This is a genomic window from Streptomyces seoulensis (assembly GCF_004328625.1).
GTDB classification, from domain to species: domain Bacteria; phylum Actinomycetota; class Actinomycetes; order Streptomycetales; family Streptomycetaceae; genus Streptomyces; species Streptomyces seoulensis.
In genome coordinates, this window is the sequence record NZ_CP032229.1 from 3,621,057 (window position 1) to 3,676,347 (window position 55,291).

Genomic DNA, 55,291 nt, shown 5'->3' on the forward strand with positions numbered 1-55,291 from the left:
CGGGTCCCCAGGACGGCCGCGACCCTGTCGAGCACTACCTCGACGTGCTCTCCGGCAAGACGGGCTCCCTGGTCGCCGTGTCCTGCCGGTTCGGCGCCATGATGTCCGGCGCCGAGGAGAGCGTGGTCGACGTGCTCACCCAGTACGGCGAGCGGCTCGGCGTCGCCTTCCAGCTCGCCGACGACGTGCTGGACATCGCCTCAGAGTCCGACGAGTCCGGCAAGACCCCCGGCACCGACCTGCGCGAGGGCGTGCCCACGCTGCCCGTGCTCCGGCTGCGCGAGCGCGCCGCCCGGCTCGGCGAGCCCGCCGACCTCGCGCTGTGCGAGCTGCTGGACTCCGACCTCAGCGACGACGCCCGGCTCGCCGAGGCGCTCACCGCGCTGCGCGCCCACCCCGCGCTGGAGCTGGCCCGCCGCGACGCGGTGCGGTACGCGGAGGAGGCCCGCGCGGCCCTCGCCCCGCTGAAGGACTGCACCGCCAAGTCGGCCCTGATCGAACTGTGCGACGCCGTGGTGCACCGGGCGGGCTGAGACACAGGGGCGCTCGTCCGACCCCTACGGGTCGGTGCGGGCGCCCGGTGCGTACGTCATACCGCAGATGTACGCCGAGTTGGCTCCGTGGGCTGACGCCTGAGGACTGCCGCCTTGGTGTGATGGGAACCAGGGAAACCACCACTCCTCACCGATCCGGGTGAGAATGGCGGCTCGGGTGGAACCCATAGAGCGCAGCCGCCGCCGACGACGGAGGTAAGGCAGACATGGCACCGTACGAATCCGACCACGCGACCGGCACCGGCCCCGACGAGGACCCGCGTACCGGCCGCCGCAAGGCCGCCCGGTACGTCGTGCCCGTCGCGGTGGTGGGTGTCGCGGCCGCCACCATCGGGCTGGTCCCGGCGCTCGCCGCCTCCGGCGACCCGGACCTGCCGAAGATCACCGCGCAGCAGCTCGTCGAGAAGATCGCCAAGTCCGACGTCCAGCGGATGTCCGGCACCGTGAAGGTCAGCACCGACCTCGGCCTGCCCGACCTCGGCGCCCTCCAGGGCGGCATGGGCGGCCAGGGCGGCGACGACTCCTCCGCCGACCCGCGGACCAAGCTCACCGAGCTGGCCTCCGGCACCCACACCCTGCGGGTGGCCGCCGACGGCCCCGAGAAGCAGAAGGTCTCGCTGCTGGAGCGCGACGCCGAGTACAGCCTGATCCACAACGACAAGAACGTGTGGGGCTACGACAGCGCGAGCAACGAGGTCTTCCACACCACCGCCCAGCACACCGGCGACAAGCGCGAGCACCGGCCGAGCGCCACGCCCGACGACTTCGCAAAGGAGGCGCTGAAGTCGGTCGACTCCACCACCTCGGTCACCGTCGACGGCACCGCCCGCATCGCCGGCCGCGACGCCTACCAGCTCGTGATCAAGCCCAAGCAGTCCGGCTCCACCGTCCGTGACGTCACCATCGGCGTCGACGCCAAGACCGGCCTGCCGCTGAAGTTCACCCTCACCCCGAAGAGCGGCGGCGCCCCCGTCCTCGACGCGGGCTTCACCAAGGTCTCCTTCGCCGCCCCGCCCGCCTCCACCTTCGACTTCCGCGCGCCGGGGGGCGCGAAGGTCACCGAGGAGAAGCCGGGCAAGGACGAGCGGCACGCCCAGGGCTTCGGCGAGGAGTTCGCCCCGGGCGGCCTGAAGGGCGCCGACACCATCGGCGAGGGCTGGGCCACCATCGCCACGTTCGACACCGGCGCCAAGGGCGACAAGTCCGCCCAGCAGGGCGGCGCGATGGGCGGCTTCCTCGGCTCGCTGGGCGACCCGGTCTCCGGCGGCTTCGGCAAGGGCACCGTCTTCTCCACCCGCCTGGTCAACGCCCTGATCACCGACGACGGCAAGGTCTACGCGGGCGCGGTCACCAAGGACGCCCTGGTCAAGGCGGCCGACGCGGACAAGTAGCCCGGCCGACACGCGAGGGGAACCGATGGAGCCACCGTCCGCCACGGGGGAAGAGGCCGCGCCGGTCATCGCCACGCGCGGCCTCACCAAGCGGTACCGGGGCGGACAGCTCGCCGTGGACGGTCTCGACCTGACCGTCCCGGCGGGCAGCGTCTTCGGCTTCCTCGGCCCCAACGGCTCCGGCAAGACCACCACCATCCGCATGCTGATGGGCCTGATCGACCCGACCTCGGGCACCGCGCACGTCCTGGGCCGCCCCATGCCGGGCGCCACCCGTGCCGTCCTGCCCGAGGTCGGCGCCCTCATCGAGGGCCCCGCGCTCTACGGCTTCCTCTCCGGCCGGGACAACCTGCTGCGCTACGACTCCGCCGACCCGGCCGCCGACCCCCGCACCCGGCGCGCCCGCACCGCCGCCGCGCTGGAGCGGGTGGGGCTCGCCGCGGCCGGGAGCAAGAAGGCACGGGCGTACTCGCTCGGCATGAAGCAGCGCCTCGGCCTGGCCGCCGCCCTGCTCCGCCCGCGCCGCCTGCTCGTGCTGGACGAGCCCACCAACGGGCTCGACCCGCAGGGCATGCGCGAGATCCGCGGCCTGATCCGGGAACTGGCCGCCGACGGCACCACCGTCTTCCTCTCCTCCCACCTCCTCGACGAGATCGAGCAGGTCTGCACCCACGCGGCGGTGATGACCCGTGGCCGGCTGGTGGTCCAGGGCGCGGTGGCCGACCTGTCCGCCGGGGCGCGCGGCCGGCTCGCCGTGACCACCCCGGACCCGGCGGACGCGGCCCGCGTGCTGGGGGAACAGGGCGTCACCGGCCTCACCGTGACCGGCGGGACGGTCACCGGGGAACCGCCCGCCCGCGACCTCGCCGAGGTGAACGCCGCCCTGGTCGCGGCGGGCGTGCGGGTACGGGGGTTCACCCTGGAACGGGCCTCGCTGGAGGACGCGTTCGTGGCACTGACCGGAGAGGGCTTCGATGTCGCGGGCTGAGACCACGTACCCCACGGCGCCCCGCGCCCTGTGGACCTTCGGGCTGCTGCGCAGCGAGCTGGTCACCACCCTGCGCCGCTGGCGCACCCTGGTGCTGCTCGCGGTGCTGGCCGCGGTGCCGGTGCTGATCGGGATCGCGGTACGGGCCGAGACGGGCGGCGGCGGGGACCCGGACCGGGGTGGCGGGGGACCGGCCTTCATCGCGCAGGTCACCAACAACGGGCTGTTCCTGGTCTTCACCGCGCTCGCGGCGACCCTGCCGTTCTTCCTGCCGTTGGCGGTCGGGGTGATCGCCGGGGACGCGGTGGCGGGGGAGGCGGGCGCGGGCACGCTGCGCTATCTGCTGGTCGCCCCGGCGGGCCGCACCCGGCTGCTGCTGACCAAGTACGCGACCGTGCTGGCCTTCTGCCTGCTGGCCACCCTGGTCGTCGCGGTGTCCGCGCTGGCCGTGGGAGCGCTGCTGTTCCCGCTGGGGGAGGTCACGACGATCTCCGGCACCCGGATCGGCTTCGGCGACGGGCTGCTCCGGGCGCTGCTGATCGCCCTGGCGGTGGCGGCCTCGCTGGTCGGGGTGGCGGCGCTCGGGCTGTTCGTCTCCACGCTGACCAACAGCGGGATCGCGGCGATGGCGACCACCGTGGGGCTGCTGATCACCGTCCAGATCCTCGACCAGATCCCGCAGCTCCACGCGATCCAGCCGTACCTGTTCTCGCACTACTGGCTGTCCTTCGCCGACCTGCTGCGCGACCCGGTCCTCTGGGACGACCTCCGCCGCGATCTCGTCCTCCAGGGGATCTACGCGGCGGTGTTCGGCACGGCGGCGTGGGCGCGGTTCACGGCGAAGGACATCACGGCCTAGCGGCCCGGGAACCTGGCCGTGGGGGTCTCGCCGGCGAAGAAGGTCTTCGCGCGGGCCAGCGCCTCGGTGTCGTGGCGTACGTCGCCGGGGCCGCTGCCGTTGCCGAGCAGCACTCCGCCGAAGCGCATCTTCAGATAGGCGGCGGAGTTGTTCAGGCTGCCGATCAGGGGGTCGGCGACCGAGGGGTCACGGTCCGCGAGCGCCGTCACGCCCCACAGGGTCCGGCCGGCCATCGTGTCCTTGAAGCCGACCTCGGGGATGCGCAGCCAGCCCGACCAGTGGTCCAGGTACCGCTTGGTGAGGCTGGAGAGGGAGTACCAGTAAAGCGGCGAGGCGATCACCACGTCCGTGGCGGCCAGCGTGGCGTCCAGCAGCGTTCCGGCGGGGGTGCCGGGGGCGGGGCGTACGTGGTCGGTGTCGTGCCGCAGGTCCTCCGCCTCGGGCAGCGGCAGCCCGGCCAGCCTGATCCACTCCTGCTCGACCCCCTGCGGCAACTGCTCGGCGGCGGCGCGGGCGAGGAACTCGGTGTTGCCCTGGGTGCGGGCGCTGCCCAGGACGAAGAGGAAACGACGGCTCATGGGTACCCCTGGAGCGAGTGAAGTTTAATCCGCATGCATCTTATGCACGTGCAAGTACTGTCGGGCAAGGGCGGCTGGTGCGAGGCTGTGACGTCGCGGTGACGCGCGCGGGCGCCCCGGGCGGCGAGACTGGACGCAGGAGGCGTACGACCGGGCGCGGCGCCGGGGGAAATGAGGGAACAGGGATGTCTCGACTCAGCTTCGAGAAGCGGCGCGCGGACCTGCCGGTCCAGGTCCGCGTCTCGGCAGCCGGCACGGCGTCGGTCGCCGGTACGCCCGTCCTCCGGGCGCCGGGCGAGGACATCCACGACGCCGTCCTCAACCACCTCCACCACCTCGCCACGTCCCACGGCACCCCGATCCGGGCCACCATCCACGACGACGCGGCCGGCTGCCTGGTCCCGCTGGAGATCTCGCCCGACGGCACGACCCGGATGACGGGGGAGCCGACGCGGCTGCCCGCGGCACCGGGGACCGTGCAGCCGCCCCGGGGGGTGTTCGGGCCGCCGCCGGTGATGGGGGGTGGTGAGGGGGAGGCGATACCGAGGCGCAAGCCTCGGTCTGCGTCCAGCACGGTCAACTTCCGCAAGGTGAAGCCTGTTTCGGGCGTTGGGGTGGCCTCCGAGCCGGGTCCGGAACTGGTCCTCGGCGCCAAGCCCGCCCCTGAGCCGGGTCCCGAAGTGGTACTCGGTCCCGAGCCTGCCCCGGGCCCGGCTTCCGAACTGGGTCTTGGCCCCGAGGCCGCCTCCGGTCCGGGCCCGGAAATGGTCCTCGGCGCCAAGCCCGCCCCGGTTCCCGAAGTGGTCCTCGGCGCCAAGGCCGCCCCCGCTCCGGGTCCCGAACTCGTCCTGGGCCCCAAGTCGGCCCCCGAAGCCGAGCCCGAGCCCGTTCCGCCGAGCCGGTTCGACGCCATCGCGGAGGAGATGCTCGCGGAGGCGCCGGTGGGGGAGACGCAGGACGGGGCCGAGGTGTGGACGGCCGCGCTGGCGCGCGTCGGGGACGCCGTACGGGACGGAGAGGTCGAGCGGGCGGCCGAGCTGGCGAGCCGGGCGGTGGCGAAGGCGTCCCGCGCGCTGGGCCCCCGGCACCCCGAGGTGCTGCACCTGCGTGAACTCTGCGCGTACATCGCGTACTTGACCGGCGACCCGGCCCGCGCCTTCGACCTCTCGCTGGACCTGGCCCGCAAGCGCGCCGAGTCGGGCGACCCGGCGGCGGCCTACAGCAACGTCCGCAGCGCGGCGACCGCGTGGCGCGCGGTGGGCGACGCGGAGCAGGCCCTACGGATGGGCCGTGAACTCATCGGCGTGTGGACGGCGTTGGCCGCGGCGCCCGGTCCCGCCGCGACCGACCCCCGCCCCCTGGAGTCGGCCCACACCCGCATGACCCGCCTGACGGCGCGGGCGGGGGCGGCCGAGGCGTGAGGCCGGCTCAGCCGCAGCTCTCCGCTACCCGTACGACCCCGAGCACGACCGGGTAGCCGGTGATCTGCCGGTTCGGTCCCGGCCGGGTCTCGCAGACCTTCCACTCGACCGGATCGCCCACCGAACGCCCCTTCCCGCTCACGTCCTTGAGGGTCACCTCGGTGCCGGGACCCAGCTGCTCGACGGCGCGCCCGGCGTTGCCACCGATCAGGTCCATCATGGTCTCGGTGACCGGCTGGGGGTTCGCACGGGGCGTGGCCGTCTGCCGAGGGTCTGGTGCGACCGCCCGAGCGCAGGCGCTGACCGAGGCCAGCAGAGCGACGGCGACGAGGACTCTCCCTACTGAACGCAAAACTCGTTCCCCTCCGGGTCGGCCAGCACGGTCCATGCTCCCGCCGGCTCACTCACCTCACGCAGCACGGTCGCCCCCAGCGCGACGAGCCGAGCCACCTCCTCGACCCGCCGCTCCGGCCCGGCATGCAGATCGAGATGCAGCCGGTTCTTCCCGCTCTTCGCCTCCGCCACCCGCTGAAAGAGCACCCGCCGCCCCGACCCGGTCCCCGTCTCGGAGTCGTACGGGTCCTCGGGATGCCGCACAGCCACCAAATCCCGGAACGCCGGCCGCCCGTGATACTCCACAGTCGCCTCCCCGCCCAACGCCCCGACCCCCAACAACCGCTCGATCAACCCACTGTTGTCCTCGGCCTCGTAGTGCAACGCAGCCCCCCAGAAGTCGGCCTGCGCATGCGGATCAACCGCATCCACCACAACCTTCCAGTGCAACGGCTCAGCCCGCGAAGAAGAAGTCACCATGCAGCCCTTTATAGAGCCGGCGCCCGCCCCACATGGCGAGTTACCCCACTTCCGCGCGCCTACATACGTCGCCCGACCACACGGACGTACCCCACACCCCGCGTGACCTCGCTAGGCGCGGCACGTCAGAGTCCCCCACAACCAGCACGGACCGCGCACCCGTCTCACCGAGCACCTTCAGCATGTCCTCCCACCCACCCCGATCCAGAATCACGCACCCCGCCGGCGGATCAGGACTGACGGACCCCAACCCCTGAGCCGACACAACGATCGCCCGCCGCATGGCTTCCAGCTCCCACGCATTCACCCCGGCGAACCCTCCTCCATGAGGCGCCCGGTGCCTCTTCGCCTACCGGTACGTGCGGGTGATTCGGTCGGGCAGGTGTCCCTGGCGTTCCTGTTTCGCCGGTGCGGGCCTGGCGGCCAGTGATGCTGCCGCGGCGATGCCGGCCTTCTCAGGCATCCACCGCATCCACCGCCACCGCCGCCGGGTCCGTCCGGCGGGACATCGCCACCACCCGGGCCCGGTGCGCGGAGCGCATCGCGTCCCAGGTGAGGAGGGCCAGGGCCAGCCAGACCAGGGCGAAGCCGGCCCAGCGCTCCGGGGGCATGGCCTCGTGGAAGTAGAGGATGCCGAGGAGGAACTGGAAGACGGGGGCCAGGTACTGGAGGAGGCCGAGGGTCGAGAGGGGGACTCGGATGGCGGCGGCGCCGAAGCAGACCAGGGGGAGCGCGGTGACTATGCCGGTGGAGGCCAGGAGAACCGCGTGGGTGGGGCCCTGCGTGGCGAAGGTGAGGCCGCCATGGGTGCCGAGCCAGATCAGGTAGGCCAGCGCGGGGAGGAACTGGATGGCCGTCTCGGCGGCCAGGGACTCCACACCGCCCAGGTTGACCTTCTTCTTCACCAGGCCGTACGTCGCGAACGAGACGGCGAGGCAGAGGGAGATCCACGGAGGCTGGCCGTAGCCCACCGTCAGGACGACGACGGCGGAGAAACCGACGGCGACCGCCGCCCACTGCACCGGCCGGAGCCGTTCCTTCAGCAGCAGCACGCCCAGCGCGATCGTCATCAGGGGATTGATGAAGTACCCGAGCGACGCCTCCACCACGTGACCCGAGTTCACAGCCCAGATGTAGACGCCCCAGTTCACAGTGATGACAGCCGCCGCCACCGCGATCAGCGCGAGCCGGCGCGGCTGGCGCAACAGCCGGCCCGCCCACGCCCACCGCCGTGTGAACACCAGCGCCACAGCGACGAACACCAGGGACCACACCATCCGGTGGGCCAGGATCTCCATGGCCCCGGCCGGCTTCAGCAGCGGCCAGAAGAGGGGGACCAGCCCCCACATCCCGTACGCGGCGATGCCGTTCAGCAGCCCTATTCGGTGTTCACCCTTGGACGTCCCGGCCACGGGCTCCTCCTTCTCGCGATCCGCCACGCGAGAACGAAGGTAACGCCGCCCCACCCCGCCTGTCATGCCCGTATCGCCATACGGTCATGACCGAAGAGGCGGGGTGGGACACAAGGCCCGGTTCAGCCCTTCAGCCCCTCCTCCACCGCCACGGCCAGCGGCGTCGTCGGCCGCCCGATCAGCTTCGACAGCTCCCCGCCCGGCACCACCAGCTCGCCCCGGGCGATCGACGCGTCGACCCCGACGAGCATCTCCGCGAGCGCGTCCGGCAGCCCCGCGCCGGCCAGGATGCCCTTGAGGGTCTCCCCGGACACGGACTGATGGCTGATCGTCCGGCCCGTCCGCGCGCTCAGCTCGGCCGCGTACTCGTCGAAGCCCCACGCCACGTCGCCGCCCAGCTCGTACGTGGTGTTCTCGTGGCCCTCGCCGGTCAGCACGGCGACCGCCGCGGCGGCGTAGTCGGCGCGCGCGGCGGAGGACACGCGGCCCTCGCCCGCCGCGGTGACCACCGCGTCGTGGGCCAGCACGGGGGCCAGGTTCTCGGTGTAGTTCTCGTGGTACCAGCCGTTGCGCAGCAGCGAGTACGGCAGCCCGGAGGCGAGCACCGCCTCTTCGGTCGCCCGGTGGTCGTCGGCCAGCGTCGCGGTCAGGGTGCCCGGCGCGCTGGTGTACGCGAGCAGCGCCACCCCTGCCGCCTTCGCCGCGTCGATGACGACCTGGTGTTGCGCCACCCGGCCCTTGTCGAACTCGTTGCCCGAGATCAGCAGCACCTTGTCGCCGGCCGAGAAGAGGCCGTCGAAGGTCTCGGGGGCGTTGTAGTCGGCGACGGCCAGCCGCACACCGCGCTCGGCGAACCCGGCGCCCTTGGCCTCGTCCCGTACGACGGCGGTGATCTCCTCGCCCGGGACCCGCTCCAGCAGCTGGGCGATCACATGGCGGCCGAGGTGTCCGGTGGCTCCGGTGACGACGATGCTCATGGGGTTTCTCCTAAGGGGAACGTCGGGTGATGTCACTAACCCTAGGAGAGGCGCTAACCAAACGACAGTACCCACTTTGAAGTAAGGTACTGCCATGACGGTAAGTAAAGAGGTCAGCGACGCCCTGTGCCCGCAACGCCTGGTGCTGGAGCATGTGACGAGCCGCTGGGGCACGCTCGTCCTCATCGAGCTGCTGGACCGCTCCTACCGGTTCGGCGAGCTGCGGCGGGCGGTCGGCCGCTGGGGCGGGCGCGAGGTCAGCGAGAAGATGCTCACCCAGACCCTCCAGACCCTGGAGCGCGACGGCCTGGTCCACCGGGACGCCAAGCCGGTCATCCCGCCCCGCGTCGACTACTCCCTCACCGAACTGGGCCGCGAGGCGGCCGGGCAGGTCAGGGCGCTGGCCCTGTGGACCGAGGACCGCCTGGAGCAGGTGGAGAAGGCCCGCCGCGCGTACGACGCGGCCCGGGAGACACGCTTCCGGGCCGCGTAGAACTCACCGGAGCCTCAGCCGACGACCGTCCAGCTGTCCCCGCCCGCCAGCAGCGTCGCCAGATCCCCCTTGCCCTGCTGCTCGATCGCGGTGTCCAGCTGCTCGGACATCAGGCTGTCGTAGACCGGCCGGTCCACCGCCCGGAACACCCCGATCGGGGTGTGGTGCAGGGTGTCCGGGTCGGCCAGCCGGGACAGCGCGAAGGCGGTGGTGGGCGAGGCCGCGTGCGCGTCGTGGACCAGCAGGTCCGCCTCGTTGTCCGGGGTCACGGTGACCACCGTCAGCTCGCCGGTCCGGTCCCGTACGACGCCCCGCGAGCCGTCCGCGCCGAACCGCACCGGCTGCCCGTGCTCCAGCCGGATCAGCGCCTCGTCCGCCCGCTGCTTGTCCTTGAGGGCGTCGAAGGCACCGTCGTTGAAGATGTTGCAGTTCTGGTAGATCTCGATCAGCGCGGTGCCCGGGTGGTCGGCGGCCGCCCGCAGCACCTCGGTCAGATGCTTGCGGTCGGAGTCGATGGTCCGGGCGACGAACGACGCCTCCGCGCCCAGCGCCAGCGACACCGGGTTGAACGGCGCGTCCAGCGACCCCATCGGCGTCGACTTGGTGATCTTGCCGAGTTCGGAGGTCGGGGAGTACTGGCCCTTGGTGAGCCCGTAGATCCGGTTGTTGAACAGCAGGATCTTCAGGTTCACATTGCGGCGCAGGGCGTGGATCAGATGGTTGCCGCCGATGGACAGGGCGTCCCCGTCACCGGTGACCACCCACACCGACAGATCCCGCCGCGAGGAGGCGAGCCCGGTCGCGATGGCCGGGGCGCGGCCGTGGATGGAGTGCATCCCGTAGGTGTTCATGTAGTACGGGAAACGCGACGAGCAGCCGATGCCCGAGACGAAGACGATGTTCTCCCGCGCCAGCCCCAGCTCCGGCATGAACCCCTGCACGGCCGCGAGGATCGCGTAGTCCCCGCAGCCGGGGCACCAGCGGACCTCCTGGTCGGACTTGAAGTCCTTCATCGACTGCTTGCCCTCGGCCTTGGGGACAAGCTGGAGCAGCTCGCGTGCGGAGTCAGTCATCGATGGCCTCCTTGAGCGCGGTGGCGAGCTGTTCCGCCTTGAACGGCATGCCGTTGACCTGGTTGAACGAGCGGGCGTCGACCAGGTACTTCGCCCGGATCAGCAGGGCGAGCTGCCCCAGGTTCATCTCGGGGACCACCACCTTGTCGTACCCCTTCAGCACCTCGCCGAGGTTGGCGGGGAAGGGGTTGAGGTGGCGCAGATGCGCCTGTGCGATGGATTCGCCGGCCGTGCGCAGCCGCCGTACCGCCGCCGTGATCGGGCCGTACGTCGAGCCCCAGCCGAGCACCAGCGTCCGGGCGCCGTCCGGGTCGTCGACCTCGATGTCCGGGACGTCGATGCCGTCGGTCTTGGCCTGGCGGGTGCGGACCATCAGGTCGTGGTTGGCCGGGTCGTAGGAGATGTTGCCCGTGCCGTCCTGCTTCTCGATGCCGCCGATGCGGTGTTCGAGCCCGGGTGTGCCGGGCACCGCCCAGGGGCGGGCCAGCGTGTGCGGGTCGCGCTTGTACGGCCAGAAGACCTCGGTGCCGTCCTCCAGCGTGTGGTTGGGACCTTGCGCGAACTGCACCTGGAGATCCGGGAGTTCGTCGAGGTCCGGGATGCGCCAGGGCTCGGAGCCGTTGGCCAGGTAGCCGTCGGAGAGCAGGAACACCGGGGTGCGGTAGGTGACCGCGATCCGGGCCGCCTCCAGCGCCGCGTCGAAGCAGTCGGCCGGGGTGCGCGGGGCCACCACCGGGACCGGCGCCTCGCCGTTGCGCCCGTACATCGCCTGGAGCAGGTCGGCCTGCTCGGTCTTGGTCGGCAGACCGGTCGACGGCCCGCCGCGCTGGATGTCGATCACCAGCAGCGGCAGCTCCAGCGAGACCGCGAGCCCGATCGTCTCGCTCTTGAGCGCCACCCCGGGACCGGAGGTCGTCGTCACCGCGAGCGAACCGCCGAACGCCGCGCCCAGCGCCGCGCCGATGCCCGCGATCTCGTCCTCGGCCTGGAAGGTCCGCACACCGAAGTTCTTGTGCTTCGACAGCTCGTGCAGGATGTCGGAGGCCGGGGTGATCGGGTACGAGCCCAGGAACAGCGGGAGATCGGCCTGCCGGGAGGCCGCGATCAGCCCGTAGGCCAGGGCCAGGTTGCCGGAGATGTTGCGGTAGACACCGGGCGGGAAGGCCCGCGCGGCCGGTGCCACCTCGTAGGAGACGGCGAAGTCCTCCGTCGTCTCGCCGAAGTTCCAGCCCGCCCGGAACGCGGCCACGTTGGCCGCCGCGATGTCCGGCTTCTTGGCGAACTTGGTGGTCAGGAACTTCTCGGTTGCCTCGGTCGGCCGGTGGTACATCCAGCTCAGCAGCCCCAGCGCGAACATGTTCTTGCTGCGCTCGGCCTCCTTGCGGGAGAGGTCGAACTCCTTCAGCGCCTCCACCGTGAGCGTGGTCAGCGGCACCGGGTGCAGGTGATAACCATCGAGCGAGCCGTCGTCCAGCGGGGAGTCGGCGTACCCGACCTTCGCCAGGGCCCGCTTGGTGAACTCGTCCGTGTTGACGATGATCTCGGCGCCGCGCGGCAGGTCGCCGACGTTGGCCTTCAGGGCGGCGGGGTTCATGGCGACCAGCACGTTCGGCGCGTCGCCCGGGGTGAGGATGTCGTGGTCGGCGAAGTGGAGCTGGAAAGAGGAGACGCCGGGCAGGGTGCCGGCGGGCGCGCGGATCTCGGCGGGGAAGTTGGGAAGGGTGGAGAGGTCGTTGCCGAAGGACGCGGTCTCCGAGGTGAACCGGTCCCCGGTGAGCTGCATACCGTCACCGGAGTCCCCCGCGAACCGGATGATCACCCGGTCCAGGCGCCGTACGTCCTTCGCTCCGCCCGGTCTGCGCTGCTCACCCGCGGGGTTCTCGTCGGCCTGCTCCGCTGGGCTGCTGACCTGACTGGTCACTGAACTGGACCTCCTTCGAGGCGGCCGTCCGGGGGCGGTCTTCCCCCGGACCAATCCCAGGGTCAACCCTACGTCGCTCAGGGTCGGCTTCCGAGGATCGCTTTGGTATCTCCCGTTATGTGGACTCGCCACACGGCCCAGTCTCGGTGTGTCAGGAGTTCAGATAGGTCAGCACCGCCAGAACACGCCGGTGGTCTCCGTCGCTCGGGGTCAGGCCCAGCTTCATGAAGATGTTGCTGACGTGCTTCTCCACCGCGCCGTCGCTCACCACGAGCCGCCGGGCCACCGCCGAGTTGGTCCGCCCCTCCGCCATCAGCCCCAGCACCTCCCGCTCGCGCGGGGTCAGCGCGGCCAGCACGTCCTGCTTGCGGCTGCGGCCCAGCAGCTGCGCCACCACCTCCGGGTCCAGCGCAGTACCGCCCTGCGCGACCCGCTCCACGGCGGCGACGAACTCGCGCACGTCCGCGACCCGGTCCTTGAGCAGATAGCCGACGCCCCGGCTGGAACCGGCCAGCAGTTCGGTGGCGTAGCGCTCCTCCACGTACTGCGACAGCACCAGCACCCCGAGGTCGGGGTGGCGGCCGCGCAGCTCCACGGCGGCCCGCACCCCTTCGTCGGTGTGCGTCGGCGGCATCCGCACGTCCGCCACCACCACGTCCGGCAGCTCGTCCCGGCCGGCCAGCTCCGCGATGGTGGCGAGCAGCGCCTCCGCGTCGGCGACCCCGGCCACCACCTCGTGGCCGAGGTCGGTCAGCAGCCGGGTCAGCCCCTCTCTGAGCAGCACCGAGTCCTCGGCGATGACCACACGCACCTTGTTCTCCACGATTCCCCGAGCCCCCACACGTCTGTCGACAAGGAGGCCCAGCATTTCAGCTCCGTCAGGCGCGCCAGGGCAGTTCCGCCGTCACGACGGTCGGTCCGCCGGGCGGGGAGTCCACCACCAGCACTCCGTCGACGGCGCCGAGGCGTTCGGCGAGTCCGGCGAGGCCGGTGCCGCGGCCGGGGTCTGCTCCGCCGATTCCGTCGTCGCGGATTTGGAGCATGAGGTGGTGGGGGGTGTGCCAGAGGTCGAGGGTGGCGTGGTGGGCGTGGCTGTGTTTGCTGATGTTCTGGAGGAGTTCGCTGGCGGTGTAGTAGGTGATGCCTTCGATGGCGGGTGTGGGTCGGGTGGGGAGGTCGACGGTGAGGGTGACGGGGACGGTGCAGCGGGTGGCGATGTGGGAGAGGGCTGCGTCGAGTCCTCGGTCGGTGAGGATGGCGGGGTGGATGCCTCGGGCGAGGTCGCGGAGTTCTTTGAGGGCGGTTTTGACTTCGCCGTGGGCTTCTTCGACCATGCGGGCGGCTGTTTCGGGGTCGTGGTGGAGTTTTTCCTTGGCGAGTCCGAGTCCCATGGCGAGGTTGACCAGGCGTGCCTGTGCGCCGTCGTGCAGGTCGCGTTCGATGCGGCGGAGGTCGGCTGCGGCGGTGTCGACGACGACACCCCTGTCCGACTCCAGCTCCTCCACGCGTGCCGTCAGCCGGGAGGGGCCGAGCAGTCCGCGCACCAGCAGCCCGTCCACGGTGGTCAGGCCCCGCAGCAGCCACGGCGTGAGCAGCGTGAACACCAGCCCGACCAGCGCGGTCGCGGTGATCTCCCAGGGGTTGTCCAGGTAGACGCTGTGGTGGTCGTCCCCATAGAGCTGGATGCCGCCCTGCCCGGCCCACATCGGGAACACCCAGAACCACAGCGGGTACGTCAGCAGCGCCCAGCCGTACGTCCAGAAGCTGATGGCCAGCGAGAAGGAGAACACCGCCCACGGGAAGTGGACCAGCGCGTACACCAGGTGCCGCCAGGACGAGCCGCTCTTGAGCACCGCGCCGAGCCAGGACAGCGGCCCCGGTCCACCGGGCCTCAGCGGCTCCGGCGCGGCCACCTTCACCTTCAGCAGCGCCCCGGCCCGCGCCCGCTCCAGTGTCCCGAAGCCCCGGCAGCCGACCAGGCCCAGCGCGAGGACCGGCACCCCGACGAAGGTCACCAGCAGACCGGCGCCGAGCGAGACCATCGTGACCGTCCAGACGAACAGCGCGACGGCCACCGGCAGCCCGGTCAGTACGTATCCCAGCTCCCGCCAGGTCCGCGCCTCCAGCGGCGCCCGCAGCGCGGCGGGGAGGCGGTGGCGGTCCGGCTCTTCCCGGTACGGCGTGTAGTGCGTGGCCATCGGTGTGGTCCCCGTTCTCCTCGTGTGGGCCTGCCTGCTCAGCCTGCTGGTCCGGCCCGGGTGCGGGCCATGGCGTGCGTCCCCGTGTTGAACAGGGGGTTTTCCCTACCGTCCGGCGTGGTGTTCGTCCGCGCGGTCCCGCCAGGGCAGCTCGGCGGTGATGACCGTCGGTCCGCCGGGCGGGGAGTCCACGACGAAGACTCCGTCCACCGCGCCGAGCCGCTCCACGAGTCCGGCGAGGCCTGATCCGTGGGCGGGGTCTGCTCCGCCGATTCCGTCGTCGCGGATTTGGAGCATGAGGTGGTGGGGGGTGTGCCAGAGGTCGAGGGTGGCGTGGTGGGCGTGGCTGTGTTTGCTGATGTTCTGGAGGAGTTCGCTGGCGGTGTAGTAGGTGATGCCTTCGATGGCGGGTGTGGGTCGGGTGGGGAGGTCGACGGTGAGGGTGACGGGGACGGTGCAGCGGGTGGCGATGTGGGAGAGGGCTGCGTCGAGTCCTCGGTCGGTGAGGATGGCGGGGTGGATGCCTCGGGCGAGGTCGCGGAGTTCTTTGAGGGCGGTTTTGACTTCGCCGTGGGCTTCTTCGACCATGCGGGCGGCTGTTTCGGGGTCGTGGTGGAGTTTTTCCTTGGCGAGTCCGAGTCCCATGGCGAGGTTGACCAGGCGTGCTTGTGCGCCGTCGTGCAGGTCGCGTTCGATGCGGCGGAGGTCGGCTGCGGCGGTGTCGACGACGACACCCCGGTCCGACTCCAGCTCCGCTATCCGGCGCTCCAGCTCGTCCGACGGCGCCAGCAGGGCGCGGGCCAGCGCCCGGTCCACGTTCGCCAGACCCCGCGCCAGGTGACCCAGCAGCGGCCACAGCACGAAGAACGAGACCAGCATCGTGGTGAAGGTCAGCACGCCCCAGGGCAGCCGGATCAGGCAGTAGAGCAGCGACCGCCAGCCCACCGGGTCCCGCAGCGCCTGCCACAGCCGCCGCACCACCCCGCCGCCCCGCGCGAGGGGCAGCGGCGACGGCTCCGGCACCCGCACCCCGAGCAGCACGCGCACCCGCGCTCGCTCCAGCTTCCCCAGCAGCCGGGCGCCCAGCAGGGAGCCCGCCAGCAGCGGCAGCCCGAGTACCGTGACGGTGAGGCCCCCGCTCACCGACAGCACGGTGACCGCGTACACGAAGCCCACCACCGCCAGCGGCAGGTTCAGCAGGAGATGCGCGATCTCCTTCCAGGTGTACGCGTCGAAGGCGAGCCGGGCGGACGGCGGACGGCCGGGGTCGCCGGCCGGTCCGGCGGCGGAAGCGGGAGCGGTCATGGCGGCCAGCCTGCCGTGCCCCGAGGCCCGTACGCCATGTGGTGGACCGCCTTCCGGACCCTGGGGAAAACCCCACCCCCGGCCTCGCGGGCGGTCACGGCCTGCTTACGGGCGCTTTATCAGGGCCTAGACTCCCGTGCGTACGCAAACCTCCGGCCGCATCCGTCACACGGTGCGCGGAGGCCACGGAGGACACCCGGTCAGGGAGCGAGGGACGGACGGTGCGGGAGACGTTGGGGGTGACGACGGTCGCCGCGGGCGGCACCCCGTCGGACTACTTCGGGTCCTACTCGGTCGTGGGCCTGCTCGCCGTCGTCGGCGTGCTCTTCGTCGCGGCCGCGTTCGGCGCCGGCCGCCTGCTGCGGCCCGTGGTGCCGACCCCCGAGAAGCTCATGACCTACGAGTGCGGCGTCGACCCCGTCGGGGAGGGCTGGGCCCACACCCAGGTCCGGTACTACGTCTACGCCTTCCTGTACGTCATCTTCGCCGTCGACTCGATCTTCCTGTTCCCCTGGGCGACGGTCTTCGCCGCCCCCGGCTACGGCGCGGCCACCCTGGTGGAGATGTTCATCTTCCTGGGCTTCCTCGCCGTCGGCCTGCTGTACGCCTACAAGAAGGGCGTCCTGACATGGACGTGAACCCGGCCGCCCCCGAGCCGGTGCTGCTGCCCGAGCCGAAGCGTCTGGGCGCGCTCTCCCGGCTGGCCCCCGAGCCGATGAAGATCGTCCTCAACTGGGGCCGCCGCTACTCGCTCTGGGTCTTCAACTTCGGCCTCGCCTGCTGCGCGATCGAGTTCATCGCCGCGTCGATGGCCCGCCACGACTTCATCCGGCTCGGCGTCATCCCCTTCGCCCCGGGCCCCCGTCAGGCGGACCTGATGGTCGTCTCCGGCACGGTCACCGACAAGATGGCGCCCGCCGTGAAGCGGCTGTACGAGCAGATGCCCGAGCCGAAGTACGTCATCTCCTTCGGCGCCTGCTCCAACTGCGGCGGGCCGTACTGGGACTCCTACTCCGTCACCAAGGGCGTGGACCAGATCATCCCCGTCGACGTGTACGTGCCGGGCTGCCCGCCGCGCCCCGAGGCGCTGCTCCAGGGCATCCTCAAGCTCCAGGAGAAGATCGCCCGCGAGTCCCTGGCGGAGCGGTACGGTTCCCGGCCGTCCGCCGCCGCGCTCCAGAGCGACCTGGTGCGTCCGCCCGCCGTTCCCTCTTCGGAGGGGGACGCGCGATGACCGCGCCCGGCTGGCTGCCCGCCCCCGTGGACGAACTCTTCGGCCCCGACGCCACCGCCGAGGAGTCGTACGACGTCCTCACCGTCGACGTGCCTCCCGCCGCGTGGCTCACCGCCCTTGAGACGGCCCGTACGACGCTGACCTGCACCTACTTCGACTGGCTGAGCGCGGTCGACGAACCCGGCACCGGGTTCCGGGTCTCCGCCCACGTCGTCGCCCTGCACCCGGTCCGCCGCCTGCTGGTGCGTACGACCGTCCCGCACGAGGCGCCGGTGCTGCCGAGTGCCGTCGGCGTGTACGCGGGTGCGGCGTGGCACGAGCGGGAGACCCACGAGATGTTCGGGGTCGACTTCACGGGCCACCCTGGCCTCGACCACCTGCTCCTCCCGGAGAACTTCGAGGGCCACCCTCTCCGCAAGGACTTCGTCCTCGCCGCCCGCGTCGCCAAGGCGTGGCCCGGCGCGAAGGAGCCCGGCGAGTCGGAACACGGCGGCCCGAAGCGCCGCCAGATGCTCCCACCGGGCGTCCCCGACCCCAACGAATGGGGCCCCCTGAAGGGCCAACTCCCACCCGCCCCGTCGCGTCCCGCGCGGGGGGCGGCGGGAGAGCGCCCGGCCCGGCGTGCGGGCGCCGCGGGCGAGCCGGGAGCCGAGGCGGTTCGTCCGCGCCGGGCTCGGAGTGCGGGGGAGGGTTCGGCGAGTCAGGTTGCTCCGGAGCCGGGGGCTGCTGCGCCTCGGCGGGCTCGGAGTGCGAGTGAGGGTTCGGCGAGTCAGGTTGCTCCGGAGCCAGGGGCTGCTGCGCCGCGCCGGGCTCGGAGCGCGGGCGACGGGTCTGTGAGTCAGGTTGCTGCGGAGTCCGGGGCTGCTTCGCCCCGGCGGACGCGTAGTGCGAGTGAGGGTTCGGCGAGTCAGGGTACGGCGGAGCCGGGTGCCGGGGCTCCGGCGCGGCGGATGCGGAGTGCCTCGGAGGGGTCCGCGAGTCAGGCTGCTCCGGAGGGTGCGGAGGCCCCTGCCGGGACGCCCGCCGAGGCACCGAGGGGGCCGCGCAGGTCGCGCAGCGCCTCCCAGGGATCGGCCTCGCAGCGAACCGGGACGCCCGAGCCTGCCGAGCCGACCGAGTCCTCGGAGCCACCCGAGCCGAGCGGGCCCACCGAGCCGACCGAGCCCGCACAGCCGACCGAGCCCGCACAGCCGGCCGAGCCGAAGAAGCCGGCCGAGCCCGCGCAGCGTCGCAGCGCGGACGCGCCCTGGCATCACGCGCGGCCCGCCTTCGAGGAGGCCGACGAGTCGCCGAAGGCACCTGCTCCTGAGCAGGAGACCACCGACACCCCCGACGACCCCGCAGGAGGCGCGCAGTGAACGACGTGCTGGACGTCGCCCTGCGACTCGTCGTCGTGTTCGTGGTGTTCCTGACGTTCCCGCTGGTCATCGGCCAGACCGAGCACAAGGTGATGGCCCACATGCAGGGCCGCCTCGGCCCGATGTACGCGGGCGGCTTCCACGGCTGGGCCCAACTGGTCGCCGACGGAGTCAAGTTCGCGCAGAAGGAGGACGTGGTCCCGGCGGGAGCCGACCGCCGCGTCTTCCAGCTCGCCCCGGCCGTGGCCCTGCTGCCGTACCTCCTCGTACTCCTCGCCATTCCCATCGGCCCGAGCGCCGGCGCCGTCGGCCAAGTGCTGGACGCCGGCATCTTCTTCGTGCTCGCGGTGATGGGCGTGGGCGTCCTCGGCTCGCTGATGGCGGGCTGGGCCAGCGCCAACAAATTCTCCCTGCTGGGCGGCCTGCGCACCGCCGCCCAGCTGCTCGCGTACGAACTCCCGATGCTGCTCGCCGCCGCCTCCGTGGCGATGGCGGCCGGCACGGTCTCGCTGCCCGGCATCGTGAACGCCTTCCATTGGTGGTGGCTGCCCTGGCAGCTCACCGGCGCGGTGGTGTTCTTCGTCGCCGGTCTCGCCGAGCTGCAACGGCCGCCGTTCGACATGCCGGTGGCCGACTCGGAGATCATCTTCGGCGCGTACACCGAGTACACCGGCCTGCGCTTCGCCCTGTTCCTGCTCGCGGAGTACGCGGGGATCGTCGTCCTGTGCGGTCTGACCACCGTCCTCTTCCTCGGCGGCTGGCACGGCCCCTGGGGCGCCGACGGGCTCGGCTGGGTGTGGACCCTGGTGAAGACCGCGCTCCTCGCCTTCCTGGTGATCTGGCTCCGCGTCACCTACCCCCGGCTGCGTGAGGACCAGCTCCAGAAGCTGTCCTGGACCGTCCTCGTCCCGCTCGCCCTCGCCCAGATCGCCCTCACCGGCGTCGTCAAGGTGGTGACCGCCTGATGTCCGTCCCCTTCTCCGGCCTGGCCAAGGGACTCGCCGTCACCCTGCGCACGATGACGAAGAAGACGGTCACCGAGCAGTACCCCGACGTGCAGCCCGACCTCCCGCCCCGCACGCGCGGCGTGATCGGCCTGTTCGAGGAGAACTGCACGGTCTGCATGCTCTGCGCCCGTGAGTGCCCCGACTGGTGCATCTACATCGACTCCCACAAGGAGACCGTCCCGGCCGCCGCCCCCGGCGGCCGCGAGCGCAGCCGGAACGTCCTCGACCGGTTCGCCATCGACTTCTCCCTCTGCATGTACTGCGGCATCTGCATCGAGGTCTGTCCCTTCGACGCGCTGTTCTGGTCCCCGGAGTTCGAGTACGCCGAGACCGACATCCGCGAACTGACCCACGAGCGCGACAAGCTCCGCGAGTGGATGTGGACCGTCCCGGCCCCGCCCGCGCTGGACCCGCACGCGGAGGAGCCGAAGGAGATCGCCGCCGCCCGCAAGAGCGCCGACAAACTGGCCGCCGCCCAGGCCGCCGAGCAGGCCGAACAGAACCCGGACCAGGAGGGAGGACAGTGAGCCTCGCCGCCACCGCCCCGCACGGCTTCCTCTCCCCGACCGGCGTCGAGATCGCGTTCCTCCTCGTCGGCCTGGTCACCCTCGGCGCCGCGCTGATCACCGTCACCACCCGCCAGCTGGTGCACGCCGCCCTCTGGCTGGTGGTCGCCCTCGGCGGACTGGCCGTCGAATACCTCCTGCTCACCGCCGAGTTCATCGCCTGGGTGCAGGTCCTCATCTACGTCGGCTCCGTCGTCGTCCTCCTCCTCTTCGGGCTGATGCTCACCCGGGCCCCCATCGGCCGCTCCCCGGACGCCGATTCGGGCAACCGGCTGCCCGCCCTCGTCGTCGCCGTGGGCGCGGCGGGCGCCCTGGTCTGGGTGGTGGCGGACGCGTTCCGCGCCTCCTGGATCGACCTGGACGGCCCGGCCGCCGGCACCACCCGCGTCACCGGCGAGAGCCTCTTCCGGCACTGGGTACTGCCCTTCGAGGCGCTGTCCGTGCTGCTCCTCGCGGCCCTGGTCGGCGCGATCGTGCTGTCCCGCAAGACCACGGCGGAGACGCCCGCCACCCCGGACCCGGCCAAGGTCCCCGGCGACCAGGAAGGCGCCCGCTGATGCACCTCGCCTACGCCGCCGTGCTCGCCGCCCTCCTCTTCTGCACCGGCCTCTACGGCGTCCTCGCCCGCCGCAACGCGATCCTGGTCCTGATGTCGGTCGAGCTGATGCTCAACGCCGTCAACCTCAACCTCGTCGCCTTCGACGTCTGGCTCAGCCGGGCCGCGAAGGACACCCTGCACTCCGGCCAGGCGCTGACCCTGTTCACCATCGCCGTCGCGGCCGCCGAGATCGGCATCGGCCTGGCGATCGTCCTCGCCGTCCACCGCGACCGGGGCACCGCCGACATCGACCGGCTCCGCGACACCGCCGAGACCCCCGGCGACGACCCCGACCATCCCGACGCCTCCGGGACCGAGAAGGCTGAGGCCACCGCGTGACCACCACCACCCTCGCCGTCCTCGTCCCCCTCCTGCCCTTCCTCGGCGCCGTCGCCGGACTCCTGCTGGGCCGCACCGCGCCCGGCTTCGTCCGCCCGCTCGCCGTGCTGCCGCCGCTGGCCTCGCTCGTGCTGGCCGCGCTGGTCGCGGTCCGGCAGGGCGGCGGCCGGGCCGTCGACGCGTACACCCTGCTGACGCCCACCGGCTCGGTCCCCGTCGACCTGGCGCTGCACATCGACGGGTTCGCCGCGCTCGTCGCGATCCTGGTGGCCTTCGTGGCGACCTGCGTGCAGATCTACTCCACCGGCTACCTGCGCGACGACCCCCGCTACCCCTCCTACGCTGCCCTCGTCTCCCTCTTCACCTCCGCGATGCTCCTCGTCGTCTACTCCGGCGATCTGATCGTGCTGCTGGTCGGCTGGGAGGTCATGGGCATCTGCTCCTACTTCCTCGTCGGCCACTACTGGGGCACCCCCGAGGCCCGCGCCGCCTCCCTCAAGGCGTTCCTGGTCACCAAGCTCGGTGACGTCCCGTTCCTGATCGGCCTGTTCGCGCTCGGCACGGACGCCGGGTCCTTCCGCATCACGAGCGTCCTCGACACGGTGGCGAGCGGCGGACTCGACCACCCCACCCTGATCGCGCTGCTGCTCCTCGCGGGCGTGGCCGGGAAGTCGGCGCAGTTCCCGCTGCACACCTGGCTTCCCGACGCGATGGCGGGCCCCACGCCCGTCTCCGCGCTGATCCACGCGGCCACGATGGTCGCCGCCGGTGTCTACTTCACCGCCCGTCTCCTCCCCGTGTTCGAGGCGTCCGCCGCCGCGATGACCGTCCTCGCGGTGATGGCCGCCGTCACCATGCTGGGCTCCGGCCTCGCCGCCCTCGCCCAGGACGACATCAAGCGCGTCCTGGCCTACTCGACGATCGGCCAGCTCGGCTACATGACCGGCGCCCTCGCCGTCGGCGACCGCGGTGCCGCCGTCTTCCACCTCCTCGCCCACGGCGCCTTCAAGGCGCTGCTGTTCCTCGCCGCCGGAGCCGTCATCCACGCCGCCGGCACCAACTCGCTGGCCGCCATGTCCCGGATGAGCCACCTGCGCGACCGCGTCCCGGACGCCTTCTGGACGATGACCGTGGCCCTGCTCGCGCTGGCCGCGATCCCTCCGTTCAGCGGGTTCTTCTCCAAGGAGTCCGTCCTCGGCGCCGCCGAGCGCCTCGCCACCGGCCACCCCGGCCCGGCACCGGGCGCCGCCGGCTGGATCGTGCTCGTCGCCGCGCTGGCCACGGCCGTGCTCACCGCCGCCTATGCCACCCGCCTCTGGCTGCTGGCCTTCCGGGGCCGGGGCGTCGAGGCCCCGGATCACGGCCGTCAGCCGCTCACCATGACCGTGGTGCTCTGGGTGCTGGCCGTGCCCTCGCTGGCCTTCGGCGCGCTCGCCTACCGCACGCTGCCCGGCTGGTTCGACGGCGAAAGCCTCGCGCCCACCCTGTTCACCTCCCTCCTCGGCACCGGCCTCGCCGTGGTCGGCGGGCTGCTGGCCTACGGCGCCTGGCAGCGGGCCGCCGCCCGCGCGCCCCGGGTCCCGCTGGGCGCCGTCGCCGCCCATCCGGAGGGCGACGCGGGCCTGGTCGAGGCCGAGGCCATCGCCGCCCACGAACCGGCGTACGGCGACATCGCCGGGGCCCCCGACCCGGCCGACCCCGGCCGCCTGCTGCTCGGCCCGCTGTACGGGCCCGCCGCCTCGGGCTTCCACCTGGACGCCGTCTACTCGGCGCTGTTCGTCCGCCCGGTGCTGGGCGCGGCGAACCTGGTCCGCTTCCTGGACCGCGAGGTCGTCGACACCTACGTACGCGGCGCCGCCGCCCTGCCCCGGCTGCTCGGCGCGGCCGTACGGCGGGCGCAGACCGGCAATGTGCAGACCTATGTGAGCGCGCTGCTCGCCGGCACCGTCGTCCTGACGGTCGCCGTCCTCCTCGTCGCCTCGGGAGCGTGAGCGAGCGTGATCGGTATCAGCGGATCAGTGATGCAGTTCCTTCTGGCGTTCGTCGTCGCCGTGCCGCTCCTCGGCGCGGCCGCCGCCCTCCTGCCCGCCCCGCCCGGACTGAAGGGCAGGTCGCCCGAGCAGGCCGTGCTCCGGCACGGCGTGACCGTGACCGGCGTGGTCCTCGTCGCCGCCATCGTCCTGGCGCTCGGCCTCGACCACGACCACCCCTCGAAGATGCAGGCCACGACCGACATCAGCTGGATTCCCGCACTCGATGTGCGCATCCACCTCGGCATCGACGGCATCTCCCTCCCCCTTCTTCTCCTGACCGCGCTGCTGACCTTCCTCTGCGCGCTCTACTCCTACTTCAAGCCGCCCACGGGGCCCTCCCCGAAGGCGTTCACCGCCCTGGTCCTGCTGCTCGAAGGGGGCACCCTCGCCTCCTTCGCCGTGCTCGACCTCGTGCTGTTCTTCCTGGCCTTCGAGACCGTGCTGATCCCGATGTACTTCCTCATCGCCCGCTGGGGCGGCGAGGGCCGGACCCGGGCCGCGTGGAAGTTCATCCTGTACACGCTGCTCGGCTCCGTGATCATGCTGCTCGGCCTGCTCCTGATCGGGATCAAAGCGGGCACGTTCGACATGGTGGCACTCGCCACTGACAACGGCCGGTCGCTGACCACATCCGTGCAGGTCATCGCCGTTCTGGCGATCGGGATCGGGCTCGCGGTGAAGGCGCCGATGTGGCCGCTGCACAGCTGGCTCCCGGACGCCCACACCGCCGCCCCGACCGTCGGCTCGGTGCTGCTGGCGGGCGTCCTGCTGAAGATGGGCACGTACGGGTTCGTCCGCATCCTGCTCCCGGTCGCGCCCGACGGCTTCCGGGTCTTCGCGCCGTACCTCGCCGCGTTCGCGGTGGTCGGGATCATCTACGGGTCGCTGGCCTGCCTCTCGCTGGCCAGGCGGGGTGCCAAGGGCGACCTGAAGCGGCTGATCGCGTACTCCTCGGTCGGCCACATGGGCTTCGTGCTGCTCGGCATCTCCACCATGACCCCGACCGGCGTCAACGGCGCCCTGTTCGCCAACATCGCCCACGGACTCATCACCGGCCTGCTGTTCTTCCTGGTCGGCGCGCTCAAGGACCGTACCGGCAGCACCGACCTCGACACCCTGGCCGCGCACAGCGGGGGCGCCCTGTACGGCAGGGCCCCGCGCCTCGGCGGGCTGCTCGCCTTCGGTGCCGTCGCCTCGCTCGGGCTGCCCGGCCTCGCCGGGTTCTGGGGCGAGATGCTCGCCCTGTTCGGCGCGTTCCAGCCCGCCGCCGGGCTCAGCCGGGCCGCCTACCTGGTCTTCCTGGCGATCGGCGCCTTCGGCACCCTGCTGACCGCCGCCTACCTGCTGGTCGTGGTCCGCCGCGTCTGCATGGGCGACCCGCGCCAGGACCTGCCCGAACTCGCCGACGTACGCGGCTACGAGTTCGCTGCCTGGACCCCGCTCGTCGTCCTCACCGTCCTCGCCGGACTCTGGCCCAGGGCCCTGCTCGGCCTCAGCGACCCGGCCGTGCAGCAGCTCCTCGCAGGAGGCACCCGATGACCGCCCTGGCCGCACCGGCGGTGAACGGCCTGATCCAGTCCGTCGACTGGCTCGCCATCGCCCCGCCCGTCATCGTCGCCGTCACGGCCCTCGCCGTACTCGTCACCGACCTGTTCCTGCCCGAGGCCCGCAAGCCGCTCCTCGGCCGGCTCTGCGTCGCCGGCCTGGCCGCCGCCGCGCTCATGCTGCTGCCGCTGCTGGACGGCGACCGAGCCACCTTCTGCCTGACCGGCTCCACGCGCGCGTGCAGCTACACCGCCGACCACTTCACGGTCGTCATCCAGTTCCTCGTCCTCGGCGGCGCGCTGCTCGCGGCCCTGCTGTCCGTGACCGGCGTCCAGGACGACCGGCGGCGCGTCCCGGCCGGGGAGTTCTGGTTCCTGCTGCTCTCCTCGGCGGCCGGCGCCGCCCTGCTCCCCGCCTCCCGCGACCTCGCCACCCTGATCGTCGCCCTTGAGGTCGCCTCCCTGCCCGCCTTCGCCCTGGTCGGCATCCGGCACGGCGAGGCCCGCTCGGCCGAGGCCGCCCTGAAGTTCTTCCTCTCCTCGGTCACCGCCACCGCCGTCAGCCTGATGGGCGTCAGCTTCGTCTACGCCGCCACCGGCACCCTGCACCTCACCGAGATCGCTCGCCGCCTGCCCGGCGTCGACGGCCAGCTCCACACGCTCGTCCAGACCGGCGTCGTCCTCACCCTGGTCGGCTTCGCCTTCAAGACCGCCGCCGTGCCCTTCCACTTCTGGGTGCCCGAGACCTACGTGGGCGCGCCGCTCCCGGTCGCCGCCTACCTCTCGGTCGTCGGCAAGGCGGTCGGCTTCTCCGGCCTCATCCTCGTCACCGTGATCGCCTTCCCGTCGTACGCCGACGTCTGGGGCCCCGCCCTCGCCGTGCTGGCCGCGCTCACGATGACCGCGGGCAACGCCGGCGCCCTGCGGCAGCGGGCCACGCGCGCGTACAGCGCCGTACGCCTGCTCGCCTGGTCCTCCATCGGCCAGGCCGGCTACCTCCTGGTGCCGATCGCCGCCGCCGGATACACGCGGGACGGCCAGAAGGCGATCGGCTCCACCGTCGCCTACGCCCTGATGTACGCCGCCGTGAACCTCGGCGCCTTCGCGGTCGCCGCCCTGGTGGGCCGTACGAAGCCGCTCAACCGGATCGCCGACTACCGGGGCCTGTACGCCACCAACCCCGTCACCGCCGTCCTCCTGGCCTTCTTCCTGCTGTGCCTGGCCGGGCTCCCGCCGGGCGTGATCGGCCTGTTCGCCAAGGTCACGGTGTTCTCGGCAGCCGTGGACGCCGGACTCGGCTGGCTCGCGGTGGTCATGGCCGTCAACGTGGTGATCGCGCTCTACTACTACCTCCGGTGGACGTCCCTGCTGTTCCGCGCCCCCGAGGGCGAGCCCGTACGCCACCGCGTCCCCGCCCCCCTCACCGTCGCGCTCGCCCTCACCGGGGCCGTCGGCGTGGTCCTCTCCGGCGCTCCCCAGCTGGTGCTGCGCTTCGCCGCGACGACCCTCTTCTGACGGGCGCGACGAACCTCGCTCACTCGTACGGGTGGCCGCGCCACCGCGCCCACCTGGGAACTCGCGGCCTCCGCCTGGCGTTGACCAGATCGGGAGGGTCCACTGGACCGAAGGATTCCCCGCGCCGCACGATCGGGAGGGTCAGGGTGCACCGCCGGCACAACGGGCTCAGGACCGCAGTACTCCTCGGGGCACTGTCGGCGATCATCATCGTCATCGGCAGCTTCTTCGGCCGCACGGGACTGATCGTCGCGGTCCTGGTCGCGCTGGGCACGAACGCGTACGCGTACTGGAACAGCGACAAGCTGGCCCTGCGCGCGATGCGGGCGCGCCCGGTGAGCGAGTTCGAGGCGCCCGAGCTGTACCGGATCGTGCGCGAGCTCTCCACCCAGGCCCGCCAGCCCATGCCCCGGCTGTACATCTCGCCCACGGAGGCGCCCAACGCCTTCGCCACCGGCCGCAACCCGCGCCACGCGGCCGTCTGCTGCACCGAGGGCATCCTGCGCCTGCTCGACCCGCGCGAGCTGCGCGGCGTCCTCGGCCACGAGCTGAGCCACGTCTACAACCGGGACATCCTCATCTCGTCCGTGGCCGGCGCCCTCGCCTCGGTGATCATGTTCCTGGTCAACTTCGCGTGGCTGATCCCGGTCGGCCGCTCGGACGACGACGAGGGTCCGGGCCTGATCGGCATGCTGCTGACCATGCTGCTGGGCCCGCTCGCGGCCACCCTGATCCAGATGGCCGTCAGCCGCTCCCGGGAGTACGAGGCGGACGCGTCCGGCGCCCAGCTCACCGGCGACCCGCTGGCCCTCGCCTCGGCGCTGCGCAAGCTGGAGAGCGGCACCCAGCAGCTCCCGCTGCCCCCGGAGCCGCGCATCGAGACCGCGAGCCACATGATGATCGCCAACCCGTTCCGGCCGGGCCAGGGACTGTCGCGGATGTTCTCCACGCACCCGCCCATGGCCGAGCGGATCGCCCGACTGGAAGAGATGGCAGGTCGAAACCGGTGAAGACCCTTCTGAACATCATCTGGCTCGTCCTGAGCGGCTTCTGGCTGTTCCTCGGCTACCTGCTCGCCGGCGTGCTGCTGTGCGTCACGATCATCGGCATCCCCTTCGGGATCGCCGCCTTCCGTATCGCCGTCTACGCCCTGTGGCCCTTCGGGTACACCACCGTCGAGCGGCGGGACGCGGGTGCGCCGTCCTGCGTCGGCAACGTGCTCTGGCTGGTGCTGGCGGGGTGGTGGCTGGCCCTGGCCCACATCACCACGGGCATCGCGCTGTGCCTGACGATCATCGGCATCCCGTTCGGCATCGCCAACTTCAAGCTGATCCCGGTGTCGCTGCTCCCACTGGGCCGCGAGATCGTCCGTACCGACGAGCCGTTCGGAACGCGCGTCGCCTGAGGCAACCGCCTGAGGCAACCGGAACCCATCCACGCGGCGTCCTGGCAGGGGACGGGGCACACCGGCTTCTTACGGAACCAGGGTGTGCGGAAGCGGCGTCGAAGGGCAGGTTCCTGGCATGAGCATTCTCGGTTGGATCATCCTGGGCCTGCTGGCCGGAGCCATCGCCAAGCTGCTGCTGCCGGGCCGCGACCCAGGCGGCTTCCTCGGCACGACCCTGATCGGCATCGCGGGCGCGTTCCTCGGCGGCTGGATCTCGTCACGCTGGCTGGACCACCCGGTCTCCAAGCACTTCTACGACGGCGCGACGTGGGCGGCCGCGATCGGCGGCTCGCTGGTGCTGCTGATCCTGTACCGGGTGATCTTCGGCAACTCGCGCGACTGATCCGGTGCTAGTCCTCGGAGCGGCGCTCACTGCGGTGGGTGCCCCGGGCCAGCTCCTGGAGGATCTCGTGCTCGGACCGCCGCGTCGTACGGGCCAGCGTGTGCAGCAGCGCCGCGCACAGGGCCGCCGTACCGTCCAGCAGCGTGTCCGCCGCCCCGGGGTCCTCCTGCCGCCGCTCCTCCAGATACTCCGTCAGGAGCTCGTCCCCGGAGACATAGGCAGTCATGAACTCGATACCGGTGCGCACACGGTCGTAGTCACTGCTCATGCCGGAACGATCGCACATACGGCGCCCCGCCGCCGGGGAAGCCGGGGCGGGGCGGGGTGCGCGGCCGGTCCTACCGGTAGTTCACGAACTGGAGCGCGAAGTCGAAGTCCTTGCCCTTGAGCAGGGCGATGATGGCCTGGAGGTCGTCGCGGCTCTTGGAGCTGACGCGCAGCTCCTCGCCCTGGACCTGCGCCTTGACGCCCTTGGGGCCCTCGTCGCGGATGATCTTCGCCACCTTCTTGGCGTTGTCCTGGGAGATGCCCTCCTCGATGGACGCGAAGATCTTGTACTCCTTGCCGGACAGCTGGGGCTCGCCCGCGTCCAGCGCCTTCAGCGAGATGCCACGCTTGATCAGCTTGGACTCGAAGACGTCGAGCACGGCCTTCACCCGGTCCTCGGAGTTGGCCTCCATGAGGATCTTCTCGCCGGACCACGCGATCGAGGCACCCACGCCCTTGAAGTCGTAGCGCTGCGAGATCTCCTTGGCGGTCTGGTTGAGGGCGTTGTCGACCTCCTGCCGCTCGACCTTCGAGACGATGTCGAAACTGGAGTCGGCCATGTCCTGTGGCTCCTTGCGTCGGGGGCGGAACGGGGGCGGGCCGTGCGCCGGGGCACCGGCCGCCGAGCCCGGCATTCAGCCGGACCGCATCCGCCCCAGCCTAGCCACCCCCGGCCCCCGGAGACGGCGATCAACCGGGTGGCGGAGCACCCCCGCGCATCAGGTATTGTTTACGTCGTTGCCAGGGAGCACCGCCAAGGCGGACCCCCTTACAACAACCCCCGGCGGTGTGCCCGAGCGGCCAAAGGGAGCAGACTGTAAATCTGCCGGCTCAGCCTTCCCAGGTTCGAATCCTGGCGCCGCCACACGGGAAACTCAGGGCCCGTGACCTGCTATCACAGCAGGTCACGGGCCCTGAGTCGTTGATCGCCGGTCACGGGCCTGTCAGGTGTGCCGGTCCAGGCGCGCGGAGATCTCGCGGGTGTCGGGTGTTAGTTTCCCTCCCGTGTTGAGGCACCAGGAGGAGACCAGGGCGGCCTATGACGGGGTTGTCGACCTGTATGCGTCCATGTTCTCCAGTCAGTTGGAGACGCGGCCGTTCGCGCGGAACATGATCGGGACCTTCGCCGAGCTTGTGCGTGGCACGGGGAACCTGCGGGTGGCCGATGTCGGGTGCGGACCCGGTCATCTGACGGCCATGCTGAACGACCTGGGGCTGGACGCCTTCGGGCTCGACCTGTCCCCGGCCATGATCGCCCATGCCCGGCGGGCCCATCCGGTGCTGCGGTTCGAGGAAGCGCGGATGGAAGCCCTGCCGGTCGAGGACCGCGCGCTCGGCGGCGTGCTGGCCCACTACTCGATGATCCACACCCCACCCGGGGAATTGCCCGCGTTGCTCGCCGAACAGGTGCGTGTTCTGGCATCAGGGGGCCTGCTCCTGGTGTCCTTCTTCGGGACCGAGGGAGCAGAGCCCGTCCGCTTCGACCACAAGGTGGCGCCCGCCTACAGCTGGCCGGCGGACCGGTTCGCCGAGCTGCTGGCCGGGGCCGGCCTCGTCACGTTCGCCCGGCTGCTCCACGACCCGGCGTCCGAGCGGGGTTTCCTCGACACCCATTTGCTGGCCCGCCGCCCGTAGGGCGTGTGACCTGGGTCGGGGTGGTGAGGCGCCGCGCTCAGGCACGGCTGCATGCGGCCCTCGTCATCCAGTTCGCCGCCCAGGCGGGCAACACTCGGATACGTCGAGCGCCGATCGCCCTTGTGTCTCCAGGCAGCACCGCGACGAAAACCGGCGCGGGCCCCCCAGAAGGGTCCGCGCCGGTCGTAGGAAGTCCGGGGGCGCCCGTCAGGGCGTCCGGTCAGCGGCGGGGGTCGTGGTTGCGGCCGTCGTGCCCGCGGCCCTCGTGGTCGCGGTTGTCGTTCCAGCGGGAGCCGCGCTCGCCCCACGAGACGCTGTCGACGACGCGGCGGAAGTCGTTGCGGAGGGTGGCGGTGTCGCGGCGGTTGTCCCAGACGTAGTTGCGGCGGTCCTGGAAGAGGTCGCGGGCGCTGTCGCGGCCGACGCCGGTGTGGACGCGGACGGTCTGGTGGCCGCCGAGGCTGAAGTGGCGGAAGGTGTACGTGACCCCGCGCCGGTCCTCCGTCAGCCTCCAGCCGTCGAGGTTCACACGGTGGCGGGAGTTGTTGGTGACCTCCACCCACTCGTTGTTGAGGGAGCGGTTGGAGCCGTTGTCCCAGCCGGGGGAGTCGTACTGCACGCGGCTGATCTCGACGTTCTCACGGTGGGAACGGTCCGCGGCGGTGGCCGGCAGGGCCGCCGCTCCGACCAGCGCCCCGGCAGCGAGAGCGGCGGCGGCCAGGCGACGGGCGGTCACGGAAGACGAAGTCACAGGTTCTCCTGCATGGTGCGGGCACCCGCCCACGGGCGGACCGGGGCGGAAGACGTGCGGTGTGCGGATGGCGACCTGCTGGCCGCGCAGCACTCACTCTGGCCGGATGCGGAGGAGATGTGGTGGAAACGTGAACCGTGTTACCGATCGACCATGTTCCCGTGACTCTCGGCTGTAACGTCCATTCATAGGAAAAATGCACCAAGTTGACGGCCCGAAAGGGGCAGAACCCTTGTGATCGCTGGGGCGAACCCTCATTTCGCCAGGTCACGCCACCCCGGCCACCCCGAGGGCGTCACCCGAAAGTGAGTAACAGCCCTGTCAGACCCGCAGGGCACACTGGCCCCATGGCCTCCATGTCCTCAACGTCGTCGCGCCGCAGAACCTGTCCCGTGTGCCACCGCGAGATCGCCGTCGTCGCCGGCCGCTTCGCCCGCCACGACCCGCCGGGCGTGCGGGAGAGCAAGGAGATGGTCTCCTGCGCGGGCTCCCGGCAGCACGCCCAGATCGGCGCGGCCCAGCCCACGCTGGACGGCTACGTCGTCCCCGAATTCCCGGGCCAGCTCCCGCTGTTCTGACCGGGACCGGAGCCCCGCTGAGCCCTCCTCAGTTCCCCGCGACCGCCTTCACCGCGACCGCCACCGGCACCGAACCCTCGATCAGCTCCAGCGTCAGCCCCGCCGTCGACGAGGACTCCACCAGGTCCGCCAGCACCGCCGCCACGTCGTCCCGCGCGACCGATCCCCGCCCGGTGTGCGCCGCCAGCCTGACCAGCCCCGTGCCCGGCTCGTCCGTCAGCGAACCGGGGCGCAGGATCGTCCAGTCGAGCGCGTCCTGCGCGGTGACGTACGCGTCCGCCTCGCCCTTGGCCCGCTGGTACACGTCGAAGACCTCGGTACCGGTGTGGTGCGGGTCCGCGCCCATCGAGGACACCACCACGAACCGGCGCACCCCGGCCCGTACCGCCGCGTCGGCGAACAGCACCGCCGCGCCCTTGTCCACCGTCTCCTTGCGGGAGGTCCCGCTGCCCGGACCGGCGCCGGCCGCGAACACGGCGGCGTCGGCGCCCCTGAGCGCCTCCGCGACCTCCTCCACCGACGCGGACTCCAGGTCCAGCAGGACCGGGTCGGCACCGGCCGCCCGCAGCTCCGCCGCCTGTTCCGGCTTGCGGATGATGCCCGCGACCTCGTCCCCGCGCGCCGAGAGCAGCCGCTCCAGCCGCAGCGCGATCTGACCATGACCTCCAGCTATGACAATGCGCATGGCTACGACCGTACGCCCGCCGCGACCCATCCGCTCCACGAGCCCGCGCCGCCCGGCGAACGTCCCCCCACAGGACCACGGCGCACGACGGCAACCGGGGGCGCACACGGCCCCCACCCGTGCCACGAGTGGGCCAACTCCCCGTAGAAAAAACGCTGTTACGACAACTTCTTGCGTCCCTGCCGGGGCAGCCCCGGCTCCGCCTCGGCCACCGAGTTGCAGTACTCCCGCACCGCGCTGGTCCGGGCCACCACCCGCCCCCGGTGCACGACGATCCTGCTGTACGCCAGCGACAGCGCCCCCGCCAACTCCTCGCCGCGCACCGCCAGCAGCTCGGCCGGGAACCCCGCCTCCACGCGCACCTCCGGCAGCCCCAGCACCGCCCGCGCCGAGGCGCTCACCGAGTCGTAGGCGTCGGCCGGGCGCATCCCGTGCACGGAGGCGAGGAGATACGCCGCCTCCAGGGGGTCGCCCCGGCCCACCGGGTTGGCGAGGTCCCGCAGGGCGCCGCTGCCCGCCGCGACGCGCACCCCGGCCGCGCGCAGCAGCCGTACCGGCGCGGTGCCCCGGCGGTCGGTGCCGGCGCAGCCGCCCTGGGGGAGGCAGACCACCGCGATCCCGGCGGCCGCCAGCCGGTCGGCGACGCGGTGCGCGGTCTCGGCCGGCAGCCGGGTCAGGGCCGCGCACGGGCCGAGGGTCACACCGGGACGCAGGCCCCCCGCCATCGCCGCGAGCCGGGACAGCCGGGCCGAGTCCGCCGCGTCGGTGTGCAGGTCGACCGGGCAGCCCTGCTCGGCGGCCACCTCCAGCACCGTCTCCACATAGCCGATGGGGTCGGGGTCCAGGTCGGGGCAGCCGCCCACCACGTCGGCGCCCATCTTCACCGCGTCCCGCAGCATCGCCAGACCGTCCGCACCGGCCACCCCGGTCAGCAGCCGGGGCATCGCCACCGTGGTCAGCTCCGCGAGCCCGCGCAGGGCACGGCGGGCCTGGAGCACCGCCTCCAGCGCGCCGAGTCCCCGCACATCACCGATCCGCACCTGGGCCCGTACCGCCGTCGCACCGTGACCGAGCTGGAGCAGGGTCGCCTCGGTCGCTCTGCGTTCAATTTCCTCGGGGCCGGCCGAGGGCGGGCCGGGGGGTTCGGCGGTGAGGCAGGTGTCGCCGTGGGCGTGCGGCTCGGCGGGGGCCGGGAGCAGCAGGTAGCCGCGCAGGTCCACGCGCGGGGCGCCGGCGCGGGCCGGGCCGCGGGCCAGGGTGCCCGCCGTGCCGACCGCCTCGATACGGCCGCCGCCCAGCCGTACGTCCACCGTCCGCCCGTCGGTCAGCCGCGCCCCGCACAGCACGAGGGCGCCCTGGTCGGGGGCGGGAGGGGGCTGTTGCCGGCTGTCGGGCATCGGGCGCTCGGACTCCAGGAGGCGGGGGGACGGCGCAAGATCACGCAGAGTGTCCGAGCGTAGGGTCGGCGGCCGCGCGGACCGCGGAGGAGGGCAATAGTCGTACCGGCGTGGCACAAGGGCTTTCGGGGGTGCCGGAGCGGCCTCAGGGGCAGGCGGGACGGCCCGCGATGGGCCCCCGGATACGGATTTGGGCGATCGGCGGCGGACCGTGTAATGTCTTCCTCGCTCGCCCCAATAGCTCAGTCGGCAGAGCGTCTCCATGGTAAGGAGAAGGTCAACGGTTCGATTCCGTTTTGGGGCTCTGGTGTGAGAGGTACCCGTCGTAAGGCGGGTTCCGATCTCATCAAAGCGGTGTAGCTCAGTCGGTAGAGCAAGCGGCTCATAATCGCTGTGTCACCGGTTCAAGTCCGGTCACCGCTACTGACAGTAGCCGATTGCGGGGTCGGTCCTTCGATCGGCTACTCTTACATGCGTTGAACTAGCCCATCCGTTCGTCCTAGGAGCACTCACGTGGCTGCCACCGACGTCCGCCCGAAGATCACGCTGGCCTGCGTGGAGTGCAAGGAGCGGAACTACATCACCAAGAAGAACCGGCGTAACAACCCGGATCGCATGGAGATGAAGAAGCACTGCCCGCGTTGCAATGCGCACACCGCGCACCGCGAAACGCGATAATTTCAGGCTCGTACTTGAGGTCGCCCCCGGCACTATGGGGGGCGGCCTCAAGTCGTTTTTCCCCTCGTACTCACTCCGCTAGACCAGGAGGTACCGGGCCCATGGCGCTCGACCAGTCCTTCGTGGGGCGTACCTACCCGCCCACCGAGCCCTACGAGGTGGGCCGGGAGAAGATCCGCGAGTTCGCCGAGGCCGTCGGCGACACCAACCCGGCGTACCGGGACCCGGAGGCCGCCAAGGCGTACGGGCACGCCGATGTGATCGCCCCGCCGACCTTCGTGTTCTCCATCACCTTCCGCGCCGCCGGACAGGTCGTCGAGGACCCCCAGCTCGGCCTGGACTACAGCCGCGTGGTGCACGGCGACCAGAAGTTCGCCTACACCCGCCCGGTGCGGGCCGGTGACCGGCTCACCGTCACCTCCACCATCGAGGCGATCAAGTCCATGGCGGGCAACGACATCCTGGACATCCGGGGTGAGGTGCACGACGCGTCCGGCGAGCACGTGGTGAGCGCCTGGACCAAGCTGGTGGCCCGCGCGGCCGAGGAGGTCTGAGCAGCGATGACCGCGAAGATCGCGTACGCCGACGTCGAGGTCGGCACCGAACTCCCGGCGCAGTCCTTCCCCGTGACCCGCGCCACCCTGGTGCGCTACGCGGGCGCCTCCGGGGACTTCAACCCCATCCACTACAACGAGCGGTTCGCCAAGGAGGTGGGCCTGCCGGACGTCATCGCGCACGGCATGTTCACCATGGCCGAGGCCGTCCGCGTCGTCACCGACTGGGCCGGTGACCCGGCCGCCGTCGTGGAGTACGGCGTCCGCTTCACCAAGCCGGTCGTCGTGCCCGACGACGACAAGGGCGCGCTGATCGAGGTCACGGCGAAGGTCGCGGCCAAGCTGGACGACAACACCGTCCGCGTCGACCTCATCGCGACCTGCGCCGGCCAGAAGGTGCTCGGCATGTCCCGGGCGGTCGTGCGGCTGGCCTGAGGGCAGCGGGGGGTGTCCTGCTCCGGGACACCCCCGTCACGGTCCGGGCCATCTCGTAGTCTTGCCCCCGTGCACGTACTCCACGACGCCCCCCTGGCCCCGCTGACCACCTTCCGGCTGGGCGGACCCGCGACCCGGCTGGTCACCGCCACCACCGACGCCGAGGTGATCGACGCCGTCCGTGAGGCCGACGACAGCGGCACCCCGCTGCTGATCATCGGCGGCGGCTCCAACCTGGTCATCGGCGACAAGGGCTTCGACGGCACCGCCCTGCGCATCGCCACCCAGGGCGTCGCACTGAGCGGCACCACCCTGGAACTGGCCGCCGGCGAGATCTGGACCGACGCCGTCGCCCGCACCGTCGAGGCCGGGCTCGCCGGCATCGAGTGCCTGGCCGGCATCCCCGGCTCGGCCGGCGCCACCCCGATCCAGAACGTCGGCGCGTACGGCCAGGAGGTCTCCTCCACCATCACCGAGGTGACCGCCTACGACCGCCGCGCGGGCGAGACCGTCACGCTCACCGGCGAGGAGTGCGCCTTCTCCTACCGCCACAGCCGCTTCAAGGCCGACCCCGAGCGCTACGTCGTGCTCCGCGTCCGCTTCGAGCTGGAGGACGCGGCCGGCCTGTCCGCGCCGGTCCGGTACGCGGAGACCGCGCGCGTCCTCGGCGTCGAGCCCGGCGACCGGGTGCCGCTGGCCGACGCCCGCGAGACCGTGCTGCGGCTGCGCGCGGGCAAGGGCATGGTCCTGGACCCCGAGGACCACGACACCTGGTCCGCCGGGTCCTTCTTCACCAACCCGATCCTGGGCGAGGAGCGGTTCGCCGCCTTCCAGGCAAGGGTGCGCGAGCACCTCGGCGCGGACGCCGTACCGCCCGCCTACCCGGCGGGGGAGGGGCTCACGAAGACCTCCGCGGCCTGGCTGATCGACAAGGCCGGCTTCACCAAGGGGTACGGCACCGGGCCGGCCCGTATCTCCACCAAGCACACCCTGGCGCTCACCAACCGGGGTGACGCCACCACCGAGGACCTGCTCGCGCTGGCCCGCGAGGTCGTCGCCGGGGTCCGGGACGTCTTCGGCGTGACCCTGGTCAACGAGCCGGTGACCGTGGGCGTCAGCCTCTAGTACGCCACCGACTAGTACGCCACACCGACGCCCTGCCGGACCGTCGCCGGGTCACCGACCGCCGCCAGCATCGCGTGCGCCACGTCCGCGCGGCCGATGGCCCGGCCGGCGCGCGGGAAGCCGCCGACCACCGTGCGGTAGCGGCCGGTCAGGGGCCGGTCGAGCAGGCGCGGCGGGCGTACCGAGGTCCACTCGGCGGTGCTGCGGGCCAGCTCCGCCTCCGTCTCGCGCAGGTCCGTGTAGACGTCCTTGAGGACGGCCGACACCACGGACCGCAGCGCGCGGTCCAGCGGGCCGTCGTCCTCGGCGGCCGGGCCCACCGGGGCGGCGCTGACGATCACCAGCCGGCGTACGTCCTCCGCCGCCATCGCGGCCAGCACCGCGCGGGTCAGCCGGGCGGTGACGCCCGCGGCCCTGCGGGAGCGCGCCCCCAGCCCCGACAGGACCGCGTCCCGGCCCGCGACGGCCGCGCGCAGCGCCTCCGGGTCCGACAGGTCGGCCTCGACCACGCGCAGCCGCTCCCCGGTGGAGGTGAGCCGGGCGGGGTCCCGGACGACGGCCGTCACCTCGTGTCCGGCGTCCAGGGCCTGCCGGACGATCTCGCCGCCCACCCCGCCGGTGGCGCCGAACACGGTCAGCCTCATGCGCTCACCGGCTCGGTCAGCCACCGGTCCACGCCCGCCAGCAGGCGCTCCTTCGTCTCGGTGGGTGCCGCCGAGCCGCGCACCGACTGCCGTGCCAGTTCGGCGAGTTCGGCGTCGGTGAAGGCGTGGTGGTGGCGGGCGATCTCGTACTGGGCGGCCAGCCGGGAGCCGAAGAGGAGGGGGTCGTCGGCGCCGAGGGCCAGCGGGACGCCGCTCTCGAACAGAGTGCGCAGGGGGACGTCCTCGGGCTTCTCGTAGACGCCGAGCGCCACGTTGGAGGCCGGGCAGACCTCGCAGGTGATGCCCCGGTCCGCCAGCCGCTTCAGCAGGCGCGGGTCCTCCGCCGCGCGCACCCCGTGCCCGATCCGGGTGGCGTGCAGGTCGTCCAGGCAGTCCCGCACCGACGCCGGGCCGGTCAGCTCACCGCCGTGCGGGGCGGAGAGCAGGCCGCCCTCGCGGGCGATGTGGAAGGCCCGGTCGAAGTCGCGGGCCATGCCGCGCCGCTCGTCGTTGGAGAGGCCGAAGCCGACGATGCCCCGGTCCGCGTACCGCACCGCGAGCCGGGCCAGGGTGCGGGCGTCCAGCGGGTGCTTCATCCGGTTCGCGGCCACCAGCACCCGCATCCCGAGCCCGGTGTCGCGGGAGGCGGTGTCCACCGCGTCCAGGATGATCTCCAGCGCCGGGATCAGCCCGCCCAGCCGGGGGGCGTACGAGGTCGGGTCGACCTGGATCTCCAGCCAGCCTGAGCCGTCCCGGACGTCCTCCTCGGCGGCCTCGCGGACCAGCCGCTGGATGTCCTCGGGCTCCCGTACGCAACTGCGCGCCGCGTCGTACAGCCGCTGGAAGCGGAACCAGCCGCGCTCGTCGGTGGCCCGGAGTTTCGGCGGTTCGCCGCTGGTCAGGGCCTCGATCAGGGTCTCGGGCAGCCGCACGCCGTATTTGTCGGCCAGCTCCAGGACGGTGCCGGGGCGCATCGAGCCGGTGAAGTGCAGATGCAGATGGGCCTTGGGAAGCTCCGAGAGATCACGTACACGCTCCATCCAGAGATCCTGCCAGAAGCGGGCCCGACCTACTCACGTGAGTAGGTCGGGCCCGCTTCCACAGGTCCTCAGTCCCGCGCCTCCGCCAGCAGCTTCTGCATCCGGCTGACGCCCTCGATCAGGTCCTCGTCACCCAGCGCGTACGACAGCCGCAGGTAGCCCGGCGTGCCGAACGCCTCACCCGGGACGACCGCGACCTCGGCCTCCTCCAGGATCAGCGCGGCCAGCTCGACCGTGGTCGCCGGGCGCTTGCCCCGGATCTCCTTGCCCAGGAGGTCCTTCACCGACGGGTAGACGTAGAAGGCGCCCTCGGGCTCCGGGCACAGCACGCCGTCGATCTCGTTCAGCATCCGCACGATCGTCCGGCGGCGCCGGTCGAACGCCTCGCGCATCTCGGCCACGGCCTTCAGGTCGCCGGAGACGGCGGCCAGCGCGGCGGCCTGCGCCACGTTGGAGACGTTGGAGGTGGCGTGCGACTGGAGGTTGGTCGCGGCCTTGACCACGTCCTTCGGGCCGATGACCCAGCCCACCCGCCAGCCGGTCATGGCGTACGTCTTGGCGACACCGTTGACGACGATGCACTTGTCCCGCAGCTCGGGCAGGATCGCGGGCAGCGAGGTGAAGGTGGCGTCGCCGTAGACCAGGTGCTCGTAGATCTCGTCGGTCAGCACCCACAGGCCGTGCTCGACGGCCCAGCGGCCGATGGCCTCGGCCTCGGACTCGCTGTAGACCGCGCCGGTCGGGTTGGACGGCGAGACGAAGAGGACGACCTTCGTCTTCTCCGTGCGGGCCGCCTCCAGCTGCTCGACGGTGACGCGGTAGCCGGTCGTCTCGTCGGCCACGACCTCCACCGGGACACCGCCCGCGAGCCGGATCGACTCCGGGTAGGTGGTCCAGTACGGGGCCGGGACGATGACCTCGTCGCCCGGGTCGAGGATCGCGGCGAACGCCTCGTAGATGGCCTGCTTGCCGCCGTTGGTCACCAGGATCTGGGAGGCGTCGACCTCGTAGCCCGAGTCCCGCAGGGTCTTCGCGGCGATGGCCGCCTTCAGCTCCGGCAGGCCGCCGGCCGGGGTGTAGCGGTGGAACTTCGGGTTCCGGCAGGCCTCTACGGCTGCCTCGACGATGTAGTCCGGGGTCGGGAAGTCGGGTTCACCGGCGCCGAAGCCGATCACCGGACGCCCGGCGGCCTTGAGGGCCTTGGCCTTGGCGTCCACGGCGAGGGTGGCGGACTCGGAGATCGCGCCGACTCGGGCGGAGACCCGGCGCTCGGTGGGAGGGGTTGCAGCGCTCATACGCCCATCGTTCCAGACCGGAAACACGGCGGGCACACGGGTTTCACAGACTGAACAGCACCGGGCGGCCGCCGGAACAAGGGTCCGAATCCGGGCCGCGGCCTGGACGATCTTCCACTCCGGGCGTCCGGCCGGGCACTTTCTGTTCGACGCCGGGCCGTGGAGCACGTACACTCATCCCTCGTTGGCCTCCAGCAGCCACCGCGTGAGCGCCCCACACCGGGCGGTCGGGCGGATGCGGTAGGTTGGGGGACACCAAAGGGTCGTAGCTCAATTGGTAGAGCACCGGTCTCCAAAACCGGCGGTTGGGGGTTCAAGTCCCTCCGGCCCTGCTACACACACCGCCAGGATGTGTGCGCATGTACGTACAGCAATGCACCGCCGTGCGGCTCTGAATTCACCGGGCGCGGCACGGCCACGATTCCGGGATCAGGTGAGGACGCATGACGGACGCCGTGGGCTCCATCGACACGCCTGATGCCCAGGACGAGCTGTCGGATGCCAAGAAGCCCCGCAAGGGCGGCAAGCGTGCCAAGAAGGGCCCGCTGAAGCGTCTTGCCACTTTTTACCGCCAGATCATCGCGGAACTCCGCAAGGTCGTCTGGCCGACCCGCAATCAGCTGACGTCGTACACGACCGTAGTGATCGTCTTCGTCGTCATCATGATTGGCTTGGTCACCGTGATTGACTATGGCCTCAACCACGCGGCCAAGTACGTCTTCGGCTGAGCCAAGAGCGAAGGGCGCCGTGGTACCGGCGCCTTTTTTCGCATGTTCCACCCCTATGTATCCAGGAAGAAGCAGCCATCGTGTCTGACCCGAACCTGAACGACGCCACCGAGCCTCGCCGAGAAACCGCGGAGGCGGTGGACGCCGAGCTCGACACCGTCGAGGGCGCGGACGAGCAGGACGAGTTCGAGGCTGCCGAAGCGGTCACCGAGGTCGACGAGGATGTCGTCGCGACCGACGCGACCGAGGAGACGGACGAGGCCGGCGACGACGTCGTCGAGGCCGAGGAAGCCGTCGAGGTCGTCGAGGAGGAGCCGGCCGAGCCGGTCGACCCCGTCGCCGCGCTCCGCGAGGAGCTGCGCACGCTGCCCGGCGAGTGGTACGTCATCCACACCTACGCGGGTTACGAGAACCGCGTGAAGACGAACCTGGAGCAGCGCGCCGTCTCGCTGAACGTCGAGGACTACATCTTCCAGGCCGAGGTGCCGCAGGAAGAGGTCGTCCAGATCAAGAACGGCGACCGCAAGACGATCAAGCAGAACAAGCTGCCGGGTTACGTCCTGGTCCGCATGGACCTGACCAACGAGTCCTGGGGCGTCGTCCGCAACACCCCCGGCGTCACCGGCTTCGTGGGCAACGCCTACGACCCGTACCCGCTGACCCTGGACGAGATCGTCAAGATGCTCGCCCCGGAGGCCGAGGAGAAGGCCGCCCGCGAGGCCGCCGAGGCCGAGGGCAAGCCCGCCCCGCAGCGCAAGGTCGAGGTCCAGGTGCTGGACTTCGAGGTCGGCGACTCGGTCACCGTCACCGACGGCCCCTTCGCCACCCTGCAGGCCACGATCAACGAGATCAACGCCGACTCGAAGAAGGTCAAGGGCCTCGTCGAGATCTTCGGCCGCGAGACCCCGGTCGAGCTGAGCTTCGACCAGATCCAGAAGAACTAGTTCTTCTGGTCACACGCTTCCGTGCAGGTCAGACGGGCTCTCGTAGCCGGTCTGACCTGCACGGTTTTTAGCCGCACATCTATACCCGCTATCGTTGTGCGGTATGCCTGCGTCCGGGTTGGTCCCCTTACGCGGGCAGGACCCGAATCGAAAGGACCCGGAGAGCTATGCCTCCCAAGAAGAAGAAGGTCACGGGGCTCATCAAGCTCCAGATCAACGCCGGTGCGGCGAACCCCGCTCCGCCGGTCGGCCCCGCGCTCGGTCAGCACGGCGTCAACATCATGGAGTTCTGCAAGGCCTACAACGCCGCGACCGAGTCGCAGCGTGGCTGGGTCATCCCGGTGGAGATCACGGTCTACGAGGACCGTTCCTTCACCTTCGTGACCAAGACCCCGCCGGCCGCGAAGATGATCCTCAAGGCCGCTGGTGTCGAGAAGGGCTCCGGCGAGCCCCACAAGACCAAGGTCGCGAAGATCACCGACGCGCAGGTCCGCGAGATCGCCACCACGAAGATGCCCGACCTCAACGCCAATGACCTGGACGCCGCGGCGAAGATCATCGCCGGTACCGCGCGCTCCATGGGCATCACGGTCGAGGGCTGAGCCCCACCTTCGTAGTTCCCCGCGGCCGCCGAACCAGCCGTCGCACGTGGTAGGGCCTGCTCGGCCCGTACACCACGACTCCTTTTCCAGAACACACAGGAGCAAGTTGTGAGCAAGCGCAGCAAGGCTCTCCGCGCTGCGGACGCCAAGATCGACCGGGAGAAGCTGTACGCCCCGCTCGAGGCCGTCCGTCTCGCCAAGGAGACCTCCACGACCAAGTTCGACGGCACCGTCGAGGTCGCCTTCCGCCTGGGTGTCGACCCGCGCAAGGCCGACCAGATGGTCCGTGGCACCGTGAACCTCCCGCACGGCACTGGTAAGACCGCTCGGGTCCTGGTCTTCGCGACCGGTGACCGTGCCGAGGCCGCGCGTGCCGCCGGCGCCGACATCGTCGGTGCCGACGAGCTGATCGACGAGGTGGCGAAGGGCCGTCTGGACTTCGACGCCGTCGTCGCCACCCCGGACCTCATGGGCAAGGTCGGCCGCCTCGGCCGCGTCCTCGGCCCGCGTGGTCTGATGCCGAACCCGAAGACCGGCACCGTGACCCCGGACGTGGCCAAGGCCGTGACCGAGATCAAGGGCGGCAAGATCGAGTTCCGCGTCGACAAGCACTCGAACCTGCACTTCATCATCGGCAAGACGTCGTTCGACGACGACAAGCTGGTGGAGAACTACGGCGCCGCGCTGGAGGAGATCCTCCGCCTGAAGCCGTCCGCCGCCAAGGGTCGCTACATCAAGAAGGCCGCCATCAGCACCACGATGGGCCCCGGCATCCTGGTGGACCAGAACCGCACCCGCAACCTCCTCGTCGAGGAGGACCCGGCCGCCGTCTGAGCCTTCGCTCACCGGTAGCCGCGTCTGCGACGCGTGACGCAGGTCGAGGACCCCGCACCCCTCACGGGTGCGGGGTCCTCCCCTTTTCTCCGTTTCTCCGTTTCCCCGTCCCCTCCCGGCCGCGCCCGCCCCTGGGTTACGGTGCGGACAGGCGCGTACAGGGGTGGGGGACCGGATGAGGAGCACGAACGTCCGCCGGGCGGGGTTCGCGGCGCTGGCGCTGGCCCTGTGCACCCCGGCCGCGTGCGGCCGGGCCCACGACGACGGTGACGGGAGCGGCGCCCGCCCGCTGGCCGCCCTGCGCTCCGCCGAACGCTCCACCGACCGCGCCGAGTCGGTCCGGGTGCGCTCCACGCTCAGCTACGGCAAGGCCCTCTCCCTGTCCTCCGACGGCGCCCTGCGCTGGCAGGACGGGGTCACCGGCCACCTCACCATCCGCTACACCGGCGGCGCCCTGGCGGCCGCGATGCGCAAGGCCGGCACCCCGTCCCTGACGGCCCGCTACCTCCCGGACGCCTACTACGCGCGGATGAGCGACACCTTCGCCGAGCGGGCCGGCGGCCGGCACTGGATCAGGTACGGATACGCCGACCTGGCGCGCGGCGGCGACGGCCTCGGGATGTATCTGAAGGACCAGATGCGCAACACCACCCCCAACCAGTCGGTGAAGATGCTGCTGGCCTCCGGGGACGTGCGCCGGGCCGGCACCGGGCGGGTCCAGGGCGTCGAGGCGACGCACTACCGGGGCCGGGTCCGGGTCGCCGACCTGGCGGCCCGGGACAGCGGGCTCAGCGCGCGCGAGCTGGCCGGGCTGAAGCGGCAGCTCGACCAGGCCGGGGTGCGCACCGAGACCGTCGACCTGTGGATCGACCACCGGAACCTGCTGGTCAAGAAGGTGGAGCGGGCCGACACCGCCCAGGGCAGCCTGGTCAGCACCGCCTACTACCGGGACTACGGCGTCCGCGTCACCGCCGAGGCGCCCCCGGCCGCCGACACCCGGGACTTCACCGAGCTGGCCCGCTCCAAGGGCGTCGCCAGAGGCCGCTGAGCACCGGATTTGCCCGTCGGTGCCCGAGTCCCGTACTCTCCTGGAGAAGCCAAAGACCGCTGGTCGTTGCCGCACGCTCACCTGAGGGTGTGGTGGCCGAAGGACTCACTGCAAAGTGGGCGACCCGCGCAGGTGTCAGTGGAAGAACTCCCGGAGCAGACGCTCTCACGCGTAAGCGCCCGGTCGAGTCCGCCCCGAGCGCCTGCGCCGGGGCGTTTGTTTTCCCAGTCTCCTCCTTCGGGGTCCGCGCGGTCAGAATCACCCGGAAGGAGGCCGAGACTCTATGGCGAGGCCCGACAAGGCTGCCGCAGTGGCCGAGTTGACGGAGCAGTTCCGCAACTCCAACGCTGCCGTGCTGACCGAGTACCGCGGTCTCACCGTGGCGCAGATCAAGACCCTGCGCCGGTCGCTCGGTGAGAACGCCAAGTACGCCGTGGTGAAGAACACGCTGACCAAGATTGCGGCCAACGAGGCCGGGATCACGCTGGACGACCAGCTCTTCGCTGGTCCGACGGCTGTCGCCTTCGTCACCGGTGACCCGGTGGAGTCGGCGAAGGGTCTCCGTGACTTCGCCAAGGACAACCCGAATCTCATCATCAAGGGCGGTGTCCTTGACGGCAAGGCGCTGTCCGCCGATGAGATCAAGAAGCTTGCGGACCTCGAGTCCCGCGAGGTTCTGCTCAGCAAGCTGGCCGGTGCCTTCAAGGGCAAGCAGTCCCAGGCTGCTCAGCTCTTCCAGGCGCTGCCCTCGAAGCTCGTCCGCACCGTGGACGCGCTCCGTGCCAAGCAGGCCGAGCAGGGCGGTGCCGAGTAATTCGGCTCGCTTTCTGATCCTGGCCGCGTGACGCGGCGAGGGTCGCAGCGGGCCCTAAGTACGCCCGCCTCACCCAGTACATCCGGCACCTGCCGATTTAGTGGAAGGACCGCCATCATGGCGAAGCTCACCCAGGACGAGCTGCTTGCCCAGTTCGAGGAGATGACCCTCATCGAGCTCTCCGAGTTCGTGAAGGCCTTCGAGGAGAAGTTCGACGTCACCGCCGCCGCCGCGGTCGCCGTGGCCGGCCCGGCCGCCCCCGGCGCCCCGGCCGAGGCTGCCGAGGAGCAGGACGAGTTCGACGTCGTCCTCACCGGCGCCGGCGAGAAGAAGATCCAGGTCATCAAGGTCGTGCGCGAGCTGACCTCCCTGGGTCTGAAGGAGGCCAAGGACCTCGTCGACGGCACCCCGAAGCCGGTCCTCGAGAAGGTCACCAAGGAGGCCGCGGAGAAGGCTGCCGAGTCCCTCAAGGCCGCCGGCGCCTCCGTCGAGGTCAAGTAAGACCTCACGGGGTTCCCGCGAACCTCACCCGCGTGACCGCGGCCTGAAAAGGCTGTAACGCGAACGCACCGAAGAGCGATCATCCATCCGGGTGGTCGCTCTTCGGCGTATCCGAGGGGGGACCACGGTTGCCTTGCACTCGTCGTGGCGAGGGGTATGGTGATCTTCGTCGTGTCTCCGGAAGGCCCCATTCCGGCTGGGGGGCCTTGACGAACCGCACGCAGCGCGCAATTCTCAGGACGCGTCGTCACAACGATCCGGATCCGAGGCATGGATCGGAGGCGAAGCGGGCAGGATGAACCTGCGTCGAGGGCAGCAGGCCGAGGGCGTCGAAGACGAGGGCGTTGAGAAAAACGAGGGTCTCCGAAACCGGGACTGGACATCAGTGTGCCAAGTGGCTACACTGACCCTTTGCGCTGCCTGTTAGCTGCCCCCTGCCCGTCACCAGGGGTCTGCCCTCGCTCGAGCACCGACGCCGAACTTCCCTGACCTGGGGTTTCCCGTCGTGAGCCTGAGAGAGGGACCGGTACGCGCGTAGTGAGTCCGAGCCCTCGGAAGGACCCCCTCTTGGCCGCCTCGCGCACTGCCTCGACCGCGAATACGAACAACGCCGCCAGCACCGCCCCGCTGCGCATCTCCTTTGCAAAGATCAAGGAGCCCCTCGAGGTTCCGAACCTTCTTGCGCTCCAGACCGAGAGCTTCGACTGGCTGCTCGGCAATGACGCCTGGAAGGCTCGCGTCGAGAAGGCTCTCGAGAACGGTCAGGACGTTCCCACCAAGTCCGGTCTGGAGGAGATCTTCGAGGAGATCTCCCCGATCGAGGACTTCTCCGGGTCGATGTCGCTGACGTTCCGCGACCACCGCTTCGAGCCGCCGAAGAACTCCATCGACGAGTGCAAGGACCGCGACTTCACGTACGCCGCGCCGCTCTTCGTCACCGCCGAGTTCACCAACAACGAGACCGGCGAGATCAAGTCCCAGACGGTCTTCATGGGCGACTTCCCGCTCATGACGAACAAGGGCACCTTCGTCATCAACGGCACCGAGCGTGTCGTGGTGTCCCAGCTCGTCCGCTCGCCGGGTGTCTACTTCGACTCCTCCATCGACAAGACGTCCGACAAGGACATCTTCTCGGCCAAGATCATCCCGTCCCGGGGTGCCTGGCTGGAGATGGAGATCGACAAGCGCGACATGGTCGGTGTCCGCATCGACCGCAAGCGCAAGCAGTCGGTCACCGTTCTGCTCAAGGCGCTCGGCTGGACGACCGAGCAGATCCTCGAGGAGTTCGGCGAGTACGAGTCCATGCGCGCCACCCTGGAGAAGGACCACACCCAGGGCCAGGACGACGCGCTGCTCGACATCTACCGCAAGCTGCGTCCGGGCGAGCCGCCCACGCGTGAGGCCGCGCAGACGCTGCTCGAGAACCTGTACTTCAACCCCAAGCGCTACGACCTCGCCAAGGTCGGCCGCTACAAGGTCAACAAGAAGCTCGGTGCCGACGCCCCGCTCAACGCGGGTGTGCTCACCACCGAGGACGTCATCTCGACGATCAAGTACCTGGTCAAGCTGCACGCCGGCGAGACCGAGACGGTCGGCGACAGCGGTCAGTCGATCGTCGTCGAGACCGACGACATCGACCACTTCGGCAACCGCCGCCTGCGCAGCGTCGGCGAGCTGATCCAGAACCAGGTCCGTACGGGTCTCGCCCGTATGGAGCGTGTCGTGCGTGAGCGCATGACCACTCAGGACGTCGAGGCGATCACGCCGCAGACCCTGATCAACATCCGGCCGGTCGTCGCCTCCATCAAGGAGTTCTTCGGCACCAGCCAGCTGTCGCAGTTCATGGACCAGAACAACCCGCTGTCGGGTCTCACCCACAAGCGCCGTCTGTCGGCTCTTGGCCCGGGTGGTCTCTCCCGTGAGCGGGCCGGCTTCGAGGTCCGTGACGTGCACCCCTCGCACTACGGCCGCATGTGCCCGATCGAGACGCCCGAAGGCCCGAACATCGGTCTGATCGGCTCGCTCGCCTCCTACGGCCGGGTCAACGCGTTCGGTTTCGTCGAGACCCCGTACCGCAAGGTCGTCGACGGCCAGGTCACCGACGAGGTGGACTACCTGACCGCCGACGAGGAGGACCGCTTCGTCATCGCGCAGGCCAACGCCACGCTCAACGACGACATGCGGTTCGAGGAGGCCCGCGTCCTGGTCCGCCGTCGTGGCGGAGAGGTCGACTACGTCCCCGGTGACGACGTCGACTACATGGACGTGTCGCCGCGCCAGATGGTGTCCGTCGCCACCGCGATGATCCCGTTCCTGGAGCACGACGACGCCAACCGTGCCCTCATGGGCGCGAACATGATGCGCCAGGCCGTGCCGCTCATCAAGAGCGAGGCCCCGCTCGTCGGCACCGGCATGGAGTACCGCTCCGCCGTCGACGCCGGCGACGTGGTCAAGGCCGAGAAGGCGGGTGTGGTCCAGGAGGTCTCCGCGGACTACGTCACCACCGCCAACGACGACGGCACGTACATCACGTACCGCCTGCACAAGTTCTCGCGCTCCAACCAGGGCACGTCGGTCAACCAGAAGGTCATCGTCAACGAGGGCGACCGGATCATCGAAGGCCAGGTCCTGGCCGACGGTCCGGCCACCGAGAACGGCGAGATGGCCCTCGGCAAGAACCTGCTCGTGGCCTTCATGCCGTGGGAGGGTCACAACTACGAGGACGCGATCATCCTGTCGCAGCGCCTCGTGCAGGACGACGTCCTCTCCTCGATCCACATCGAGGAGCACGAGGTCGACGCCCGTGACACCAAGCTCGGCCCCGAGGAGATCACCCGGGACATCCCGAACGTCTCCGAGGAGGTCCTGGCCGACCTCGACGAGCGCGGCATCATCCGCATCGGCGCCGAGGTCACCGCGGGCGACATCCTCGTCGGCAAGGTCACGCCCAAGGGTGAGACCGAGCTGACGCCGGAGGAGCGCCTGCTGCGCGCCATCTTCGGTGAGAAGGCCCGCGAGGTCCGCGACACCTCCCTGAAGGTGCCGCACGGCGAGACCGGCAAGATCATCGGTGTCCGCGTCTTCGACCGCGAGGAGGGCGACGAGCTGCCCCCGGGCGTCAACCAGCTCGTCCGTGTCTACGTCGCCCAGAAGCGCAAGATCACCGACGGTGACAAGCTCGCCGGCCGTCACGGCAACAAGGGCGTCATCTCCAAGATCCTGCCGATCGAGGACATGCCGTTCCTGGAGGACGGCACCCCGGTCGACATCATCCTCAACCCGCTGGGTGTCCCGTCCCGAATGAACCCGGGACAGGTCCTGGAGATCCACCTCGGCTGGCTCGCCAGCCGCGGCTGGGACGTCTCCGGCCTCGCGGAGGACTGGGCCGAGCGCCTCCAGGTGATCGGCGCCGACCAGGTCGACCCCGGCACGAACGTCGCCACCCCGGTGTTCGACGGCGCGCGCGAGGACGAGCTGGCGGGTCTGCTGCAGCACACCATCCCGAACCGCGACGGTGAGCGGATGGTGCAGCCGACCGGCAAGGCCCGGCTGTTCGACGGCCGCTCCGGTGAGCCGTTCCCGGACCCGATCTCCATCGGGTACATGTACATCCTCAAGCTCCACCACCTGGTCGACGACAAGCTGCACGCCCGTTCGACCGGTCCGTACTCGATGATCACCCAGCAGCCGCTGGGTGGTAAGGCCCAGTTCGGTGGCCAGCGCTTCGGTGAGATGGAGGTGTGGGCGCTGGAGGCTTACGGCGCCGCCTACGCCCTCCAGGAGCTGCTGACCATCAAGTCCGACGACGTGACCGGCCGCGTGAAGGTCTACGAGGCCATCGTCAAGGGCGAGAACATCCCCGAGCCCGGCATCCCCGAGTCCTTCAAGGTGCTCATCAAGGAGATGCAGTCGCTCTGCCTCAACGTGGAGGTGCTGTCCAGCGACGGCATGTCCATCGAGATGCGCGACACCGACGAGGACGTCTTCCGCGCTGCGGAGGAGCTCGGCATCGACCTGTCCCGGCGCGAGCCGAGCAGCGTCGAAGAGGTCTGACGGGAGTCCGGCAGGGGGCTCGGTCCCGCAAGGAACTGAGCCCCCGGCCGGCCCCAGGACCCCCGTTTCAGACCCCATGACTTACGACACTGAGAGGGATTGACGCATAGTGCTCGACGTCAACTTCTTCGACGAGCTCCGGATCGGCCTGGCCACCGCGGACGACATCCGCCAGTGGAGCCACGGCGAGGTCAAGAAGCCCGAGACCATCAACTACCGCACCCTCAAGCCCGAGAAGGACGGACTCTTCTGCGAGAAGATCTTCGGTCCGACCCGGGACTGGGAGTGCTACTGCGGCAAGTACAAGCGTGTCCGCTTCAAGGGCATCATCTGTGAGCGCTGTGGCGTCGAGGTCACGCGCGCCAAGGTGCGCCGTGAGCGGATGGGCCACATCGAGCTCGCCGCTCCCGTCACCCACATCTGGTACTTCAAGGGCGTTCCGTCGCGGCTGGGCTACCTGCTCGACCTCGCCCCGAAGGACCTCGAGAAGGTCATCTACTTCGCCGCGTACATGATCACGTACGTCGACGAGGAGCGCCGTCAGCGCGACCTGCCGTCGCTGGAGGCCCACGTCTCCGTCGAGCGTCAGCAGATCGAGAACCGCCGCGACTCCGACCTGGAGGCCCGCGCCAAGAAGCTCGAGACCGACCTGGCCGAGCTGGAGGCCGAGGGCGCCAAGGCGGACGTGCGCCGCAAGGTGCGCGAGGGCGCCGAGCGCGAGATGAAGCAGCTCCGTGACCGCGCCCAGCGCGAGATCGACCGCCTCGACGAGGTGTGGAACCGCTTCAAGAACCTCAAGGTCCAGGACCTCGAGGGCGACGAGCTGCTCTACCGCGAGCTGCGTGACCGCTTCGGCACGTACTTCGACGGTTCGATGGGTGCCGCGGCGCTGCAGAAGCGCCTGGAGTCCTTCGACCTGGAGGAGGAGGCCGAGCGCCTCCGCGAGATCATCCGTACCGGCAAGGGCCAGAAGAAGACCCGTGCGCTCAAGCGCCTCAAGGTCGTCTCCGCGTTCCTGCAGACCTCCAACAGCCCCAAGGGCATGGTCCTGGACTGCGTCCCGGTCATCCCGCCGGACCTGCGTCCGATGGTGCAGCTGGACGGTGGCCGCTTCGCGACCTCCGACCTGAACGACCTGTACCGCCGTGTCATCAACCGCAACAACCGCCTGAAGCGGCTTCTCGACCTCGGCGCGCCCGAGATCATCGTGAACAACGAGAAGCGCATGCTCCAGGAGGCCGTGGACGCCCTCTTCGACAACGGTCGTCGTGGTCGCCCGGTCACCGGTCCCGGCAACCGCCCGCTGAAGTCCCTGAGCGACATGCTCAAGGGCAAGCAGGGTCGTTTCCGTCAGAACCTGCTCGGCAAGCGAGTCGACTACTCGGCGCGTTCCGTCATCGTCGTCGGCCCGCAGCTCAAGCTGCACCAGTGCGGTCTGCCCAAGGCGATGGCGCTGGAGCTGTTCAAGCCGTTCGTGATGAAGCGCCTGGTCGACCTGAACCACGCGCAGAACATCAAGAGCGCCAAGCGCATGGTGGAGCGCGGCCGCACGGTCGTGTACGACGTCCTCGAAGAGGTCATCGCCGAGCACCCGGTTCTGCTGAACCGTGCTCCCACCCTGCACCGCCTCGGCATCCAGGCCTTCGAGCCGCAGCTGGTCGAGGGCAAGGCCATCCAGATCCACCCGCTCGTCTGCACCGCGTTCAACGCGGACTTCGACGGTGACCAGATGGCCGTGCACCTGCCGCTCTCCGCGGAGGCGCAGGCCGAGGCACGCATCCTGATGCTGTCCTCGAACAACATCCTCAAGCCCGCCGACGGCCGTCCGGTGACGATGCCGACCCAGGACATGGTCCTCGGTCTGTTCTTCCTCACCACCGACGGCGAACTCCGTGACACCAAGGGCGAGGGCCGCGCGTTCGGCTCCACGGCCGAGGCGACCATGGCGTTCGACGCCGGCGAGCTGGCCCTGCAGTCGCCCGTCGACATCCGCTTCCCGGTGGGCACCATCCCGCCGCGTGGCTGGACGCCGCCGGCCCGCGAGGAGGGCGAGCCCGAGTGGCAGCAGGGGGACTCGTTCCGTCTGCGCACCACCCTGGGCCGCGCGCTCTTCAACGAGCTGCTGCCCGAGGACTACCCGTTCGTCGACTACTCGGTGGGCAAGAAGCAGCTCTCCGAGATCGTCAACGACCTGGCCGAGCGCTACCCCAAGGTCATCGTGGCGGCGACGCTCGACAACCTGAAGGCGGCGGGCTTCTACTGGGCGACCCGTTCCGGCGTCACCGTGGCCATCTCCGACGTCGTCGTTCCCGAGGCGAAGAAGGAGATCGTCAAGGGCTACGAGGCGCAGGACGAGAAGGTCCAGAAGCAGTACGAGCGCGGTCTGATCACCAAGGAAGAGCGCACGCAGGAGCTCATCGCGATCTGGACCAAGGCGACCAACGAGGTCGCCGAGGCGATGAACGCGAACTTCCCCAAGACGAACCCCATCTTCATGATGGTTGACTCGGGTGCCCGAGGAAACATGATGCAGATGCGGCAGATCGCCGGTATGCGTGGTCTGGTGTCGAACGCCAAGAACGAGACCATCCCGCGTCCGATCAAGGCGTCCTTCCGTGAGGGCCTGTCCGTGCTGGAGTACTTCATCTCCACGCACGGTGCCCGTAAGGGTCTGGCGGACACCGCCCTGCGTACCGCCGACTCGGGTTACCTCACCCGTCGTCTGGTGGACGTCTCGCAGGACGTCATCATCCGCGAGGAGGACTGCGGCACCGAGCGCGGCCTCAAGCTGTCGATCGCCGAGCGCGGCGCCGACGGTGTGCTGCGCAAGGCGGACAACGTCGAGACGTCCGTGTACGCGCGCTGCCTCGCCGAGGACATCGTCGTCGACGGCAAGGTGCTGGCCCCGGCCGGCACCGACCTGGGCGACGTGCTCATCGACGAGCTGGTCAAGTACGGCGTCGAGGAGGTCAAGACCCGCTCGGTCCTGACCTGCGAGTCCGCCGTCGGTACCTGCGCGATGTGCTACGGCCGTTCGCTGGCCACCGGCAAGCTGGTCGACATCGGTGAGGCGGTCGGCATCATCGCCGCCCAGTCCATCGGTGAGCCCGGTACCCAGCTGACGATGCGTACCTTCCACACCGGTGGTGTGGCCGGTGACGACATCACCCAGGGTCTGCCCCGTGTGGTCGAGCTCTTCGAGGCCCGTACCCCGAAGGGTGTCGCCCCGATCTCCGAGGCCTCCGGCCGCGTGCGGATCGAGGAGACCGAGAAGACCAAGAAGCTCGTCGTGACCCCGGACGACGGCAGCGACGAGACGGCGTTCCCGATCTCCAAGCGCGCCAAGGTCCTGGTCCGCGAGGGCGAGCACGTCGAGGTGGGCCAGCAGCTCACCGTGGGTGCCACCAACCCGCACGACGTGCTGCGCATCCTGGGTCAGCGTGCCGTCCAGGTCCACCTGGTCGGCGAGGTCCAGAAGGTCTACAACTCGCAGGGTGTGTCGATCCACGACAAGCACATCGAGATCATCATCCGGCAGATGCTCCGCCGCGTGACGATCATCGAGTCCGGCGACGCCGAGCTGCTGCCCGGCGAGCTGGTCGAGCGCTCGAAGTTCGAGACCGAGAACCGTCGTGTGGTCCAGGAGAACGGACACCCGGCCTCCGGCCGTCCGCAGCTCATGGGTATCACCAAGGCGTCGCTGGCGACCGAGTCGTGGCTGTCCGCGGCCTCCTTCCAGGAGACGACCCGGGTCCTGACGGACGCGGCGATCAACGCCAAGTCCGACTCCCTGATCGGCCTCAAGGAGAACGTCATCATCGGTAAGCTCATCCCGGCCGGTACGGGTCTGTCCCGCTACCGCAACATCCGGGTCGAGCCGACCGAGGAGGCCAAGGCCGCGATGTACTCGGCCGTCGGCTACGACGACATCGACTACTCGCCGTTCGGCGCCGGCTCCGGCCAGGCCGTTCCGCTGGAGGACTACGACTACGGTCCGTACAACCAGTAGGCGAGCAGCCGAAAGGCACGCCTGATCCGAAGGGCGGTATCCCCCCGGGGATGCCGCCCTTCGGCGTTTTCCCTCCGGCGGGCGGACATTTGGGCGCATGATGGAAGAACCCCGGTCGGGGGTTCGGGAGGTGCTCCGTGTCGCATCCGTCGTGGCATCCGTCGTGGCAGCCGTCGCGCCCGCAGAACTGGCCCGCCGTGCCCCCTCCCGGCGCCTTCCCCGGCCATCTCCCGCCGCAGCCCCCGGCGTACTGGCCGGCGCCGCCCCAGGGGCCGGCCGGGGGAGCGGCGTTCATGCTGGCCTCGCACGCGGACCGGGACCGGGCGGTGGACGTGCTGCGCGCCGGGTTCGCCGAAGGACGGCTGGAGAAGGACGAGTTCGACCGCCGCGTCAGCCGGGTCTACGCGGCCCGTACGGTGGGGGAGCTGGCCCTGGTGGTGGCCGACCTGCCGCAGGGCCCGGCGCCGCATCCGGGGCCCGTGGCGGCCGTACCGCAGGTGTTCCTGGCCACACCCCGGCCGGCGCAGAACGGCAGGGCGGTCGGGTCGATGGTGTGCGGGCTGCTGTGCCTGCTGACCGCGGGGCTCACCGGAATCCCGGCCGTGGTGCTCGGGCACACCGCCCGCGCGGAGATCCGGCGCACCGGCGAGGACGGCGACGGCATGGCTCTGACCGGCCTCGTTCTGGGCTGGCTGTCCGTCGGCGGCTGGGCGCTGTTCTGGCTGCTGCTGATCGCGGTGGACGTGCTGGACTGACGGCGGGGCGACGGCCGGGTGGTGACAGAGGTGTGGCGCGGTGTGTGCGCTACGTGAAATCCAAGATCGTTGACGGCGTTGGGACTTGACATGCCCTGTCCGTCACGGGGGGCCGCCTCGCATTTGTTTTGACCGAAGTCCGTGCGATAGGTACGCTCAGACCTTGTGCCTGGGGTGTGCCCTGGCTCCCGTGTGTGCCACTCACCGCACGGCGAGCCGTCAGTGGCCGCCGAAATCCGCGCTCTTCCCTTTGCGGCGGGAGTCCGTGGGTTCGACACACCCGACCGCGTGGGTCGGAAGTCGTTCCAGGTTAGCTTCACCATTCGGCACACAGAAACCGGAGAAGTAGTGCCTACGATCCAGCAGCTGGTCCGTAAGGGCCGGCAGGACAAGGTCGAGAAGAACAAGACGCCCGCACTCGAGGGTTCGCCCCAGCGTCGTGGCGTCTGCACGCGTGTGTTCACGACCACCCCGAAGAAGCCGAACTCGGCCCTGCGTAAGGTCGCGCGTGTGCGTCTGACCAGCGGCATCGAGGTCACGGCCTACATTCCGGGTGAGGGACACAACCTGCAGGAGCACTCCATCGTGCTCGTGCGCGGCGGCCGTGTGAAGGACCTGCCGGGTGTTCGCTACAAGATCATCCGCGGCTCGCTCGACACCCAGGGTGTCAAGAACCGCAAGCAGGCCCGCAGCCGCTACGGCGCCAAGAAGGAGAAGTAAGAATGCCTCGTAAGGGCCCCGCCCCGAAGCGCCCGGTCATCATCGACCCGGTCTACGGTTCTCCTCTGGTGACCTCCCTCATCAACAAGGTGCTGCTGAACGGCAAGCGCTCCACCGCCGAGCGCATCGTCTACGGCGCCATGGAGGGTCTGCGTGAGAAGACGGGCAACGACCCGATCATCACGCTGAAGCGCGCGCTGGAGAACATCAAGCCGACCCTCGAGGTCAAGTCCCGCCGCGTCGGCGGTGCGACGTACCAGGTGCCGATCGAGGTCAAGCCCGGTCGCGCCAACACGCTCGCGCTGCGCTGGCTCGTCGGTTACTCCCGCGCCCGTCGCGAGAAGACGATGACCGAGCGTCTGCTCAACGAGCTTCTCGACGCTTCGAACGGCCTCGGTGCGGCCGTCAAGAAGCGCGAGGACACGCACAAGATGGCCGAGTCCAACAAGGCCTTCGCGCACTACCGCTGGTAGTCGCTACCCACATCGAGACCGAGAGAAGACTGAAGCCTTATGGCTACCACTTCACTTGACCTGGCCAAGGTCCGCAACATCGGGATCATGGCCCACATCGACGCGGGCAAGACGACCACCACCGAGCGGATCCTGTTCTACACCGGTGTGTCGTACAAGATCGGTGAGGTCCACGACGGCGCCGCCACGATGGACTGGATGGAGCAGGAGCAGGAGCGTGGCATCACGATCACGTCCGCTGCGACCACCTGCCACTGGCCCCTCGAGGGCAGTGACTACACCATCAACATCATCGACACCCCGGGTCACGTCGACTTCACCGTCGAGGTGGAGCGTTCGCTCCGCGTGCTCGACGGCGCCGTGACGGTGTTCGACGGTGTCGCCGGTGTGGAGCCGCAGTCCGAGACGGTGTGGCGTCAGGCCGACCGTTACGGCGTGCCGCGCATCTGCTTCGTCAACAAGCTGGACCGTACCGGCGCCGAGTTCCACCGCTGCGTGGACATGATCAAGGACCGCCTCGGCGCGGTCCCGATCGTCATGCAGCTGCCGATCGGTGCCGAGATGGACTTCCAGGGCGTTGTGGACCTCGTCCGCATGAAGGCGCTCGTGTGGTCCGCCGAGGCGGCCAAGGGCGAGATGTACGACGTCGTCGACATCCCGGCCACGCACGTCGAGGCTGCCGAGGAGTACCGCGGCAAGCTGGTGGAGACCGTCGCCGAGCACGACGACGAGATCATGGAGCTCTTCCTGGAGGGCCAG

General features: G+C 70.5%; 56 protein-coding genes and 4 tRNA genes (2 of these 60 only partly in view). 42 read left to right on the forward strand and 18 right to left on the reverse strand.

Annotated elements, in window-relative coordinates:
- The 4 genes from D0Z67_RS16890 to D0Z67_RS16905 all read left to right on the forward strand — a co-directional run.
- On the forward strand, nt 1–533 hold the 3' portion of the coding sequence (locus D0Z67_RS16890) for a polyprenyl synthetase family protein (RefSeq protein ID WP_031183119.1). Its footprint begins 478 nt before the window's first position; 533 of the gene's 1,011 nt are visible here — the last part of the coding sequence; its start codon lies off the left edge, out of view; the stop codon is at nt 531–533.
- Nucleotides 534–760: 227 nt separating this feature from the next.
- Nucleotides 761–1,945, forward strand: coding sequence for a LolA family protein (locus D0Z67_RS16895; RefSeq protein WP_031183118.1), 1,185 nt, complete (start codon nt 761–763; stop codon nt 1,943–1,945).
- A 25-nt stretch (nt 1,946–1,970) separates the two neighbouring features.
- Entirely contained in the window at nt 1,971–2,933 is a 963-nt protein-coding gene (locus tag D0Z67_RS16900) for an ABC transporter ATP-binding protein (protein WP_031183117.1), read from the forward strand.
- The gene (locus D0Z67_RS16905; RefSeq protein ID WP_031183116.1) at nt 2,920–3,792 is read left to right on the forward strand and encodes an ABC transporter permease; all 873 of its coding nucleotides are present in this window, start codon (nt 2,920–2,922) and stop codon (nt 3,790–3,792) included. Before D0Z67_RS16900 ends, D0Z67_RS16905 begins: the two co-directional genes overlap by 14 nt.
- Here the strand turns inward: D0Z67_RS16905 and D0Z67_RS16910 are convergent.
- Nucleotides 3,789–4,370 (reverse strand): flavodoxin family protein, encoded by a 582-nt coding sequence (locus D0Z67_RS16910; protein ID WP_031183115.1) that lies wholly within the window; start codon nt 4,368–4,370, stop codon nt 3,789–3,791. The two genes, D0Z67_RS16905 and D0Z67_RS16910, sit on opposite strands and share 4 nt — an antisense overlap.
- Nucleotides 4,371–4,555: 185 nt before the next feature.
- Between D0Z67_RS16910 and D0Z67_RS16915 the strand changes: the two genes are divergently transcribed.
- The gene (locus D0Z67_RS16915; RefSeq protein WP_031183114.1) at nt 4,556–5,791 is read left to right on the forward strand and encodes a hypothetical protein; all 1,236 of its coding nucleotides are present in this window, start codon (nt 4,556–4,558) and stop codon (nt 5,789–5,791) included.
- A 7-nt stretch (nt 5,792–5,798) separates the two neighbouring features.
- Here D0Z67_RS16915 and D0Z67_RS16920 read toward each other — a convergent pair whose 3' ends face one another.
- The 4 genes from D0Z67_RS16920 to D0Z67_RS16935 all read right to left on the reverse strand — a co-directional run bounded on the left by D0Z67_RS16920 (nt 5,799) and on the right by D0Z67_RS16935 (nt 8,993).
- A complete protein-coding gene (locus D0Z67_RS16920) occupies nt 5,799–6,011 on the reverse strand; it encodes a hypothetical protein (protein WP_131589662.1) in 213 nt (70 codons plus the stop codon).
- Nucleotides 6,012–6,130: 119 nt separating this feature from the next.
- The gene (locus D0Z67_RS16925; protein ID WP_031183112.1) at nt 6,131–6,604 is read right to left on the reverse strand and encodes a VOC family protein; all 474 of its coding nucleotides are present in this window, start codon (nt 6,602–6,604) and stop codon (nt 6,131–6,133) included.
- A gap of 455 nt (nt 6,605–7,059) precedes the next feature.
- Nucleotides 7,060–8,016 carry an EamA family transporter RarD gene (gene rarD / locus D0Z67_RS16930; protein WP_037775823.1) on the reverse strand — a complete coding sequence of 319 codons (957 nt, stop codon included), beginning with the start codon at nt 8,014–8,016 and terminating at the stop codon, nt 7,060–7,062.
- A 122-nt stretch (nt 8,017–8,138) separates the two neighbouring features.
- The gene (locus D0Z67_RS16935; protein WP_031183109.1) at nt 8,139–8,993 is read right to left on the reverse strand and encodes an SDR family oxidoreductase; all 855 of its coding nucleotides are present in this window, start codon (nt 8,991–8,993) and stop codon (nt 8,139–8,141) included.
- Between the two features lie 94 nt (nt 8,994–9,087).
- Between D0Z67_RS16935 and D0Z67_RS16940 the strand changes: the two genes are divergently transcribed.
- Complete coding sequence (locus D0Z67_RS16940) at nt 9,088–9,486, forward strand: winged helix-turn-helix transcriptional regulator (protein WP_031183108.1); 399 nt, start codon at nt 9,088–9,090, stop codon at nt 9,484–9,486.
- 14 nt (nt 9,487–9,500) lie between these two features.
- On the opposite strand, the gene D0Z67_RS16945 is transcribed toward D0Z67_RS16940, so the two are convergent.
- From D0Z67_RS16945 to D0Z67_RS16965, 5 genes are all read right to left on the reverse strand, one after another.
- Complete coding sequence (locus D0Z67_RS16945; RefSeq protein WP_031183107.1) at nt 9,501–10,559, reverse strand: 2-oxoacid:ferredoxin oxidoreductase subunit beta; 1,059 nt, start codon at nt 10,557–10,559, stop codon at nt 9,501–9,503.
- Nucleotides 10,552–12,480 carry a 2-oxoacid:acceptor oxidoreductase subunit alpha gene (locus tag D0Z67_RS16950; protein ID WP_031183106.1) on the reverse strand — a complete coding sequence of 643 codons (1,929 nt, stop codon included), beginning with the start codon at nt 12,478–12,480 and terminating at the stop codon, nt 10,552–10,554. Before D0Z67_RS16950 ends, D0Z67_RS16945 begins: the two co-directional genes overlap by 8 nt.
- Before the next feature lie 151 nt (nt 12,481–12,631).
- Nucleotides 12,632–13,291: a response regulator transcription factor gene (locus D0Z67_RS16955; protein WP_275935446.1), complete on the reverse strand. Its 660-nt coding sequence runs from the start codon at nt 13,289–13,291 to the stop codon at nt 12,632–12,634.
- A 67-nt stretch (nt 13,292–13,358) separates the two neighbouring features.
- Entirely contained in the window at nt 13,359–14,678 is a 1,320-nt protein-coding gene (locus D0Z67_RS16960; RefSeq protein ID WP_131589663.1) for a sensor histidine kinase, read from the reverse strand.
- 105 nt (nt 14,679–14,783) lie between these two features.
- Complete coding sequence (locus D0Z67_RS16965) at nt 14,784–15,983, reverse strand: sensor histidine kinase (protein WP_131589664.1); 1,200 nt, start codon at nt 15,981–15,983, stop codon at nt 14,784–14,786.
- Nucleotides 15,984–16,204: 221 nt separating this feature from the next.
- On the opposite strand from D0Z67_RS16965, the gene D0Z67_RS16970 reads away from it, so the two are divergent.
- The 13 genes from D0Z67_RS16970 to D0Z67_RS17030 all read left to right on the forward strand — a co-directional run bounded on the left by D0Z67_RS16970 (nt 16,205) and on the right by D0Z67_RS17030 (nt 27,967).
- On the forward strand, nt 16,205–16,621 hold the full coding sequence (locus D0Z67_RS16970) for an NADH-quinone oxidoreductase subunit A (protein WP_031180902.1): 417 nt from the start codon (nt 16,205–16,207) through the stop codon (nt 16,619–16,621).
- Nucleotides 16,612–17,217: an NADH-quinone oxidoreductase subunit B gene (locus D0Z67_RS16975; protein ID WP_031180901.1), complete on the forward strand. Its 606-nt coding sequence runs from the start codon at nt 16,612–16,614 to the stop codon at nt 17,215–17,217. Before D0Z67_RS16970 ends, D0Z67_RS16975 begins: the two co-directional genes overlap by 10 nt.
- Nucleotides 17,214–18,575, forward strand: a complete 1,362-nt coding sequence (locus tag D0Z67_RS16980; RefSeq protein WP_031180900.1) for an NADH-quinone oxidoreductase subunit C — start codon at nt 17,214–17,216, stop codon at nt 18,573–18,575. Before D0Z67_RS16975 ends, D0Z67_RS16980 begins: the two co-directional genes overlap by 4 nt.
- Nucleotides 18,572–19,540: a complex I subunit 1/NuoH family protein gene (locus D0Z67_RS16985; protein ID WP_031180899.1), complete on the forward strand. Its 969-nt coding sequence runs from the start codon at nt 18,572–18,574 to the stop codon at nt 19,538–19,540. The genes D0Z67_RS16980 and D0Z67_RS16985 overlap by 4 nt, the downstream gene beginning before the upstream one ends.
- Complete coding sequence (locus tag D0Z67_RS16990; RefSeq protein WP_031180898.1) at nt 19,540–20,109, forward strand: NuoI/complex I 23 kDa subunit family protein; 570 nt, start codon at nt 19,540–19,542, stop codon at nt 20,107–20,109. Before D0Z67_RS16985 ends, D0Z67_RS16990 begins: the two co-directional genes overlap by 1 nt.
- Nucleotides 20,106–20,705, forward strand: a complete 600-nt coding sequence (locus D0Z67_RS16995) for an NADH-quinone oxidoreductase subunit J family protein (RefSeq protein ID WP_031180897.1) — start codon at nt 20,106–20,108, stop codon at nt 20,703–20,705. The genes D0Z67_RS16990 and D0Z67_RS16995 overlap by 4 nt, the downstream gene beginning before the upstream one ends.
- Nucleotides 20,705–21,085 carry an NADH-quinone oxidoreductase subunit NuoK gene (nuoK, locus tag D0Z67_RS17000; RefSeq protein ID WP_031180896.1) on the forward strand — a complete coding sequence of 127 codons (381 nt, stop codon included), beginning with the start codon at nt 20,705–20,707 and terminating at the stop codon, nt 21,083–21,085. Before D0Z67_RS16995 ends, nuoK begins: the two co-directional genes overlap by 1 nt.
- Nucleotides 21,082–23,076: an NADH-quinone oxidoreductase subunit 5 family protein gene (locus tag D0Z67_RS17005; protein WP_031180895.1), complete on the forward strand. Its 1,995-nt coding sequence runs from the start codon at nt 21,082–21,084 to the stop codon at nt 23,074–23,076. The genes nuoK and D0Z67_RS17005 overlap by 4 nt, the downstream gene beginning before the upstream one ends.
- Before the next feature lie 6 nt (nt 23,077–23,082).
- The gene (locus D0Z67_RS17010; protein WP_031180894.1) at nt 23,083–24,657 is read left to right on the forward strand and encodes a complex I subunit 4 family protein; all 1,575 of its coding nucleotides are present in this window, start codon (nt 23,083–23,085) and stop codon (nt 24,655–24,657) included.
- Entirely contained in the window at nt 24,654–26,177 is a 1,524-nt protein-coding gene (locus D0Z67_RS17015) for an NADH-quinone oxidoreductase subunit N (protein WP_031180893.1), read from the forward strand. Before D0Z67_RS17010 ends, D0Z67_RS17015 begins: the two co-directional genes overlap by 4 nt.
- Before the next feature lie 146 nt (nt 26,178–26,323).
- A complete protein-coding gene (htpX, locus tag D0Z67_RS17020) occupies nt 26,324–27,187 on the forward strand; it encodes a zinc metalloprotease HtpX (protein WP_031180892.1) in 864 nt (287 codons plus the stop codon).
- The gene (locus tag D0Z67_RS17025) at nt 27,184–27,582 is read left to right on the forward strand and encodes a YccF domain-containing protein (RefSeq protein WP_031180891.1); all 399 of its coding nucleotides are present in this window, start codon (nt 27,184–27,186) and stop codon (nt 27,580–27,582) included. Before htpX ends, D0Z67_RS17025 begins: the two co-directional genes overlap by 4 nt.
- A 118-nt stretch (nt 27,583–27,700) precedes the next feature.
- Nucleotides 27,701–27,967, forward strand: a complete 267-nt coding sequence (locus D0Z67_RS17030) for a GlsB/YeaQ/YmgE family stress response membrane protein (protein WP_031180890.1) — start codon at nt 27,701–27,703, stop codon at nt 27,965–27,967.
- A 7-nt stretch (nt 27,968–27,974) separates the two neighbouring features.
- Here the strand turns inward: D0Z67_RS17030 and D0Z67_RS17035 are convergent, their stop codons facing one another.
- Both D0Z67_RS17035 and D0Z67_RS17040 read right to left on the reverse strand, forming a co-directional pair.
- Nucleotides 27,975–28,235: a hypothetical protein gene (locus D0Z67_RS17035; RefSeq protein WP_031180889.1), complete on the reverse strand. Its 261-nt coding sequence runs from the start codon at nt 28,233–28,235 to the stop codon at nt 27,975–27,977.
- Between the two features lie 70 nt (nt 28,236–28,305).
- Nucleotides 28,306–28,794 (reverse strand): YajQ family cyclic di-GMP-binding protein, encoded by a 489-nt coding sequence (locus D0Z67_RS17040; protein ID WP_031180888.1) that lies wholly within the window; start codon nt 28,792–28,794, stop codon nt 28,306–28,308.
- Nucleotides 28,795–29,017: 223 nt separating this feature from the next.
- Between D0Z67_RS17040 and D0Z67_RS17045 the strand changes: the two genes are divergently transcribed.
- Both D0Z67_RS17045 and D0Z67_RS17050 read left to right on the forward strand, forming a co-directional pair.
- Nucleotides 29,018–29,099, forward strand: a tRNA-Tyr gene (locus D0Z67_RS17045).
- A 140-nt stretch (nt 29,100–29,239) separates the two neighbouring features.
- Entirely contained in the window at nt 29,240–29,869 is a 630-nt protein-coding gene (locus D0Z67_RS17050) for a class I SAM-dependent methyltransferase (RefSeq protein WP_031180887.1), read from the forward strand.
- A 220-nt stretch (nt 29,870–30,089) separates the two neighbouring features.
- On the opposite strand, the gene D0Z67_RS17055 is transcribed toward D0Z67_RS17050, so the two are convergent.
- Nucleotides 30,090–30,620: a lamin tail domain-containing protein gene (locus D0Z67_RS17055; RefSeq protein WP_234312717.1), complete on the reverse strand. Its 531-nt coding sequence runs from the start codon at nt 30,618–30,620 to the stop codon at nt 30,090–30,092.
- A 356-nt stretch (nt 30,621–30,976) separates the two neighbouring features.
- On the opposite strand from D0Z67_RS17055, the gene D0Z67_RS17060 reads away from it, so the two are divergent.
- The gene (locus D0Z67_RS17060; protein ID WP_031180885.1) at nt 30,977–31,198 is read left to right on the forward strand and encodes a hypothetical protein; all 222 of its coding nucleotides are present in this window, start codon (nt 30,977–30,979) and stop codon (nt 31,196–31,198) included.
- Between the two features lie 28 nt (nt 31,199–31,226).
- Here the strand turns inward: D0Z67_RS17060 and D0Z67_RS17065 are convergent, their stop codons facing one another.
- Together D0Z67_RS17065 and D0Z67_RS17070 are read right to left on the reverse strand one after the other, a co-directional pair.
- Entirely contained in the window at nt 31,227–31,883 is a 657-nt protein-coding gene (locus D0Z67_RS17065; RefSeq protein ID WP_031180884.1) for an SDR family oxidoreductase, read from the reverse strand.
- A 158-nt stretch (nt 31,884–32,041) separates the two neighbouring features.
- Nucleotides 32,042–33,280: an amidohydrolase family protein gene (locus D0Z67_RS17070; RefSeq protein WP_031180883.1), complete on the reverse strand. Its 1,239-nt coding sequence runs from the start codon at nt 33,278–33,280 to the stop codon at nt 32,042–32,044.
- A 231-nt stretch (nt 33,281–33,511) separates the two neighbouring features.
- Here D0Z67_RS17070 and D0Z67_RS17075 point away from each other — a divergent pair.
- From D0Z67_RS17075 to D0Z67_RS17100, 6 genes are all read left to right on the forward strand, one after another.
- Nucleotides 33,512–33,584, forward strand: a tRNA-Thr gene (locus tag D0Z67_RS17075).
- 46 nt (nt 33,585–33,630) lie between these two features.
- Nucleotides 33,631–33,703: transfer RNA gene (locus tag D0Z67_RS17080), tRNA-Met, on the forward strand.
- A 90-nt stretch (nt 33,704–33,793) separates the two neighbouring features.
- On the forward strand, nt 33,794–33,958 hold the full coding sequence (rpmG, locus tag D0Z67_RS17085) for a 50S ribosomal protein L33 (protein ID WP_018834916.1): 165 nt from the start codon (nt 33,794–33,796) through the stop codon (nt 33,956–33,958).
- Nucleotides 33,959–34,059: 101 nt separating this feature from the next.
- Nucleotides 34,060–34,512, forward strand: coding sequence for a MaoC family dehydratase N-terminal domain-containing protein (locus D0Z67_RS17090; RefSeq protein WP_031180882.1), 453 nt, complete (start codon nt 34,060–34,062; stop codon nt 34,510–34,512).
- Between the two features lie 6 nt (nt 34,513–34,518).
- A complete protein-coding gene (locus tag D0Z67_RS17095) occupies nt 34,519–34,947 on the forward strand; it encodes a MaoC family dehydratase (RefSeq protein ID WP_031180881.1) in 429 nt (142 codons plus the stop codon).
- A gap of 12 nt (nt 34,948–34,959) precedes the next feature.
- Nucleotides 34,960–36,072: a UDP-N-acetylmuramate dehydrogenase gene (locus D0Z67_RS17100; RefSeq protein ID WP_267974113.1), complete on the forward strand. Its 1,113-nt coding sequence runs from the start codon at nt 34,960–34,962 to the stop codon at nt 36,070–36,072.
- Between the two features lie 11 nt (nt 36,073–36,083).
- Here the strand turns inward: D0Z67_RS17100 and D0Z67_RS17105 are convergent, their stop codons facing one another.
- The 3 genes from D0Z67_RS17105 to D0Z67_RS17115 all read right to left on the reverse strand — a co-directional run bounded on the left by D0Z67_RS17105 (nt 36,084) and on the right by D0Z67_RS17115 (nt 39,051).
- Nucleotides 36,084–36,716, reverse strand: coding sequence for an NAD(P)-dependent oxidoreductase (locus D0Z67_RS17105; protein ID WP_031180879.1), 633 nt, complete (start codon nt 36,714–36,716; stop codon nt 36,084–36,086).
- Nucleotides 36,713–37,756 carry an adenosine deaminase gene (locus D0Z67_RS17110; protein WP_031180878.1) on the reverse strand — a complete coding sequence of 348 codons (1,044 nt, stop codon included), beginning with the start codon at nt 37,754–37,756 and terminating at the stop codon, nt 36,713–36,715. Before D0Z67_RS17110 ends, D0Z67_RS17105 begins: the two co-directional genes overlap by 4 nt.
- 68 nt (nt 37,757–37,824) lie before the next feature.
- Nucleotides 37,825–39,051: a pyridoxal phosphate-dependent aminotransferase gene (locus tag D0Z67_RS17115; RefSeq protein ID WP_031180877.1), complete on the reverse strand. Its 1,227-nt coding sequence runs from the start codon at nt 39,049–39,051 to the stop codon at nt 37,825–37,827.
- Between the two features lie 259 nt (nt 39,052–39,310).
- On the opposite strand from D0Z67_RS17115, the gene D0Z67_RS17120 reads away from it, so the two are divergent.
- The 14 genes from D0Z67_RS17120 to fusA all read left to right on the forward strand — a co-directional run.
- Nucleotides 39,311–39,383 (forward strand) — tRNA-Trp (locus tag D0Z67_RS17120).
- Between the two features lie 111 nt (nt 39,384–39,494).
- Nucleotides 39,495–39,779, forward strand: a complete 285-nt coding sequence (gene secE / locus D0Z67_RS17125) for a preprotein translocase subunit SecE (protein ID WP_030811625.1) — start codon at nt 39,495–39,497, stop codon at nt 39,777–39,779.
- Nucleotides 39,780–39,859: 80 nt separating this feature from the next.
- Nucleotides 39,860–40,723 (forward strand): transcription termination/antitermination protein NusG, encoded by an 864-nt coding sequence (nusG, locus tag D0Z67_RS17130; protein ID WP_031180876.1) that lies wholly within the window; start codon nt 39,860–39,862, stop codon nt 40,721–40,723.
- A 167-nt stretch (nt 40,724–40,890) separates the two neighbouring features.
- The gene (gene rplK, locus D0Z67_RS17135; protein WP_030811629.1) at nt 40,891–41,325 is read left to right on the forward strand and encodes a 50S ribosomal protein L11; all 435 of its coding nucleotides are present in this window, start codon (nt 40,891–40,893) and stop codon (nt 41,323–41,325) included.
- Between the two features lie 108 nt (nt 41,326–41,433).
- Nucleotides 41,434–42,159 carry a 50S ribosomal protein L1 gene (rplA, locus tag D0Z67_RS17140; RefSeq protein ID WP_031180875.1) on the forward strand — a complete coding sequence of 242 codons (726 nt, stop codon included), beginning with the start codon at nt 41,434–41,436 and terminating at the stop codon, nt 42,157–42,159.
- A 175-nt stretch (nt 42,160–42,334) separates the two neighbouring features.
- Nucleotides 42,335–43,207, forward strand: coding sequence for an SCO4651 family lipoprotein (locus D0Z67_RS17145; protein ID WP_031180874.1), 873 nt, complete (start codon nt 42,335–42,337; stop codon nt 43,205–43,207).
- A gap of 283 nt (nt 43,208–43,490) precedes the next feature.
- Nucleotides 43,491–44,021: a 50S ribosomal protein L10 gene (rplJ, locus tag D0Z67_RS17150; protein ID WP_031180873.1), complete on the forward strand. Its 531-nt coding sequence runs from the start codon at nt 43,491–43,493 to the stop codon at nt 44,019–44,021.
- 117 nt (nt 44,022–44,138) lie between these two features.
- The gene (rplL, locus tag D0Z67_RS17155) at nt 44,139–44,522 is read left to right on the forward strand and encodes a 50S ribosomal protein L7/L12 (protein WP_031180872.1); all 384 of its coding nucleotides are present in this window, start codon (nt 44,139–44,141) and stop codon (nt 44,520–44,522) included.
- A 567-nt stretch (nt 44,523–45,089) separates the two neighbouring features.
- Nucleotides 45,090–48,575, forward strand: coding sequence for a DNA-directed RNA polymerase subunit beta (gene rpoB / locus D0Z67_RS17165; protein WP_031180871.1), 3,486 nt, complete (start codon nt 45,090–45,092; stop codon nt 48,573–48,575).
- A gap of 109 nt (nt 48,576–48,684) precedes the next feature.
- Nucleotides 48,685–52,584: a DNA-directed RNA polymerase subunit beta' gene (locus D0Z67_RS17170; RefSeq protein WP_031180870.1), complete on the forward strand. Its 3,900-nt coding sequence runs from the start codon at nt 48,685–48,687 to the stop codon at nt 52,582–52,584.
- Nucleotides 52,585–52,877: 293 nt separating this feature from the next.
- A complete protein-coding gene (locus D0Z67_RS17175; protein WP_037774825.1) occupies nt 52,878–53,339 on the forward strand; it encodes a DUF1707 and DUF4190 domain-containing protein in 462 nt (153 codons plus the stop codon).
- Between the two features lie 348 nt (nt 53,340–53,687).
- Nucleotides 53,688–54,059, forward strand: a complete 372-nt coding sequence (gene rpsL / locus D0Z67_RS17180; RefSeq protein ID WP_003948652.1) for a 30S ribosomal protein S12 — start codon at nt 53,688–53,690, stop codon at nt 54,057–54,059.
- 2 nt (nt 54,060–54,061) lie between these two features.
- On the forward strand, nt 54,062–54,532 hold the full coding sequence (gene rpsG, locus D0Z67_RS17185; RefSeq protein ID WP_003992340.1) for a 30S ribosomal protein S7: 471 nt from the start codon (nt 54,062–54,064) through the stop codon (nt 54,530–54,532).
- 39 nt (nt 54,533–54,571) lie between these two features.
- A protein-coding gene (fusA, locus tag D0Z67_RS17190) for an elongation factor G (protein ID WP_031180868.1) crosses the window boundary here: on the forward strand, nt 54,572–55,291 show its start. Its footprint extends 1,407 nt past the window's final position; the window shows 720 of its 2,127 coding nt (coding positions 1–720); it begins with the start codon at nt 54,572–54,574; its stop codon lies off the right edge, out of view.

Coding starts and splice junctions, on each gene's coding strand:
- D0Z67_RS16895 (WP_031183118.1), top strand. CDS start 761: ATGGCACCGTACGAATCCGACCACGCGACCGGCACCGGCCCCGACGAG.
- D0Z67_RS16900 (WP_031183117.1), top strand. CDS start 1,971: ATGGAGCCACCGTCCGCCACGGGGGAAGAGGCCGCGCCGGTCATCGCC.
- D0Z67_RS16905 (WP_031183116.1), top strand. CDS start 2,920: ATGTCGCGGGCTGAGACCACGTACCCCACGGCGCCCCGCGCCCTGTGG.
- D0Z67_RS16910 (WP_031183115.1), bottom strand. CDS start 4,370: ATGAGCCGTCGTTTCCTCTTCGTCCTGGGCAGCGCCCGCACCCAGGGC.
- D0Z67_RS16915 (WP_031183114.1), top strand. CDS start 4,556: ATGTCTCGACTCAGCTTCGAGAAGCGGCGCGCGGACCTGCCGGTCCAG.
- D0Z67_RS16920 (WP_131589662.1), bottom strand. CDS start 6,011: ATGATGGACCTGATCGGTGGCAACGCCGGGCGCGCCGTCGAGCAGCTG.
- D0Z67_RS16925 (WP_031183112.1), bottom strand. CDS start 6,604: ATGGTGACTTCTTCTTCGCGGGCTGAGCCGTTGCACTGGAAGGTTGTG.
- D0Z67_RS16935 (WP_031183109.1), bottom strand. CDS start 8,993: ATGAGCATCGTCGTCACCGGAGCCACCGGACACCTCGGCCGCCATGTG.
- D0Z67_RS16940 (WP_031183108.1), top strand. CDS start 9,088: ATGACGGTAAGTAAAGAGGTCAGCGACGCCCTGTGCCCGCAACGCCTG.
- D0Z67_RS16945 (WP_031183107.1), bottom strand. CDS start 10,559: ATGACTGACTCCGCACGCGAGCTGCTCCAGCTTGTCCCCAAGGCCGAG.
- D0Z67_RS16960 (WP_131589663.1), bottom strand. CDS start 14,678: ATGGCCACGCACTACACGCCGTACCGGGAAGAGCCGGACCGCCACCGC.
- D0Z67_RS16965 (WP_131589664.1), bottom strand. CDS start 15,983: ATGACCGCTCCCGCTTCCGCCGCCGGACCGGCCGGCGACCCCGGCCGT.
- D0Z67_RS16975 (WP_031180901.1), top strand. CDS start 16,612: ATGGACGTGAACCCGGCCGCCCCCGAGCCGGTGCTGCTGCCCGAGCCG.
- D0Z67_RS16980 (WP_031180900.1), top strand. CDS start 17,214: ATGACCGCGCCCGGCTGGCTGCCCGCCCCCGTGGACGAACTCTTCGGC.
- D0Z67_RS16990 (WP_031180898.1), top strand. CDS start 19,540: ATGTCCGTCCCCTTCTCCGGCCTGGCCAAGGGACTCGCCGTCACCCTG.
- nuoK (WP_031180896.1), top strand. CDS start 20,705: ATGCACCTCGCCTACGCCGCCGTGCTCGCCGCCCTCCTCTTCTGCACC.
- D0Z67_RS17015 (WP_031180893.1), top strand. CDS start 24,654: ATGACCGCCCTGGCCGCACCGGCGGTGAACGGCCTGATCCAGTCCGTC.
- D0Z67_RS17030 (WP_031180890.1), top strand. CDS start 27,701: ATGAGCATTCTCGGTTGGATCATCCTGGGCCTGCTGGCCGGAGCCATC.
- D0Z67_RS17035 (WP_031180889.1), bottom strand. CDS start 28,235: ATGAGCAGTGACTACGACCGTGTGCGCACCGGTATCGAGTTCATGACT.
- D0Z67_RS17040 (WP_031180888.1), bottom strand. CDS start 28,794: ATGGCCGACTCCAGTTTCGACATCGTCTCGAAGGTCGAGCGGCAGGAG.
- D0Z67_RS17060 (WP_031180885.1), top strand. CDS start 30,977: ATGTCCTCAACGTCGTCGCGCCGCAGAACCTGTCCCGTGTGCCACCGC.
- D0Z67_RS17065 (WP_031180884.1), bottom strand. CDS start 31,883: ATGCGCATTGTCATAGCTGGAGGTCATGGTCAGATCGCGCTGCGGCTG.
- D0Z67_RS17070 (WP_031180883.1), bottom strand. CDS start 33,280: ATGCCCGACAGCCGGCAACAGCCCCCTCCCGCCCCCGACCAGGGCGCC.
- D0Z67_RS17090 (WP_031180882.1), top strand. CDS start 34,060: ATGGCGCTCGACCAGTCCTTCGTGGGGCGTACCTACCCGCCCACCGAG.
- D0Z67_RS17095 (WP_031180881.1), top strand. CDS start 34,519: ATGACCGCGAAGATCGCGTACGCCGACGTCGAGGTCGGCACCGAACTC.
- D0Z67_RS17105 (WP_031180879.1), bottom strand. CDS start 36,716: ATGAGGCTGACCGTGTTCGGCGCCACCGGCGGGGTGGGCGGCGAGATC.
- D0Z67_RS17110 (WP_031180878.1), bottom strand. CDS start 37,756: ATGGAGCGTGTACGTGATCTCTCGGAGCTTCCCAAGGCCCATCTGCAT.
- D0Z67_RS17115 (WP_031180877.1), bottom strand. CDS start 39,051: ATGAGCGCTGCAACCCCTCCCACCGAGCGCCGGGTCTCCGCCCGAGTC.
- secE (WP_030811625.1), top strand. CDS start 39,495: ATGACGGACGCCGTGGGCTCCATCGACACGCCTGATGCCCAGGACGAG.
- rplK (WP_030811629.1), top strand. CDS start 40,891: ATGCCTCCCAAGAAGAAGAAGGTCACGGGGCTCATCAAGCTCCAGATC.
- D0Z67_RS17145 (WP_031180874.1), top strand. CDS start 42,335: ATGAGGAGCACGAACGTCCGCCGGGCGGGGTTCGCGGCGCTGGCGCTG.
- rplJ (WP_031180873.1), top strand. CDS start 43,491: ATGGCGAGGCCCGACAAGGCTGCCGCAGTGGCCGAGTTGACGGAGCAG.
- rplL (WP_031180872.1), top strand. CDS start 44,139: ATGGCGAAGCTCACCCAGGACGAGCTGCTTGCCCAGTTCGAGGAGATG.
- D0Z67_RS17175 (WP_037774825.1), top strand. CDS start 52,878: ATGCTGGCCTCGCACGCGGACCGGGACCGGGCGGTGGACGTGCTGCGC.
- rpsG (WP_003992340.1), top strand. CDS start 54,062: ATGCCTCGTAAGGGCCCCGCCCCGAAGCGCCCGGTCATCATCGACCCG.